The 57,671-nt window shown below is 36.7% G+C and carries 50 protein-coding genes (1 of these 50 only partly in view); 36 read left to right on the forward strand and 14 right to left on the reverse strand.

Features of this window, described 5'->3' with window-relative positions; translation table 11 throughout:
* Positions 1–379 precede the first annotated feature (379 nt).
* From RT261_RS05080 to RT261_RS05105, 6 genes are all read left to right on the forward strand, one after another.
* Positions 380–1,840: a nicotinate phosphoribosyltransferase gene (locus tag RT261_RS05080; protein ID WP_313130188.1), complete on the forward strand. Its 1,461-nt coding sequence runs from the start codon at positions 380–382 to the stop codon at positions 1,838–1,840.
* 116 nt (positions 1,841–1,956) lie between these two features.
* Entirely contained in the window at positions 1,957–3,282 is a 1,326-nt protein-coding gene (locus RT261_RS05085) for a M15 family metallopeptidase (protein ID WP_313130191.1), read from the forward strand.
* 481 nt (positions 3,283–3,763) lie between these two features.
* A complete protein-coding gene (ileS, locus tag RT261_RS05090) occupies positions 3,764–6,976 on the forward strand; it encodes an isoleucine--tRNA ligase (protein ID WP_313130193.1) in 3,213 nt (1,070 codons plus the stop codon).
* Positions 6,977–7,242: 266 nt separating this feature from the next.
* Positions 7,243–7,920 carry a GntR family transcriptional regulator gene (locus RT261_RS05095; protein ID WP_313130194.1) on the forward strand — a complete coding sequence of 226 codons (678 nt, stop codon included), beginning with the start codon at positions 7,243–7,245 and terminating at the stop codon, positions 7,918–7,920.
* Positions 7,921–8,146: 226 nt separating this feature from the next.
* Complete coding sequence (locus RT261_RS05100; RefSeq protein WP_313130489.1) at positions 8,147–9,337, forward strand: YgeY family selenium metabolism-linked hydrolase; 1,191 nt, start codon at positions 8,147–8,149, stop codon at positions 9,335–9,337.
* 70 nt (positions 9,338–9,407) lie between these two features.
* A complete protein-coding gene (locus RT261_RS05105) occupies positions 9,408–10,811 on the forward strand; it encodes an alanine/glycine:cation symporter family protein (RefSeq protein WP_313130196.1) in 1,404 nt (467 codons plus the stop codon).
* Positions 10,812–11,021: 210 nt separating this feature from the next.
* Here RT261_RS05105 and RT261_RS05110 read toward each other — a convergent pair whose 3' ends face one another.
* On the reverse strand, positions 11,022–11,492 hold the full coding sequence (locus tag RT261_RS05110) for a GNAT family N-acetyltransferase (RefSeq protein ID WP_313130197.1): 471 nt from the start codon (positions 11,490–11,492) through the stop codon (positions 11,022–11,024).
* A gap of 404 nt (positions 11,493–11,896) precedes the next feature.
* Between RT261_RS05110 and RT261_RS05115 the strand changes: the two genes are divergently transcribed.
* Both RT261_RS05115 and RT261_RS05120 read left to right on the forward strand, forming a co-directional pair.
* A complete protein-coding gene (locus tag RT261_RS05115; protein ID WP_313130199.1) occupies positions 11,897–14,374 on the forward strand; it encodes a glycogen/starch/alpha-glucan phosphorylase in 2,478 nt (825 codons plus the stop codon).
* A 213-nt stretch (positions 14,375–14,587) separates the two neighbouring features.
* Complete coding sequence (locus RT261_RS05120) at positions 14,588–15,475, forward strand: M23 family metallopeptidase (protein WP_313130201.1); 888 nt, start codon at positions 14,588–14,590, stop codon at positions 15,473–15,475.
* Positions 15,476–15,850: 375 nt separating this feature from the next.
* Here RT261_RS05120 and RT261_RS05125 read toward each other — a convergent pair whose 3' ends face one another.
* The 5 genes from RT261_RS05125 to RT261_RS05145 all read right to left on the reverse strand — a co-directional run bounded on the left by RT261_RS05125 (position 15,851) and on the right by RT261_RS05145 (position 21,140).
* A complete protein-coding gene (locus RT261_RS05125) occupies positions 15,851–17,593 on the reverse strand; it encodes an NADH-dependent [FeFe] hydrogenase, group A6 (RefSeq protein ID WP_313130203.1) in 1,743 nt (580 codons plus the stop codon).
* 156 nt (positions 17,594–17,749) lie between these two features.
* On the reverse strand, positions 17,750–19,537 hold the full coding sequence (locus RT261_RS05130; RefSeq protein WP_313130206.1) for an NADH-quinone oxidoreductase subunit NuoF: 1,788 nt from the start codon (positions 19,535–19,537) through the stop codon (positions 17,750–17,752).
* A gap of 3 nt (positions 19,538–19,540) precedes the next feature.
* Positions 19,541–19,915, reverse strand: a complete 375-nt coding sequence (locus RT261_RS05135; RefSeq protein WP_313130209.1) for a (2Fe-2S) ferredoxin domain-containing protein — start codon at positions 19,913–19,915, stop codon at positions 19,541–19,543.
* A gap of 155 nt (positions 19,916–20,070) precedes the next feature.
* A complete protein-coding gene (locus RT261_RS05140) occupies positions 20,071–20,628 on the reverse strand; it encodes an ATP-binding protein (protein ID WP_313130212.1) in 558 nt (185 codons plus the stop codon).
* Positions 20,629–20,645: 17 nt separating this feature from the next.
* Positions 20,646–21,140, reverse strand: a complete 495-nt coding sequence (locus RT261_RS05145) for an NADH-quinone oxidoreductase subunit NuoE family protein (protein WP_313130215.1) — start codon at positions 21,138–21,140, stop codon at positions 20,646–20,648.
* A gap of 251 nt (positions 21,141–21,391) precedes the next feature.
* Here RT261_RS05145 and RT261_RS05150 point away from each other — a divergent pair, with 251 nt between their 5' ends.
* From RT261_RS05150 to RT261_RS05170, 5 genes are all read left to right on the forward strand, one after another.
* Positions 21,392–21,745, forward strand: coding sequence for a hypothetical protein (locus RT261_RS05150; RefSeq protein ID WP_313130217.1), 354 nt, complete (start codon positions 21,392–21,394; stop codon positions 21,743–21,745).
* Positions 21,742–22,164, forward strand: coding sequence for an ATP-binding protein (locus tag RT261_RS05155; RefSeq protein WP_313130219.1), 423 nt, complete (start codon positions 21,742–21,744; stop codon positions 22,162–22,164). The genes RT261_RS05150 and RT261_RS05155 overlap by 4 nt, the downstream gene beginning before the upstream one ends.
* An 85-nt stretch (positions 22,165–22,249) precedes the next feature.
* Positions 22,250–23,704, forward strand: coding sequence for a [Fe-Fe] hydrogenase large subunit C-terminal domain-containing protein (locus RT261_RS05160; protein ID WP_313130223.1), 1,455 nt, complete (start codon positions 22,250–22,252; stop codon positions 23,702–23,704).
* 50 nt (positions 23,705–23,754) lie between these two features.
* Positions 23,755–24,090 carry a hypothetical protein gene (locus tag RT261_RS05165; protein ID WP_313130225.1) on the forward strand — a complete coding sequence of 112 codons (336 nt, stop codon included), beginning with the start codon at positions 23,755–23,757 and terminating at the stop codon, positions 24,088–24,090.
* Positions 24,083–24,796: a PHP domain-containing protein gene (locus RT261_RS05170; protein ID WP_313130228.1), complete on the forward strand. Its 714-nt coding sequence runs from the start codon at positions 24,083–24,085 to the stop codon at positions 24,794–24,796. Before RT261_RS05165 ends, RT261_RS05170 begins: the two co-directional genes overlap by 8 nt.
* Positions 24,797–24,941: 145 nt before the next feature.
* Here the strand turns inward: RT261_RS05170 and RT261_RS05175 are convergent, their stop codons facing one another.
* The 4 genes from RT261_RS05175 to RT261_RS05190 form a co-directional block, all read right to left on the reverse strand.
* Positions 24,942–26,399: a 4Fe-4S dicluster domain-containing protein gene (locus tag RT261_RS05175; RefSeq protein WP_313130231.1), complete on the reverse strand. Its 1,458-nt coding sequence runs from the start codon at positions 26,397–26,399 to the stop codon at positions 24,942–24,944.
* 92 nt (positions 26,400–26,491) lie between these two features.
* The gene (locus tag RT261_RS05180; protein WP_313130233.1) at positions 26,492–27,664 is read right to left on the reverse strand and encodes a SpoIIE family protein phosphatase; all 1,173 of its coding nucleotides are present in this window, start codon (positions 27,662–27,664) and stop codon (positions 26,492–26,494) included.
* 295 nt (positions 27,665–27,959) lie between these two features.
* Positions 27,960–29,699, reverse strand: coding sequence for a [Fe-Fe] hydrogenase large subunit C-terminal domain-containing protein (locus RT261_RS05185; RefSeq protein ID WP_313130236.1), 1,740 nt, complete (start codon positions 29,697–29,699; stop codon positions 27,960–27,962).
* Positions 29,680–29,940 carry a (2Fe-2S) ferredoxin domain-containing protein gene (locus tag RT261_RS05190; RefSeq protein WP_313130239.1) on the reverse strand — a complete coding sequence of 87 codons (261 nt, stop codon included), beginning with the start codon at positions 29,938–29,940 and terminating at the stop codon, positions 29,680–29,682. The genes RT261_RS05185 and RT261_RS05190 overlap by 20 nt, the downstream gene beginning before the upstream one ends.
* A 511-nt stretch (positions 29,941–30,451) precedes the next feature.
* On the opposite strand from RT261_RS05190, the gene asnS reads away from it, so the two are divergent.
* Positions 30,452–31,843, forward strand: a complete 1,392-nt coding sequence (asnS, locus tag RT261_RS05195) for an asparagine--tRNA ligase (RefSeq protein ID WP_313130241.1) — start codon at positions 30,452–30,454, stop codon at positions 31,841–31,843.
* A gap of 142 nt (positions 31,844–31,985) precedes the next feature.
* On the opposite strand, the gene RT261_RS05200 is transcribed toward asnS, so the two are convergent.
* Entirely contained in the window at positions 31,986–32,435 is a 450-nt protein-coding gene (locus tag RT261_RS05200) for a zinc ribbon domain-containing protein (RefSeq protein ID WP_313130244.1), read from the reverse strand.
* 400 nt (positions 32,436–32,835) lie between these two features.
* The gene (locus RT261_RS05205) at positions 32,836–33,327 is read right to left on the reverse strand and encodes a QueT transporter family protein (RefSeq protein ID WP_313130248.1); all 492 of its coding nucleotides are present in this window, start codon (positions 33,325–33,327) and stop codon (positions 32,836–32,838) included.
* Between the two features lie 437 nt (positions 33,328–33,764).
* Here RT261_RS05205 and RT261_RS05210 point away from each other — a divergent pair, with 437 nt between their 5' ends.
* From RT261_RS05210 to RT261_RS05270, 13 genes are all read left to right on the forward strand, one after another.
* Positions 33,765–33,929, forward strand: coding sequence for a hypothetical protein (locus RT261_RS05210; RefSeq protein ID WP_313130250.1), 165 nt, complete (start codon positions 33,765–33,767; stop codon positions 33,927–33,929).
* Between the two features lie 349 nt (positions 33,930–34,278).
* Positions 34,279–35,448 carry a helix-turn-helix domain-containing protein gene (locus RT261_RS05215; RefSeq protein WP_313130252.1) on the forward strand — a complete coding sequence of 390 codons (1,170 nt, stop codon included), beginning with the start codon at positions 34,279–34,281 and terminating at the stop codon, positions 35,446–35,448.
* Between the two features lie 219 nt (positions 35,449–35,667).
* Positions 35,668–36,600 (forward strand): ABC transporter ATP-binding protein, encoded by a 933-nt coding sequence (locus RT261_RS05220; protein ID WP_313130254.1) that lies wholly within the window; start codon positions 35,668–35,670, stop codon positions 36,598–36,600.
* 2 nt (positions 36,601–36,602) lie between these two features.
* Entirely contained in the window at positions 36,603–37,226 is a 624-nt protein-coding gene (locus RT261_RS05225) for a hypothetical protein (RefSeq protein ID WP_313130257.1), read from the forward strand.
* A 14-nt stretch (positions 37,227–37,240) separates the two neighbouring features.
* On the forward strand, positions 37,241–37,612 hold the full coding sequence (locus tag RT261_RS05230) for a GntR family transcriptional regulator (RefSeq protein ID WP_313130260.1): 372 nt from the start codon (positions 37,241–37,243) through the stop codon (positions 37,610–37,612).
* Between the two features lie 18 nt (positions 37,613–37,630).
* Entirely contained in the window at positions 37,631–38,521 is an 891-nt protein-coding gene (locus RT261_RS05235; protein ID WP_313130264.1) for an ABC transporter ATP-binding protein, read from the forward strand.
* Positions 38,518–38,979: a hypothetical protein gene (locus RT261_RS05240; protein ID WP_313130266.1), complete on the forward strand. Its 462-nt coding sequence runs from the start codon at positions 38,518–38,520 to the stop codon at positions 38,977–38,979. Before RT261_RS05235 ends, RT261_RS05240 begins: the two co-directional genes overlap by 4 nt.
* A gap of 167 nt (positions 38,980–39,146) precedes the next feature.
* Positions 39,147–39,398 carry a hypothetical protein gene (locus RT261_RS05245; protein ID WP_313130269.1) on the forward strand — a complete coding sequence of 84 codons (252 nt, stop codon included), beginning with the start codon at positions 39,147–39,149 and terminating at the stop codon, positions 39,396–39,398.
* 360 nt (positions 39,399–39,758) lie between these two features.
* On the forward strand, positions 39,759–40,571 hold the full coding sequence (locus tag RT261_RS05250; RefSeq protein WP_313130272.1) for a helix-turn-helix transcriptional regulator: 813 nt from the start codon (positions 39,759–39,761) through the stop codon (positions 40,569–40,571).
* A 191-nt stretch (positions 40,572–40,762) separates the two neighbouring features.
* The gene (locus tag RT261_RS05255) at positions 40,763–41,791 is read left to right on the forward strand and encodes an ABC transporter substrate-binding protein (RefSeq protein WP_313130274.1); all 1,029 of its coding nucleotides are present in this window, start codon (positions 40,763–40,765) and stop codon (positions 41,789–41,791) included.
* Between the two features lie 99 nt (positions 41,792–41,890).
* Entirely contained in the window at positions 41,891–42,913 is a 1,023-nt protein-coding gene (locus RT261_RS05260; protein ID WP_313130276.1) for a FecCD family ABC transporter permease, read from the forward strand.
* A gap of 44 nt (positions 42,914–42,957) precedes the next feature.
* Positions 42,958–43,950, forward strand: coding sequence for a FecCD family ABC transporter permease (locus RT261_RS05265; RefSeq protein ID WP_331665417.1), 993 nt, complete (start codon positions 42,958–42,960; stop codon positions 43,948–43,950).
* A gap of 17 nt (positions 43,951–43,967) precedes the next feature.
* Positions 43,968–44,759, forward strand: a complete 792-nt coding sequence (locus tag RT261_RS05270; protein WP_313130282.1) for an ABC transporter ATP-binding protein — start codon at positions 43,968–43,970, stop codon at positions 44,757–44,759.
* Between the two features lie 305 nt (positions 44,760–45,064).
* Here RT261_RS05270 and RT261_RS05275 read toward each other — a convergent pair whose 3' ends face one another.
* Positions 45,065–45,904, reverse strand: coding sequence for a MerR family transcriptional regulator (locus RT261_RS05275; protein ID WP_313130285.1), 840 nt, complete (start codon positions 45,902–45,904; stop codon positions 45,065–45,067).
* Between the two features lie 260 nt (positions 45,905–46,164).
* Here RT261_RS05275 and RT261_RS05280 point away from each other — a divergent pair, with 260 nt between their 5' ends.
* From RT261_RS05280 to RT261_RS05310, 7 genes are all read left to right on the forward strand, one after another.
* Positions 46,165–47,904 carry an ABC transporter ATP-binding protein gene (locus RT261_RS05280; RefSeq protein ID WP_313130287.1) on the forward strand — a complete coding sequence of 580 codons (1,740 nt, stop codon included), beginning with the start codon at positions 46,165–46,167 and terminating at the stop codon, positions 47,902–47,904.
* Entirely contained in the window at positions 47,901–49,655 is a 1,755-nt protein-coding gene (locus RT261_RS05285) for an ABC transporter ATP-binding protein (RefSeq protein WP_313130290.1), read from the forward strand. Before RT261_RS05280 ends, RT261_RS05285 begins: the two co-directional genes overlap by 4 nt.
* A gap of 360 nt (positions 49,656–50,015) precedes the next feature.
* Positions 50,016–52,007, forward strand: a complete 1,992-nt coding sequence (locus RT261_RS05290) for a methyl-accepting chemotaxis protein (RefSeq protein WP_313130292.1) — start codon at positions 50,016–50,018, stop codon at positions 52,005–52,007.
* 203 nt (positions 52,008–52,210) lie between these two features.
* Positions 52,211–52,528 carry a PadR family transcriptional regulator gene (locus RT261_RS05295; protein WP_313130294.1) on the forward strand — a complete coding sequence of 106 codons (318 nt, stop codon included), beginning with the start codon at positions 52,211–52,213 and terminating at the stop codon, positions 52,526–52,528.
* Positions 52,521–53,108 (forward strand): DUF1700 domain-containing protein, encoded by a 588-nt coding sequence (locus RT261_RS05300; protein WP_313130297.1) that lies wholly within the window; start codon positions 52,521–52,523, stop codon positions 53,106–53,108. Before RT261_RS05295 ends, RT261_RS05300 begins: the two co-directional genes overlap by 8 nt.
* 88 nt (positions 53,109–53,196) lie before the next feature.
* On the forward strand, positions 53,197–53,433 hold the full coding sequence (locus tag RT261_RS05305) for a hypothetical protein (protein ID WP_313130299.1): 237 nt from the start codon (positions 53,197–53,199) through the stop codon (positions 53,431–53,433).
* A 232-nt stretch (positions 53,434–53,665) separates the two neighbouring features.
* On the forward strand, positions 53,666–54,145 hold the full coding sequence (locus RT261_RS05310; RefSeq protein WP_313130302.1) for a hypothetical protein: 480 nt from the start codon (positions 53,666–53,668) through the stop codon (positions 54,143–54,145).
* 168 nt (positions 54,146–54,313) lie between these two features.
* Here RT261_RS05310 and RT261_RS05315 read toward each other — a convergent pair whose 3' ends face one another.
* A complete protein-coding gene (locus tag RT261_RS05315) occupies positions 54,314–55,594 on the reverse strand; it encodes a LysM peptidoglycan-binding domain-containing protein (RefSeq protein WP_313130305.1) in 1,281 nt (426 codons plus the stop codon).
* A gap of 203 nt (positions 55,595–55,797) precedes the next feature.
* On the opposite strand from RT261_RS05315, the gene RT261_RS05320 reads away from it, so the two are divergent.
* Entirely contained in the window at positions 55,798–56,871 is a 1,074-nt protein-coding gene (locus tag RT261_RS05320) for a metallophosphoesterase family protein (RefSeq protein ID WP_313130308.1), read from the forward strand.
* 15 nt (positions 56,872–56,886) lie between these two features.
* Positions 56,887–57,671 carry the 5' end (the start) of an ATP-binding protein gene (locus tag RT261_RS05325; protein ID WP_313130310.1) on the forward strand. The gene runs 1,342 nt beyond the window's last position, so only the first 785 of its 2,127 coding nucleotides appear in the window; it begins with the start codon at positions 56,887–56,889; its stop codon lies beyond the right edge, outside the window.

A 57,671-nucleotide genomic window follows, 5' to 3' on the forward strand; every position in this document is an offset into this window, starting at 1 on the left:
GTGCCAAGATCATGAACACGCTTTAAGTTCATGATATAATAAAAACGGAATGAGGTATTTACATGCTTGCATGTAAATACCGATTGGAGTGCCAAGATCATGAACACGCTTTAAGTTCATGATATAATAAAAACGGAATGAGGCATTTGCATGCTTCTCCGCATATTTCAAGTGAAGTGTCAAGATTATGACATGTTTTTTGTTCATAGTATAATAGAATGGAATGAAAAGTATGCAAGTTTACTTGCATATTTCAAGTGGAAAGACAGGATTATGAACATGTTTATTGTTCATAATATAACAGAGTGAGAAAAGTGCAATACAACAAGCAAATGAGAAAGTCACAATGATTGAGAGTCCGAATCGAAGGAGTAGTAACATGGGAAAAGAAAACTTAACTTTATTAACTGATTTCTATGAATTAACAATGATGCAGGGTTATTTTAAAAACAATACCAATGATAGAGTAATTTTTGATGTTTTCTACCGAACCAATCCGTCAGACAGCGGTTATGCCATCTGCGCCGGTTTGGAGCAGGTTATTGAATATATAAAGAATCTTCATTTTGATGAGGAAGATATAACTTATTTAAGAAGTCTGAAGATATTTGATGAAGATTTTCTGAATTATTTGACTAAATTTCATTTTACGGGAGATATTTATGCAATTCCTGAAGGCACAGTTATTTTCCCTATGGAGCCTTTAGTTAAGGTTATTGCTCCTATTATGGAGGCGCAGTTAATTGAGACGGCGGTACTAAATATTATTAACCATCAGAGTCTGATTGCTACAAAAGCTTCCCGTGTATGTTATGCTGCACAAGGTGACGGGGTTATGGAATTTGGCCTTAGACGTGCCCAGGGACCGGATGCAGGTACATTAGGAGCAAGAGCAGCGGTGATTGGAGGCTGTATTGGTACCAGTAATGTATTATGTGCCAAATATTTTAATGTTCCGGCTCTTGGAACTCATGCTCACAGCTGGATTATGAGTTTTGAAGACGAATTAACAGCTTTCCGAATATATGCAGAGCTTTATCCAAGTAATGCAACACTTTTGGTAGATACTTATGATACTCTTCGTTCCGGCGTACCCAATGCAATTAAAGTATTCAAGGAATTAAAAGAGGCAGGTAGGATGCCAAAATTATATGGTATCCGTCTGGATAGCGGTGACTTGGCTTACCTTTCCAAACGGGCAAGAAAAATGCTGGATGAAGCGGGATTTACCGATGCTGCTATTGTAGCCTCCAGTGATTTGGATGAATATTTAATTGACTCATTAAAAACCCAAGGTGCGGCAATAAACTCCTGGGGTGTTGGTACAAATCTGATTACTTCAAAGGACTGTCCGGCTTTCGGCGGTGTCTATAAATTAGCTGCCATAGAAAAGGATGGTAGGTTTATTCCCAAGATTAAGCTATCTGAAAATCCATGGAAGATTACCAATCCGGGAGATAAAACCATATATCGTGTCTATGAAAAAGAAAGCGGAAAAGTAAAAGCGGATCTTATTGCATTAACATGTGAAAGTTACTCAGAAAATGAAACCTTGAGACTTTTTGATCCTGTAGCCACATGGAAGAAAACCAATCTTAAGGGTGGTTCTTATACATTAAGAGAACTTTTGGTTCCAATATTTATAAATGGAGAATGTGTATATACCTCTCCGTCAGTTATGGATATTAGAGCTTACTGCCAAAAAGAATTGGATACTTTATGGGATGAAACAAGGCGTTTGGTGAATCCTCACAATGTTTATGTGGATTTATCTATCGACCTTTATCAAATGAAGCATCAGTTGTTAAACAGCATTAATAATGAAAATGGACATAATTAAGAAGTGAAAATTATGTACTATTTTTTACATTTATGTAGATTTTTAGACTATGTGTGGTATAATATATTTAAAAATGGCCACATGTTGTTAGATGAATGATTGTTTGAGGTGCAACTATGAAGAGAAGAAAAAAAAGACTAATGAGAAGAGTAGTAATCGTGGGTGCTCCTGTTGCTATTATAATTACCTTATCTTATGCATCAATTGCGTTTCTGTCACAGGCCAGTGAAGCGACCTTTGCATATGAGCATTATTTTGATGATAAAGATTCTGATTCTAAATCAGAATATGATTATATAAACTCCCAAAATAAATCGGAGGATGACAACTTGGAGAAATCCAGAGAAGATGTGGTTTTTACCGTACCAGCTAAATTAGATACTACACCAGACAGTATTACAGCCCTTGTAAACAAGGAACTGTGTCTTCCGGCAGAGTATATTCCGGAAGATCTTGTAATACCTAATGTATATTTTAACTTTCAGTATTTTGATGAAAAAAAGCAAATGAGATCTGAGGCAGCAAAAGCATTGGAAGAGTTATTTGATGCTGCATCTAAAGAAAACATTATGCTTTGCGGTGTGTCCGGATATCGTTCTTACCAAAGACAATATGAGATATTTACCAATAATGTACGTACAAAAGGTATGGACCATACTTCCAAATATTCTGCTGTTCCAGGATATAGTGAACATCAGACCGGCTTATCCATAGATGTTTCATCAAAATCGGTAAACTACCGATTAGACAGTTCCTTTGGAGAAACTACGGAAGGAAAATGGTTGGCGGAAAATGCCCACCATTATGGTTACATAATACGTTTTCCGGAAGGAAAATCAAAAATTACGGGATATTCATATGAACCTTGGCACATACGATATGTAGGTAAAGATCTGGCAACATTTATTTATAAAAATGATTTAACTTTAGAAGAATATTATGGCTTCGAACCTTCTTTTGATTATTCTGATTCCATCAGCTATGATAATTTGGTGGACTATGGAATTGATTTAGATGATGTGAAGAAGAAACCTGTAGTAACTCCTGCAGTTCCTAAAAAAGAAGAGGAAAAAGAAGATACGGAAGCTGAAGACAAAGATAAAGAAAAGGACGATAAAGAAGAAGATTCCAAAACGGATAAGGATAAAAACAAGACCGATAAAGATAAGACGGATAAAGATAAAAACAATGGAAATAATACCGGCAAAGATGATATAAAAGACGGTTCCAAAGAAGATTCCAATAAGGATAAAGATAATACTGGCAAGGAAGAGGAAAGTGAAGATCCGAATTCCGGTCAGGAACCGGAAGAGGGAGAAAGCACAACTCCGTCTCCAACTCCTTCACCCGATCCCAATGGCGATCCAGAAGGAGGAACTGAGATTCCGGCAGATCCCAATGGAAATGAAATACTGGAACCAACGGTAACACCATTACCATAAGAATATGTTTTAATTGTTTAAAAATGTCATTGACAATTAGAAATTTCTATACTATCATAAACACAATACAAATTAAAAATCACAAAAACAGTGATGGAGACAGTAAGAATTTTTTAGCGAAAGGCAAAGCGAGTTAGAGAAGGTGAAAGTCTAACACAAGTAGCAGATTCTGAAAATCACTCCTAAGTTGTAAGCTGAAAATCCTGGGATAAGTAAGCTGCGCCGGTGTCCACCGTTATATGGAAGCATATTAAAACTTGATGTGGTCAAAACTGACAGCAGGCTCTTATATAAGGTATATTGGAGTCAGGTTAAACCACAAAGTACGTATGTAAATAGGTGGTACAATGAAGCAAACATGCTCTCATCCTGTTTATGGATGGGAGCTTTTTTAGTAGCAGTAACAGTGTTGCAGCTGCTGTGTTAAGCGATATTAGCTGCTAAAGTATTAGCGGATTGTATTATAAAAGGAGGTAATTCAATGTACAATAAAGTATCAACCAATTTAAACTTTGTTGAACGTGAGAAAGATGTTTTAAAGTTTTGGAAAGATAATGATATTTTCAAAAAAACAGTAGAAGAAAGAAAAAAAGGTAAGACTTATACCTTTTATGACGGACCGCCAACTGCCAATGGTAAGCCCCATATCGGTCATGTTTTAACAAGAGTCGTTAAGGACATTATCCCCAGATATAGAACTATGAAAGGCTATAATGTACTACGTAAAGCAGGCTGGGATACACATGGACTTCCGGTTGAACTGGAAGTGGAGAAGAAATTGGGTCTGGACGGAAAAGAGCAGATTGAAGCATATGGCCTGGCTCCATTTATTCATGAGTGTAAGGAAAGTGTATGGAAATACAAAGGTATGTGGGAAGACTTCTCCGGTACAGTAGGTTACTGGGCGGATATGGAGGATCCATATGTAACTTATGAAAATGACTTTATTGAATCCGAGTGGTGGGCTTTAAAGCAAATTTGGGAAAAGGGATTATTATATAAAGGCTTTAAGATTGTACCTTACTGCCCAAGATGTGGAACACCTTTATCCAGTCACGAAGTAGCACAAGGCTATAAAGATGTAAAAGAAAAATCAGCAATTGCTAAATTTAAAGTAAAAGGAGCAGACGACGAGTATATTCTAGCTTGGACAACTACTCCCTGGACACTTCCTTCTAACGTAGCACTTTGCGTAAACCCCAATGAAACTTACGTAAAAGCAGAGGTAAACTTAAACAGCAAGGGCAATATTATTAAAGCAGATAGTAAAGATGAAGATAAAGTATCTGTAAAGACTGAAAAGTATATCCTGGCAGAAGCCCTTCTATCCGTAATTGAAGGCGAGTATACCATAATTGAAACTTATGTAGGAACAGACTTGGAATACAAAGAATATGAGCCATTATTTGATTATGTTACACCGGATAAAAAAGCTTACTATGTAACTTGCGATACTTATGTAACTTTAACAGATGGTACTGGTGTAGTTCATATTGCACCTGCTTTCGGTCAAGACGATGCCAATGTTGGTAACAGATATGATCTGCCATTTGTACAACTGGTGGATGCAAAAGGCGAATTCAAACCGGAAGTAACTGATTTTGCAGGAATGTTCTGCAAAAAAGCCGATGAAGGCATCATGAAAAAGTTAAAAGAAAAAGGTTTGTTATTTAAGGTTTTAAAATTTGAGCATAGTTATCCACACTGCTGGAGATGCGATACTCCGTTAATCTATTATGCAAGAGATTCCTGGTTCATTAAGATGACAGCAGTCAAAGATGACCTAATTGCTAATAATAATACGATTAACTGGATGCCGGATACTATCGGAAAAGGACGTTTCGGTGACTGGATTAAGAATGTACAGGACTGGGGTATCAGCCGTGACCGTTACTGGGGTACGCCTTTAAATATTTGGGAATGTGAAGACGGACACAGACATGCAATCGGAAGCATAGCTGAATTAAAAGCCATGTCCGATAACTGTCCTGAGGATATTGAACTACACAGACCGTTTATTGATGAAGTTACCATCAAATGCCCGGAGTGCGGTAAGGAAATGCAAAGAGTAAAACCGGTTATTGACTGTTGGTTTGACTCCGGTTCCATGCCGTTTGCACAGTGGCATTATCCGTTTGAAAATAAAGAATTATTTGATGCTAATTTCCCAGCAGACTTTATTAGTGAAGCAGTTGACCAGACAAGAGGATGGTTCTACTCCTTATTGGCAATTTCCACACTGATTTTTAATAAGTCTTCCTTTAAGAATGTAATCGTTCTTGGTCACGTTCAGGATGAGAATGGACAGAAGATGTCTAAGTCCAAAGGGAATGCGGTAGATCCATTTGATGCATTGTCAGAGTACGGTGCTGACGCCATTCGCTGGTATTTCTCTATTAACAGTGCCTTGTGGCTTCCTAACCGTTTCTTCGGGGGTGCTGTAACAGAAGGCCAGAGGAAATTCATGGGAACCTTCTGGAACACTTATGCATTCTATGTGCTATATGCTAACATAGATGAATTTGATCCTACTAAATATACCTTAGATTACGATAAACTGCCCGTTATGGATAAATGGCTGCTATCTAAGTTAAATACCGTAGTTAAGACAGTGGATGAATATCTTGAAAATTATAAAATTACAGAGGGTGCCAGAGTACTTGACGATTTCGCTGATGAATTAAGTAACTGGTACGTAAGACGAAGCAGGGAGCGCTTCTGGGCAAAGGGAATGGAACAAGATAAGATCAATGCCTATATGACACTTTATACTGCTCTTGTTACATTGGCAAAAGTGTCTGCACCTTATATTCCGTTTATGACAGAGGATATTTATCGTAATTTAGTTTTAAACGTGGATAAAACTGCACCGGAAAGTATTCATTTATGTTTATATCCAACCTACAACGAAGCGCATATTGATAAAGAACTTGAAAAGAATATGGAAGAACTTCTTGAAATCGTTGTACTTGGACGTTCCTGCAGAAATACAGCCAATATTAAGAACAGACAGCCAATTGGAAATATGTATGTAAAATCTGATTTTATTTACACTGATGAAGCAGGAAACAGCGTAAAAGGATTACCTGCATTTTTTACTGAAATCATTGAAGATGAATTAAATGTAAAGAAGGTAACCTTTACTGATGATGTTAGAAACTTCACTTCCTACAGTTTTAAACCTCAGTTAAAAACTTTAGGGCCTAAGTTTGGTAAACATATCGGACAAATAAAACAAATCCTTGCTGAAGTAGATGGCAACAAAGCTATGGACGAAATTAATGCTACCGGAGGACTAAAAGTAGTATTAGAAGGAAATGAAGCGTTCCTGGAAAAAGATGATTTACTAATTGAAACTGCTCAGATGGAAGGCTTTATATCCGATTCTTATAATGGCGTTACTGTAGTTTTAGATACCCAGCTAAGTCCGGAACTTATTGAAGAAGGTTTTGTAAGAGAAATCATCAGTAAGATCCAGACTATGAGAAAAGATGCCGGTTTTGAAGTTATGGACCACATCGTAGTATCTCAGGCAGGAAATGATAAAATCAAGACCATTATGGAGAAAAATGCAGAAGAGATTAAATCGGAAGTAATGGCGGATGATATTGTTTTAGATAATGCAAAGGGATATACAAAAGAATGGAACTTAAACGGTGAGGATGTAACCCTTGGAGTAGAAAAAGTACAATAACTTTACATTATAGATCTTTAGATTTATCTTTATTCATTCTGAGTTTAAACATAAATTCAACAGAGTAGATAAATTCAGCTTTGTTGAATTTGTGCTCAGATGATAAAGGGTGAAACAATATCATAGATAAAGGATGACGCAATATCACAGCTTGACAAAGTATTACGCAATGATATAATAATATACAATAAATGGATATGACGTGGCTGCTTTTAATTTGCCATGTTTTATTTGGAAATTTGTTTTATTAAAAGGGGGAAGAGAAATTGCCAATTCCAAATAATAATGACTTCATACCTAGAGATTCAGCAAAGAGTAAGATATATCAGGTTATTTGCGATTGGATTGTTCATGGGGAGTTAAAACCGGGTGAAAAATTAAATGTCAGTGAATTGGCGGACCATTTTTCCGTAAGCCGGACGCCGGTTAGAGAGGCGTTGCTTATGCTGGAAACCCAGAAGTTAATAGAAGTTACTCCTGGAAAAGCCACTATTGTAACGGAGATTGATAAAAGCGATCTTGAAAAATGCTATTTACCGTTAGCAGAGATACAGGGTCTGGCAACAGAACTGGCATGCATAAAGATGACGGATGATAATTTCCGGAATCTGGAAGATATTTATACAGATTTTCTTAAAGCAAATGAGAATATGGATGTGGAAGCTGCCATATCATGTGATTCTGCATTTCATAAATTGATTTTGCATATTGCCGATAACGAATATATAACGGAATTCTCTCAAATGCTAATTATACATACGGAACGTATAAAATATCATTATTTTCAATTTGATACCATGAGAAAAACATCTGTAAAACAGCACCGTGAAATATTGGATGCAATTCGAGAAAGGGATTCTTTAAAAGCCTCTTCACTGATGAAATACCATTGGCGTTACGTTATGGAAAGAAGCTTGGAGAAAGTGGATGAAAGTAAAATATAAATTGCATTGTGAATAATAAACAAAAAAATATTGTTATAGAAGACTTTGTCGTTAATATTGACACAAGTCTTTTTTTTTGCTATAATCGCAATATGCAATACGCGATATATCGCATATCGCAAACGGAAAATAATTGACTAGAAAGGAGAAAATTAACACTAAGAGTATTTATCGGTATTCATTACCAGTAAACGTGAACAGAATATAAATATTACATCAGGAGGATATTTTTGTGTTGACAGAAAAAAGGAAAGAAGAAGTTGTTGAATTATGCCGCACACTTGTTAGGGAGAGAAGTTATTCAGGGGAAGAAGAAAATGTTTCTAAAAGATTACAGGAAGGATTTAAAAAATTTAAGTTTGACGAAATTATAGTAGATGATTACGGAAATACCATTGGGCATATTAAAGGGAAACGTCCGGGAAAAGCACTTTTATTTGACGGTCATATGGATACGGTACCGGTTAATAACAGGGAAGACTGGAAACATGATCCTTTTGCAGGAGAAATTGAGGATGGTAAAATATATGGAAGAGGTACTTCCGATATGAAAGGTGCATTGGCTGCCATGGCTTGTGCAGCCAGTTTTTTCGCAGAAGATACAGAGAAAGATTTTGCAGGTGATATCTATGTTGCAGGTGTAGTTCATGAAGAATGTTTTGAGGGTGTAGCAGCCAGGAAGATAAGTGAACTTACAAAGCCGGATTACGTAGTAATCGGCGAGGCCAGTGAATTAAATTTAAAAGTTGGACAACGGGGCCGGGCTGAAATAGTCATTGAAACTTTTGGAAAACCCGCACATTCAGCAAATCCTGAGAAAGGAATAAATGCAGTATATAAGATGGCAAACATAATATCCGCTGTTCAAGAACTTAAACCAAATTATCAAGAGAAGTTAGGATATGGTATTTTAGAATTGACAGATATTAAATCCAGTCCATACCCGGGAGCATCTGTAGTTCCGGAATATTGCAGAGCAACTTTTGACAGAAGGCTATTGGTAGGAGAAACGAAAGAAAGTGTACTTGTGCCAATACAGATGTTGCTGGAGGAATTAATGGCAGGAGATTCACAGCTGGATGCAAAAGTTTCTTATGCTGTAGGAAGCGAACGATGCTATACCGGGAATGATATAAAAGGTGAACGTTTCTTCCCGGGATGGTTATTTGATGAAAATGAAGAATATATACAGGATTGTTATTCGGAGCTGATTAAGAATGGTTATAATCCTAAGATAACTCAATATAATTTCTGCACTAATGCAAGTCATTACGCGGGAGAAGCGGGAATTCTGACCATAGGTATGGGGCCGTCACCGGAGAACCTTGCACATACCCTGGATGAGTATATTGAAATAAATCAATTAGTGGGGGCTGCTGATTGCTATTATGTTATTCTAAAGGCGTTAATGAAATAATGTTTTGTACCATTAATATACAGTTAGATTTTTACCAAGTATCTTAACTTATAAAAAGGAGATGGAATTTATGGGAACGTTTAGTGAGTTTTTGGGCTGGCTTAGTAGTATGCTTTGGGGTGCTCCTGTTTTAATACTTGTATTTTCAGTAGGATTATTGTATGCAATTAAAACTAAATTTCTTCAGATAAGATATTTTAAACATATAATGAAAAATACCCTTGGAGAGATATTTACAAAAAAGGGTGTGGGTGAGCACGGTACATTAACGCCTTTTCAAGCAGTTAGTACTGCACTTTCCGGATGTGTAGGAACTGCTAATATATCAGGTGTTGCAACTGCAATCTTTGTAGGAGGACCGGGAGCAGTATTTTGGATGTGGGTTATTTCCATTTTTGGAATGCTTACAAAATGCGTAGAAGTTACCCTTGCCCAATACTATCGTGTACAAGGGGAAGATGGTGTATATTATGGCGGACCTATGTATTACATAGAAAAAGGACTGGGGAAAAAGTGGAAGCCTTTAGCTGTATTATTTTCTCTTACCATAGTATTTGGTGGCCTTGGAACCGCAGCTTTTGTTCAGCCTTATGCAATGTCTAGTGCCATTAACAGTGCGTTTCATGTTCCAACATGGGTGACAGTAACTTTAGCTGCTGTCATATGCGGAATTGTACTAATTGGCGGCGTACAGGGTATTGGTAAGTTTTGCGAGAAATTAACACCGCTCATGTGTGTCCTGTATGTTGTTGCAGGAATCGGTGTGCTGTTATTCAATTTTAGAAATATTCCCGCAGCCTTTGGCATGATATTTACTTACGCCTTTAAGCCCTTTGCAGCTGTTGGCGGACTTGCCGGCAGTACAATGGCCTTAGCTGTAAGACAAGGGGCTGCACGTGGAACCTTCTCTAATGAGGCAGGTCTTGGATCTTCAGCGATAACCCATGCAACGGCTAAAACACCTCATCCTTTTAAAGAAGGTATGTATGGTTCATTGGAAGTATTTATTGACACCCTGGTTGTCTGTACCATTACAGCTTTGATCATATTATCAAGTAACGTGGAAATATGGCAAAGTGGCTTAAAAGATGTTCAATTAACGCAGGCAGCCTTTTCTAATGTTTATGGTTCCTTTGGAAGTGCGATAGTTACAATATGCCTTATGCTTTTTGCTTTTTCAACAATGGTAGGATGGGAGATGAATTACGAATCAGCCTTCTTTTATATATTTCCAAAGAAAACAAAAGCTGTTAAATTCCTATTAAGAATCATTTGGATCATTCCGGGATTCTTTACACTTGGAAAAACACCGGAGTTAATTTGGACCATTGTAGATGTTGTATCGGGTTTATGGTGTATTCCCAATGCAATAGCCTTATTGCTTTTAAGTGGTGTGTTTATGACTATATTTAAAGACTATAAGGCGAAATATATTGATAAGACAAAAGGAATAGATGAATCCATAGAAATATAATTAGATATGCTTAAGGCGTAGAAGATATTTCTTATGATTGAAGATTTTCAAATAAAACAATAAACCAAACTAGAATGTTTAATCAATTATGTCTTTTCAAGAAGTAGGAATTTAAAATTTAATTTATAATGAGGGGGGATTACAAACTCCCTCATTATAAACTTGATTTTAACATTTGTATCTTAAGAGATCCTATGGTTAGAAAATACCTTACACTTTAATCGTATATTCCATGGGTGTGTATCTAATACCATTTTTTATTTGTTCCACATCTAAACCCTGAAATCCCATTTTATAATAAAAAGGGATTCCGTAACGAGATGAATTTACTGTAATTTTATTAACGTCTTTATTCTTAAGCTCTTTTACTAAATTCTCAAATAGGGAGGTTGCAACACCTTTTCTATGATAATACTTATGTACAAATAGAAGTGATATATGATTCCGTATGCTTACGGACAGGACCCCCATTAGTCTTTTCTCATGAAATGCACCAAACATAATCTGATCCCCTGAATGGATACGATACTTAAACTCTTCACTATGAATGATTGAACTTTCAAAAGTTTTAATTCCTTCATCCGGATATTCAGGTGCTTCAAATTCTAAAAATACTTCCCACACCAGTGATAAAGCCTTATCAACTTCAGTCATCTCCAGTCTTCTAATAGGATAGTTCATTTCAATCCCCCTTCCCTAAATAAGATAACCCAATAACTTTCAATGGAAAGTGCACAGGAAGCTTCCCAAGGCTTGTATTCAATTTTAATCTAAGATATCACGATTAATATTTTATAGGGTTATATCAATTATATTTTAATGTTACTAATTAGAATACCATATAATTACAGAATAGAAAAGTAGAAATAAAATGAATTTCATATAATAATGAATATTAAAAATTTTAGAATCATAGGGTTGTAACTACTAAGGAGTCCTAAAAGAATAGATTTTTATAATATGCAAATAAGTTCTAAACTTGGATTGATAAATTAGTTGCTCTTGTAATATATAGAATAAATGGTATATAATGTTATTACTTGTGTAAGAAATTGTTTTTATGTATCGAACTTTGGAGGAATAAAATGATAGAGTCAAATAAAAAACAATTTAAGGAAGAGTTTAAAGGAAATATAATTGAATATGTTAAACTTTTTTATCGTAAAAATATAGACGAAGCAACGAATCAGCAATTATTTTATGCAGTAGCATTTTCTCTTAAGAATACCATTGTAGAGCAATGGATGGTTACTCATAAGGCATATGAAGAAAAAGATGTTAAAATGGTGTATTATCTCTCTATGGAGTTTTTGATGGGGAGAGCGCTGGGCAATAATATTATTAATTTAAAGGCGGAAAAAGCAGTAAGAGAAGCCCTTGAGGAATTAGGAATTAATTTGGAGGCTATAGAAGAGGAAGAAACAGATCCAGCCTTAGGTAATGGCGGGCTTGGAAGACTGGCGGCCTGCTTTTTAGATTCCCTGTCTACCTTGGGTTATCCTGCCTATGGATGCGGAATCCGCTATAAATATGGTATGTTTAAGCAAAAAATTGAGGATGGATACCAGGTAGAGGTTCCAGATTATTGGCTAAAGGAAGGTTATCCTTTTGAAATAAAGCGTCCTGAGTATGCAGAAGAAGTAAAGTTTGGCGGATATGTAAGGATGATTCGGGATGAACAGGGTAGAGATCGATTTATTCAGGAAAATTATCAATCCGTAAGAGCCGTTCCCTACGACATTCCAATTGTAGGTTATGGTAATAGTATAGTGAATACCTTGAGGATATGGGATGCGGAAGCCATTAATACCTTTAATCTAGACTCCTTTGATAAAGGAGATTATCAAAAGGCGGTGGAACAAGAAAACCTGGCCAGAACCATTTGTGAAGTTTTATATCCCAATGATAATCACTATGCAGGGAAAGAATTAAGATTAAAGCAGCAGTATTTCTTTGTTTCGGCAAGTATCCAGCGGGCAGTATCCAAATATATGGAAAGGCATGATGATATTAAAAAGCTTCCCGAGAAAGTATGTTTTCAGTTAAATGACACTCATCCCACCGTAACTGTGGCTGAGCTTATGCGTATTCTTCTAGATGAATACTGCTTGTCCTGGGAAGAAGCCTGGGAGGTTACGGGTAAGACTTGTGCTTATACCAATCATACCATAATGTCTGAGGCTTTGGAAAAATGGCCAATTGATTTATTCTCAAGGCTGCTTCCAAGAATTTATCAAATTATTGATGAAATTAACCGGCGCTTTGTTATGGATATAAAGAAAAGGTATCCGGGAGATGAGAGCAAAATTGAAAAAATGGCTATATTATATCAGGGCCAGATAAGGATGGCCAATCTTGCAATTGTAGCAAGTTTTTCAGTGAACGGAGTGGCAAGGCTTCATACGGAGATTCTAAAAAAACAGGAATTAAAGGATTTTTATGAAATGTTCCCAGAGCGTTTTAATAATAAAACTAATGGGATTACTCAAAGAAGGTTTCTCCTTCATGGGAATCCTCTATTGGCAGAATGGATTACGAGAAAAATCGGAGACCAGTGGATTTTGAATCTTTCCCATATAGAAAAGTTAACTGCTTTTACAGAGGATGAAACAAGTTTAAAAGAGTTTATGGACATTAAGCATTGCAATAAAGAAAGATTGGCAAGGTATATAAAAGAACATAATGGAATAGATATCGATATCAATTCAATTTTTGATATTCAGGTGAAAAGGCTTCATGAATATAAGCGGCAGCTGCTTAATATATTGCATGTGATGTATCTCTATAACCAACTTAAGAAGAATCCTGGGATGGAGTTTTATCCAAGAACTTTTATATTTGGAGCAAAGGCATCGGCGGGATATGAACGAGCTAAATCAATTATTAAACTGATTAACAGTGTGGGAGCTGTTATTAATGAGGATGCTTCTATTGGAAACAAGATAAAGGTGGTATTCATAGAAAACTATCGTGTATCCAATGCAGAGCTGTTATTTGCGGCAGCAGATGTATCTGAACAGATTTCTACCGCCAGCAAAGAGGCCTCTGGAACCGGCAATATGAAGTTTATGTTAAATGGTGCAATCACCATAGGAACTATGGACGGAGCAAATGTAGAAATTGTAGAAGAAGCAGGAGGGGAAAATGCATTTATATTTGGTCTAAGTTCGGATGAAGTAATTAATTATGAAAATAATGGAGGATATAATCCTCAGGATATTTATTATAGTGATTTGGATATAAAAGAAGTGTTAGACCAATTGATAAATGGTTTTTATGCTCCTGAAAAACCAAATTTATTTAAGAATATATATGATTCTCTATTATATTCTAATGGATATGAAAAAGCAGATCCGTATTTTATATTAAAAGATTTTAGAGCATATGAAGTGGCCCAGAAGAAAGTATCGGAAGCTTATCAGGATAAACAAAGATGGGCGAAATCAGCTCTTTTAAATACTGCCAAGTGTGGAAAGTTCTCTTCGGACCGTACCATAGAAGAGTATGTAAGAGATATATGGCACCTGAAAAAGGTAGGTATAAATGAGCAAAGAGGGGTCTGAAAATGCTATTTCAAATTCTAATAAGATACTGTTAAAAATAAAATTATTTTCAAAAAAATAAATATTTATGAATTAGCATTTGGACCAGTATTTCAGCCTATTTGAGAGGGTTGAAAAAAAATTAGTAAAATAATTAGAAAGTTGTCAAAGGAAGATTGACAACAATGAATAAAAGTATCATTTCTGGTGAAAATATACCTAGAGGTGATAACAATGAAAAAACACAACTTAGCTGAATTTTTTAAAAGCAAAAGTTTTTATGCGTTATTATGTGTTGGTGCATTAGCAATCGTAACAATTGCAATGGTGGGACTGAATCGAACATCTGAGAAAAACAAAAATCAAAACTTGGTGGATTTAAATGAACCAATTATTTCAGATGTGGCTGATGGAGAAAATAATAGTAACCAAGATGCAAATCAACCAAACAATAATAACACAAATCCATCCGAAGTTGCTAATAATACAGGTAATGGACAGATGGAAGTAGCAGAAGGAGATTCTGAAACACCCCTTACAGATGGCAGCCTTCTGGAATTTGATGTATATGAAGAACCCCAAAAAACTGCTTCAGATGAAACAGCAGCAACAAAAGAGAATACAGAAAGTTCTGCTACACAATCAAATACTGCTGAAACCGAAAAACCAGAAGAAGTAAAAGCGGTTATGCAGCCGGCTACATTAAACTTTAAAGCTGATAATGGTTTATTATGGCCTGTTACAGGTAATGTTATTATGAATTATAGCATGGATAGGGTAATTTATTTTGAAACTTTGGCACAGTTTAAAACGAACCCTGCCATAATTATTGATGCTGAAGTTGGTACAGAGGTACTTAGTGCTGCCAAAGGTAAAATAACCTCTATTACTAACGAAGATGAAACTGGTTTAACAGTGACTGCATCTATCGGAAATGGTTACAGTTTAGTATATGGGCAGTTAGAAGATGTTACAGTGAATGTAGGAGATATTATTGAAGAAGGTAAAGTATTAGGAAAAGTTGCAGAACCTTCCATATATTACTCTGTAGAAGGCAGTAATTTATATTTCCAAGTATTAAAAGACGATGAGACTATGAATCCAATGGCATTACTTAGATAATTCGAAAGATTCACTAAAAAAGTCTGTTATTATTATTCTAGTGCTTTAAATGCATTATCTAGATAGTTTTCACGGACTTTTTTTGTTGCCAAAAAAGTTCTCTGTAACCATTTGGGATATTTGGAATATGATGATAGTAATTAATATATGGAATAAGAGTAGTACATATCTAAAAAATTCGCAGCCGAATCTCTTATACCATATATATTTTCTTTGGCAATATACAAGTTTTATTCGGGTGCTTGACATAGATATGATCAAAAAATGGGCAAATAAGATGTAAGTCTTATTCGCCCGTTTTTTGCTTAAGGATTACAAATATATTGGTAAAGTTGAAAAGATTTCAACTTTTAAAAAGCATGGATATATAGATGCCTAGTTTACACTTCTCTTTACATAACTTGTGTGTAATATCTCATGGGCCTTATGGCTGCCCGGTTCACCAAAGTAGGTATCGTATAATTCTTTGATAGCCGGATTATCATGGGATTTTCTAAGTGGCATGTTAGAATCCAAATCATATAACACTTTGGCACGAAGGGATCTAACATCTGTAAAGTTTCTGACATTTGCAGGAACCTGAGGCATACCGCCGCCGTTTACACAACCGCCCGGACAGCCCATGATTTCAATAAAGTGATAATCTGCTTCTCCATTTTTCACTTTGGTCAATAATTCTTTGGCATTCTTGAGTCCAGAGGCTACAGCAACTTTCACATCCATTCCTGCCACGTGGTAAGTAGCTTCTTTTATACCTTTTGTTCCTCTGACTTCAGTAAAATCTACTTGTGCCAACTCCTCACCGGTTAAGGTTTCTACCGCAGTTCTTAGCGCTGCCTCCATAACACCGCCGGTTGCACCGAATATAACTGCAGCACCGGTTGAAATGCCAAGAGGAGAATCAAATTCTTCATCTGGCAGTGAATTAAAGTCAAGACCCACACGTTCAATCATTCTGCCTAATTCCCGAACAGTTAAAGATACATCTACATCAGGAACACCTGCTGCATCCTGATCAAGGCGTCCGATTTCAAACTTTTTAGCAGTACATGGCATAATTGCCACCATGAAGATATCTTTTGGATTAATACCCATTTTCTCTGCATAATAGGTTTTAGTAGTAGCACCAAACATTTGCATAGGTGATTTACAAGTGGATAAATTATCTGTCATATCAGGGAAATAATGCTCACAATACTTAATCCACCCAGGAGAACAGGAGGTAACCATTGGAAGGGTTCCGCCATTTTGAACTCTCTCAATAAATTCATGAGCTTCTTCCATAATAGTAAGGTCAGCTGCAAGGTCCGTATCGAATACTTTATCAAATCCCAGACGGCGTAGGGCAGCTACCATTTTTCCTTCTACGTTGGTTCCAATAGGAAGGCCGAATGCTTCTCCAAGTCCGGCTCTTACAGAAGGAGCGGTTTGAACGATTACATATTTCTTTGGATCAGCAATAGCCTGAAATACTTCTTCTGTATTATCTTTTTCAGAGATTGCACCGGTAGGACAGACTGCAATACATTGTCCGCAGGAAACACAACTGGTTTCTCCAAGACCCATATCAAAGGCAGAAGAAATAACTGTTTTGAATCCACGCTCATTAGGGCCGATTACACCAACAGCCTGAGTTTTCTCACATACTGCGGAGCAACGTCTGCACAGAATACATTTGTTGTTATCGCGATACATATGTGCAGCAGATTCATCTAATTCATAGAGGGTTCTTTCGCCGTCATATAATCCTTCATCCTCAACCTTAAGATCTTTACATAGTTTTTGTAATTCACAATTTCCGCTTCTAACGCAGGAAAGACATTTTCTATCATGATTGGATAAGATTAATTCCAAAGTTCTTTTTCTGGAGCTTAATACTTTTGGAGTATTCGTCCATACTTCCATACCCTCATTAACTGGGTATACACAAGATGCTACAAGACTTCTTGCGCCTTTTACTTCTACAACACAGATACGGCATGCACCGATTTCGTTAATCTCCTTTAAGAAACAAAGGGTAGGAATATCTATATGAGCATATCTGGCTGCTTCCAATATGGTGGAACCTTTTGGTGCAGCTATGTCCATGCCGTTTATTTTAATATTTACCGTCTCCATATATACCTCTTTTCTATTTGATAATCTTAATAATGCAACGAAATATTATTATTGAGAAATCAAAAATCATGTCACTAACTTATAAGGATATTTTTAATAGTTGGTGGCTTAAGAGAATTCTCTCAATACAAACACCGCGTAAATCCTAAATTCAAGTTACTTCTTGGAAATAGCACCAAAACGGCATTTTTCCACACATGCACCGCATTTCACGCATTTATCCTGATGAATCATATGTGCTTCTTTTACTGTTCCTTCAATTGCACCATTCGGACAGACTCTGGCACATAAAGTACAGCCTTTACATTTATCTGCATCAATGACATAAGATAATAATGCTTTACAGACTCCGGCAGGACATTTTTTATCTACCACGTGAGCTACGTACTCATCTCTGAAGTAACGAAGAGTGGATAATACAGGGTTTGGAGCTGTTTGGCCTAAACCGCAAAGAGAGTTCTCTTTTATATGATAACAAAGTTCTTCCAGTTTATCCAAATCTTCTAAAGTTCCCTGACCTTTTGTTATTTTATCAAGAATTTCATATAAACGTTTGGTTCCGATTCGGCATGGAGTACATTTACCACAGGATTCATCTACGGTAAACTCTAAGAAAAACTTAGCAATATCAACCATACAGTTGTCTTCATCCATTACAATAAGTCCGCCGGATCCCATCATGGAACCAATGCTGATTAAGTTATCGTAATCAATAGGAATGTCAAAGTGTTCTGTAGGGATACATCCGCCGGAGGGTCCGCCGGTCTGAGCTGCTTTGAATTTCTTGCCGTTTGGTATTCCGCCGCCGATATCTTCAATTACTTCACGAAGAGTGGTACCCATAGGGATTTCAACAAGACCTGTATTTTTAATTTTTCCGCCAAGTGCAAATACTTTGGTTCCTTTGGATTTCTCAGTACCCATAGAAGAGAACCATTCGGGTCCATGTAAAATAATTGGTGGAATATTTGCATAAGTTTCTACGTTATTTAAGATAGTTGGTTTTCCAAAGAGACCTTTTTGAGCAGGGAATGGAGGACGAGGACGAGGCTCACCCCGATTACCTTCAATAGAAGTCATAAGGGCCGTTTCTTCACCGCAAACGAAAGCACCGGCACCAAGTCTTAATCCAATATCAAAATTAAAACCGCTTCCAAAGATGTCGTTTCCTAAAAGCCCATATTCTCTTGCTTGATTAATAGCTATTTTCAGACGCTCTACTGCAATTGGATATTCAGCACGTACGTAAATATATCCTTGAGAAGCACCGATAGCATAACCAGCAATAGCCATTGCTTCCAGTACTACATGAGGATCGCCTTCTAGTACGGAACGGTCCATGAATGCACCGGGATCCCCTTCATCGGCATTACAGCATACATATTTTTGATCTGCATCGTTTCCTTTTGCAAGTTTCCACTTTAAGCCGGTAGGAAAACCGCCGCCTCCACGACCGCGAAGTCCGCTATCTAGAAGACTCTGAATTACCTGATCAGGAGTATATTCGGTTAATACCTTACCTAAGGCTTCATAACCACCGGTTCCAATGTACTCTTCGATACATTCCGGGTTAATAATACCGCAATTTCGAAGTGCAATTCTATGTTGTTTTTTATAAAAATCAGTTTCATTTAAAGATTTAATGCCATCATCTGTGATTGTTTCATCATATACCAGGCGGGATACTACTCTACCCTTTAGCAGGTGTTCAGAAACAATCTCAGGAATATCTTCTTCCTTTACCATGGAGTAAAAAGTTGCTTCCGGATATACTAACATGATGGGACCTAATGCACATAGACCATGGCAGCCGGTTTGAACAACACAAACTTCTTTTTCCAGTCCTTGTTTTTCAATTTCTGTTTGCAGAGCTTCCATAATCTTTACACTTCCGGAGGAAGTACAGCCGGTACCACCACAAACTAAAACGTGTGAACGATACATAAATTACAGCCTCCCTTCGGAACTTATGGTGTATTTGCTTACTACCTGACCACGGATTAAGTGTTGCTCAACAACCTCCAGTGCTTTTTCAGGAGTCATTTTTACATAAGTTACTTTATCTTTTCCAGGTTCCATTACTTCCACAATTGGTTCATATTGACATAAACCGATACAACCGGTTTGGGTGACAGCAATATTTGATAAATGCTTTGATTGAACAGCATCAGATAGTGCAGTTAATACCGGTCTGGCACCGCTTGCTATACCGCAGGTAGCCATGCCCACAACCACTCTGGTTTTCTCAGTATCTTCTGATCTTAAACCAATTTGGCCTTGCATCTTCTCTCTGATGGCTTTTAACTCTTCCAGAGTTTTCATATATCTTCTTCCTCCTTTTAAATTAAGATTTAAAATTCGACCGAACTGTTAAATCTTTGACAATCCCGAGTAAAATAATAGGAATTATATAATATTCAATTTTGATTAATGATCAATCCTTATATCTTAACAATTCATATACATACCATGTCTTTCTAAATGTATTGTCCCTGGTCAACCTCATCTTTATGATCCTGAAGATACTCTTTGATAAAATTAGATACCTCCGGTTCCTGAAAAGAAATATCCCCTAGTACTTCCCGAAAATCTTCTGTATCCAGAGTAAAACAACGCTCATCAACGCTGTAAGAGTAACTAAAATGAATGTTATCATTACAGGTAATCAGTGAAAGCATTGTACTGGTTATATCGCCAAGGGGCATCCTGTCAATATGTGATAACACAAAGATAGCGGTAACTTCCGTACCTTTTCCCGTTTCAGACACAATAGTAAAGGTTCCGCCGGTCATTTCTGCTCCATTTTTAAAAAATGGCACACCAAGACCGATTGATCTTGTGGTCCTTGTAGTGTAAAAAGGATCATCCACTTTTGCCAATTGACTGTCCGTCATCCCATAACCGTTATCCGATATCACAATCTTTAAAGAATCCTCTTTATGATTTGCCTTGATATCTATTCTTATATGAGATGCACCTGCCCGAATGGAATTTTGGGCAACGTCTAATACATTAAGAGAAATTTCCGTCATCATAATATGGTATGTAGCTCCTATTCATATTTTGCTAAAATACCTTTTATATCATCAACAGTTAATCTTCCGTACACATCATCATTTACAGTAAGTACAGGAGCCAAACCGCAAGCACCGATACAACGGCATGCTTCTAAAGAGAATTTACCGTCAGGTGTACATTCGCCGCCTTCGATATGCAATAATTCCATCAATTTAGAATAGATATCTCCTGAACCCTTTACATAACAAGCAGTTCCCAGACAGACAGATATTTTATATTTGCCCTTTGGATTTAATGAAAATTGAGAGTAAAACGTAACAATACCATAAATTTTTTCTAATGGTATATCAAGTTCATTGGAAATCATGGTTTGAACTTCAATTGGAAGATAACCATATATATTTTGTGCTGCCTGTAATATTGGCATTAATGCACCTTCGTCATTCTCATGTTTTTTAATGACTTTGAGAAGTTCCGCTTCTTGCTCTTTCGTTCCTGCAAAAGGGACAGTTTTTTTCTTGGAACCCATCTTTTAACCTCCTTCAATTCACTACTAAGTTTGTAATGTAAATTCTAGCCGAACTAAGTATAGCATGATATTGATAAAAAATCCACAATATTTTAGAAAATCCACAAAAATTAATACATATATAAGAGATAATATCGAAATTTGAAAACAAGGAATACCAGTTGAAAATTAAAAATAGCAATGTTATACTAAATTTAAATAGAAAGGGTATTAAATTTGTAACCATTGTATATAAGGAGGAAACCTATCCCATGACCGTAAATGATGTAAAATCTATATTAGGGGCACGTATTATTTCCGGTGAAGAACATTTAGAGAAAGAAGTTCACACCGCCTGCGGGTCTGATATGATGAGTGATGTTCTGGCATTTAATAAAGACCAGTCGGTACTATTAACGGGTCTGTGCAATATGCAGGCCATCCGTACTGCAGAGATGATGGATATCGTATGTATTGTATTTGTTCGGGGAAAAGTGCCCGATGAAGGTATGATTGCATTAGCCCGTGAAAGGGGAATTGCCTTATTATCTACCGGTCATAGGATGTTTTCTGCTTGTGGCCTTCTGTATGAAAAAGGCTTACGTGGAGGTGCAACATACCGTTGAGTGATAAAATAGTCTTAACCTATCAAGTTTCTGCTGATGATTTTACAAGAGCAGGAGAAGCTTCCAGTGATGTAAAAAGTAAATTAAAGAAAATGGGCGTTAAGCCCGAAATTGTACGCAAGGTTGCAATTGCCATGTACGAAGGAGAAATTAATATGGTGATTCATGCAAATGGCGGAAGTATTGATGTTATCATATCTCCAACAGAAATCTGCATGGTTTTGGAAGATAAAGGACCTGGAATTGAAGATATAGATAAAGCGATGCAGGCAGGCTATTCTACAGCTCCGGATAATATTCGTTCCCTTGGATTTGGAGCCGGTATGGGATTGCCAAATATGAAGAAATATTCTGATGACATGCAGATAGACTCCGAAATGGGGGTAGGTACCAAAGTCACTATGAAGGTATTTCTGTAGAAAGAGTATTCTACGTTGCAGAGAAAGTAATGGAACAAAGGTGAAATAAAAAATTAAGTAGTGTATAAGTAAGAGGGGAAAAGCCATGGATAAGTTTTTTAATGCGGTTCGATTGGACGAGGAATTATGTAAAGGTTGTATAAACTGTATAAAAAGGTGTCCAACCGGCGCTATTAGAGTAAGAAACGGAAAAGCCGTAATTACTAAGAAGTTCTGCATTGATTGCGGTGAATGCATAAGAATTTGCCCTCACCATGCAAAACTGCCTTTTTATGATCCCATCAGTATCTTGGATCAATTTGAATATACGGTGGCATTACCGGCACCTTCCTTGTATGGCCAATTTAATAACCTGGATGATATTAATATAGTACTTACCGCGCTTAAGCGTATGGGCTTTGATGATGTGTATGAGGTCAGCGGTGCTGCCGAATTGGTGTCTGAAATGTCCAGGAAATATGTGGAGGAGAATGAAGACAAATGGCCCATTATCAGCACGGCCTGTCCTTCCGTGGTAAGACTTATTAGAGTACGTTTTCCAAATCTTATAGATCATTTATTGCCTATACTTGCTCCGGTGGATCTGGCGGCTTCTCTGGCAAGGGAAAAGGCTATGAAAGAAACGGGACTTTCTTCTGAAAAAATAGGTATTATATTTATTTCTCCTTGTCCGGCAAAGGTTAGTGCAGTAAGAACTCCTCTCGGAATTGACAAAAGTGAAGTAGACGGAGTGCTGGCTATAAAAGATGTTTATCCAAGGCTGCTTTCCTTAATGAAAGAGGTAGAAGTCACAGGAGAGATAGAAGAACTCTCTATATCTGGTAAGATTGGAATCAGTTGGGGAGGAACCGGAGGAGAAGCAGGTGGTCTATTGACAGATAACTATCTTGCAGCAGATGGAATCGAGAATGTAATAAGAGTATTGGAGGACTTAGAAGACCAAAAGATTGGCACGCTGGAATTCATAGAACTAAATGCCTGTAACGGTGGTTGTGTGGGCGGTGTTTTAACTGTGGAAAACCCATTTGTAGCAAGGGTAAAATTGAAACGGTTAAGAAAATATCTTCCTGTTGCCCGGAATCATATGAATGATACCAATATCGGAGCTGTGGGCTCTAAGAAAGCCATATCTTCAGAGAACCCAGGTGCAGGTAAAACCATTAAAGAGGAAACCAATAAAGGCATGGCAGATTCAAATGGTATCAACAGAACAGGATTGGACAAAACCAATGTTTACTGGACTCACAAAGTGAAATATGAACCGGTATTTAAATTGGGAATGGATATGAAAGAAAGTATAGCCATGATTTCTAAAGTAGAGGAATTATGTAAAGTGTTCCCGGGACTTGATTGTGGTTCTTGTGGAGCACCCACTTGTAAAGCACTGGCAGAAGATGTTGTAAGAGGCGTTGCCAGTGAAAAAGACTGCATACACATTCTGCGTCAGTATATTCATAAGATATCGGATGAAATCTCAATGTTGGATAAACAAAACAAAGCGATTACGTATTCCAATAAAGAGGATGCAGAAAAGGAATAGGCTGAAGGAATTTCATTCTTTCAGCTTGTGAAAGGAGCATGGTTATTAAGATGACAGTACAAGAATTAATAGATAAGGAAGTATTTAAAGTAATTCAAGTTGGTGGTAATTTAGAACAATGTATATCCGAACCATTTTGCTGTGATCTGCTGAGTATTGCGATGAGTAAAGCACCTGCTGACAGTGCATGGGTAACAGTTATGGGAAATATTAATACATTAGCAGTGGCAAAATTAGCAGATGTAGCTTGCATTATATTAGCTGAGGGGGCAGAACTGGACCAGAACGGGCGGGAAAAGGCAAAGACACAAAAGATTACGGTACTTAGCACAGATAAACCCATCTTTGAAGCTGCTTTAACCGTGTATCAATTACTCCATGATTAAGCTGGCTTATGACTTCCATCTGCATTCCTGCTTATCTCCTTGTGGCGATAATGACATGACCCCCGCTAACATTATTGCCATGGCTGCACTAAAGAACTTAGATGTGGTGGCTTTGACAGACCATAATTCCAGCAAGAACTGTCCGGCTTTTCTTGCCATGGCAAAGCAGTATGGTATAATAGCAATTCCGGGAATGGAATTATGTACTCAGGAAGAAGTGCATGTGCTCTGCTTATTCTCCAGACTGGAGGATGCCATGAACTTTGACGGTTATGTTTATGAACATCTGATTCCCGTTCCCAATAATCAGTCCATATTCGGGAGTCAGCAAATCTATGATGAAGAAGATCAGGTAGTTGGTGAAGAGCCTTATCTTTTAATTAATGCTACTGATATATCTTTTGAAAAGGTATATGATTTAGTAAAAGATTATAATGGAATTATGATTCCCGCACATATTGACCGGATGGCCAACAGTTTATTGTATAATCTGGGATTTATCCCTCCGGAATCTAAATTCTCCTGTGTGGAATTATATGATAAGGATAAGATAGAATTTCTAAGAAAAGAAAATCCATACCTTGATAATTGCAACGTCATTACCAATTCAGACGCTCACTATTTAGGACATATTAACGAAGGAGTAAACTTCATCCATAGTGAAAGCAGGGATATAAAAGATATATTAAGGGCACTGGAAGGATAATAATTACGCTTTATTAATGGGGATAATATTTAATGCTAGGAAAATAATTTAAAAACGATAACCTGTGCCTTAAGACAAAGGTTATCGTTTAACTTACTGCTTAATTAACAGACCATAATAGATTAATGTATTGCTTTAATTAATTTTAGTGTTTGTGCATAGAGAATTCATATTCCTCATACTCTCTCAGGTTTTCATGAATATCGCGGTTATCTGCCTGTGCAAATAATTTTTCGCGGTTTACATTAGCGGCTCTGCCGGTTAAAATACTTCCCGGTCCGTTGGAACATCCTCCTTCACATGCCATCCCTTCCATGAAATCTTCCGGAAGTTTTCCGGCTCTCAATAGCATTAAAGCTTTCTTGCATTCTGTGGCACCATTACATACTTTAACAGTAATGCCGGTATTTCCATTGGATTCCTTCAGAGATTGTACAACAGAGGCAGTAACTCCGCCAGATATACAGAATTTCTTTCCGTATATACTTCCTTGCTGTATATTTCCGTTAAAGGATTTTGGCTCAATTTCTTTTGCTCTGAACATAGCTACCAGTTCATCTAAGGTTAAGGCATAGTCCGCCGCATTTAAGGATATGGAATCAAGCACTTCTTCCTTTTTGGCAATACATGGCCCGATAAATACACAGATTGCTTCCGGATCCATGGCCTTAATTAACTTTGCTGTTGCAGCCATTGGAGATAGAGTGGTTGATATACTATCTGTTAAGGTGGGAAAATGTCTGCGAATCATTTTAACAAAGGCCGGACAGCAGGAAGTTGTTTTCTTCTTGCCTTCATTATAGGCATCGGACCATTCTTCTGCTTCTGTAGAAGCGGTGTAGTCGGCTCCTAAGGCAACTTCATACATTTCAGTAAAACCTAATTCTCTAATGGCAGCTGCCATACTTCCTACAGATACATGGCTTCCGAACTGACCTTCCCAGGCGGGAGCTAACATGGCATAAACATGTTTATCCTTTTGCCCCAGCAGGTTAATGACATCAACTATAAAGGAACGGTCAGAAATAGCACCAAATGGACAATTTACAATACAAGCTCCGCAGTTAATACATTTTTCTTCATCAATTACTACAATGTTATTCTCATCCATAGTAATGGCATCTACAGGACAGCTTCTCTTGCAAGGACGCATAAGGTCCGCAATTGCATTATATGGACAGGCTTGAGAACATTTGCCGCATTCTTTACAAAGACTCGGGTCTATGTAGGCTCTATCTTTTGACATGGATACTGCCCCGAAGTTACATGCGCCCTGACATTTTTTACTCATGCATTTCTGACAGTTATCTGTTACTACAAATCTTGCAATTGGACAGCCTTCACAGGCAGAAGGAATTACTTGCACAATATTTTTCTTGTTGGATCCGGCAGATGGAGATTTTCCTTCCGCTAAACGTACTCTCTGTCTGATTATTTCTCTTTCTTTATAAATACAACAACGAAAATTCGCTTGTGGGCCTGGTATCATATCATATGGAAGTGATTCTTTTTTTTCTGCTAATTCATCATGAAAAGCAAGCTTTGCAACTTCATATAATACTTCGTGTTTTATGGTACCAATGTTTGAATTTTCTCCTAACATAAAATATCTCCTTATCTTGTACAGTGGGGCAGGAAGTCAGATTACTTATTAACCTATAATAAAAGGATACATATTAATAAATATATTTTAAATTAATAGAACTTTATATGTACTTCTTTACCCATTTTTAATGCTGCTTCTTTAATTTGTTCTACTAAGTTCATCCGTATACTTAGATTGAAAGGAAGTCCCGGATTCTGATGTGCTTCATTCACGGCTTTTCCTACAAACAAGTTTAAAATAGAACAATCCTCTATGATCTGTTTTGCAATCATAGAGCCTCCATTTTCTTTATCTAATTCATCGAAAAATACCTCATTGATTTCACCTTCTACATAATACTTCATTAATGCCAAAGCTCTGGATAAGGTAAGAACGCCTTCTGTAACTAATTCTATACCCTCCATTTTTGCAACGGGGGGAAGGGAGGGGTCAGTATATGTTAATGAGGTTTTGATTTTTCTATTTAGAATTCTGGCTGCTATATTAGCGCTGGTACCTCCGCAAATAATTCTCTTTGCAGGAGCTTCCATAAAATCGTGGACTAATCGGGCGTCATCTTTTTTATTAGCCGGAGGACCGGTAAATAAATTGATTACCTTTGTTTCTATGACTCTTGCCACAGCCACAGTTGTGTCATCTCCGGGTATATCATTGTACAAATCTTGACAGGCTTTTATCAGCGTGGTTGCAAGTCTGGAGGCAGACAAGGTTGATTTCACGGTTTTCAGGGCATATTCAGCCATATTATCCCATGTCCATCCGAAGTTTAATACCTGCCCCACACCGGCATGGATAACACCATCGCTTAATAGGATAAAGCAGTCATTCAATTGCACTTTAAAACGATATTCCCGGACTGTTTTATGGGCAATGGTTCTTTCAGTGTATGGTATCTTTAATAGTTTCCCATCTCTGATAAATACACAGCTGGGGTTGTCGAACTCTACCAGGTATCCTTCTCCACCGTGGAAGATTTGTAATATACTAAAAGTGGAATAAGCAATTTGTCTCTCTTGACAGACGGGTAATGTTTTTACTATGGTTTCTACACATTCATCAATGGAAGCGCCATTTAGAAACATGGTACCTAATATTTTGGATGTCAATGTAGCCAGTATATTTGCTTTTACGCCGCTGCCCATTCCATCAGAAAGAATCAATATATGGGAATCAGCCGTTTCTAATAATTCAACTTTATCACCGCATAATTCTTCATGATGCTTATTTAGACTTTTATAAGAAGTGTCAATACTTACATTCATGATTTATACCTTTTTGCATATGGCAAGCTGCTTATATACACCTTTCGACTTTATTTCAGTTTTCAACGGTTGCATTATATCATATTTTATGCAGTAAGACAAAACTAATTTAGAATTTATATATAATATAAATGAATCTTTTTTCATGACGAAATTTACTCCTTTAAATATGGAAATAATCTTTCATAAGTGGGTCAATTAAAAAAGTAAACTCCACATCACTTGCCACAGGGTAGTGGAATTTACTTTTTTAATTGACCAGTAGAAATAAATTATCCGCATATAATAAATCTGATTAACGTTTCTTTGAAAGTTCTTCCATACCGTCATTTAAGATGGTATCTCTAAGTTTGGTTAGGGTAACTTTGGTTTCTGCCGTAGTTTCTCCTAATAAGCCAGCAATTTGCTGAGCAACCAGCATTTGTTTATTAATAACCTTCTGAGCCATTTCGATGGTATCCATTTTTACCTTAAAAGTCTGCTGTTTTTGTTCTTCTTCCTTAGTAATATCCTGTAAGATACCAAGAACAGCATTTTGTTCACTAACATAAACAATGGTTTGAAGAGTGGTAATACCAAGTTCCGGATATTCCAGCTTCTTACCAATAATAGGCTCGTGGGTAGTAAGTACCTTTTCAAAATCCGTATGATCAATTAATTCATAAAGATATTTTTCAACGGCTTTTGCTCTGGACATATGAAAATAACTTTCTGCTGTGCCGCTAAATTCAATAATTTTCATATCGGAATCTACTAATATAATAATATTTGGCGTGGTTTCCAAAACAATATTGGCCATAGACTGGGCTTTCTCATGCATATAGGGAATACACATAGTCAGTTCTGCTTTTCCCTGATGTACGGCTATGGCTTTTTCACGACAGCTGGAATAACCGCAGGCACCGCAATTTAATTCATCTTCTGGTTTTATCTTGCCTATTTTTTGCAAGATTTGAGTGATCTCTTCCTCAGTAGGCATAGGGTCGTTATGAGAATGGTCGGAAAAGGGTTTAAAGAAAGAGATGTCGCGTCCCCTTTCAAAGAACTTTTTGTTATCTATGGGAAGCTTTGGAATAGTTTCTTCCATATCCAGCTTTACTTTAAACCGTGACAGGCTTTCTTTATTCAGGGCAGAACCCTTAATGCAGCCTCCGGTACATATATTTGCTTCAATAAAACTACCGCTTATTTCCCCTTTTTCCATGCTGTCTAGCAATTCCATACAGTTTTTAATTCCGTGAACATAAAATTTACGGTATTTGCTTGGGACTGCGGAAGCAACAACAGAAGAAATAATACCACTGCTAACAGGATATAATCGATTTACCATAGGATCCGGATTCTCGGGAGGAGTATCTTCCAAATCTGAAATATCAATCTGCTCTTCCTTTAACCATTGTTCCAATTCAATAAAATTAAGAACTGCATCAATATATCCTAAGGTTCTTGGGTCACCTTCGGCTTCTCGTTTCTTTGCAATACAGGGGCCTAAGAATACGATTTTTACATCTTTCCCATATTTCTTACGAAGAATTTTACCATGAGCAATCATAGGTGATACAACAGGTGCCATATATTTAGTAAGGGTAGGATAATAAAATTCAATTAAATCATTTACACTAGGACAACAGGTAGTTATTATATTATCCATAGTACCGGCTGCCAACAATTTCTCATACTCTTTTGTTACAAATGCAGCACCATCTGCGGTTTCAAATATCTTCCAGAAGCCCAGCTTTAATAGTGCAGTAATTACCTGCCCGGGAGTTTTGTATTTTAACACACCAAGGTAAGAGGGAGCGATGGAGATAATCGTTGGTATATTATCTCTTAGGTACCCTTTTACTTTATTTAAGTCACTGTTAAAGGTTTTGGCATTTTGGGGACAGGCTTCCAGACATAGACCGCATAGAATACATTTATCATCCATAATTTGTGCTTGAGAATCGGTAACGGTAATAGCTTTTACTTCACAGGTTCTGACGCATTTATAGCAGTTCTTGCACTTTGCTTCTTTAAAGCTGATTACATTCATCGCTTAGCCTCCTAAGGACTTCCTCCTTAAAAAATTGTTCCGCATTCTTTGGTTCTAAAGAAAATACATCTTCGTTAATTTTAACACAAACACCTTTCAGGCAATTTTCCATACAAAAAGAACCGTTTAACTCTATCTTATCCTTTAAATTATGTAGTGAAATAAGGTTCTCAAGTGTTTTTACAATCTCTCTTGATCCCTTTAAATGACAGGAGCTGCCAATACATACTGTAATTATCATATAGAAATCCTCCCAGAACATTGTTATTTGATTAACAAATTATGATTTTATTTTATCATGTTCTGATAGTAGTGTCAAAGATATTAGGGATAAAAATATGGTAAATAATAAGGCTGCAAAAAATGCTTTCAATCTATTCTTATTTTATTCTCTGTAAGATTGATAAGGCTGAATTAAGAAAATCAGGTAATTCAAATTCCCTGGCGTTTTTATTTTAAGCTTAGAGTAAAAAAATGATTTTTAAAGTTGTTAATATTGTAAAATCTTGAATAGAAAACATAGTTGGTATTATAATGAATAGTAATAAAAGGAGCCAGATTAACGAAAGAATATTCAGAACTTTTAGTTGTAATCAGAAAATCATATGATATAATAATAAAAAAGGAATGAGGAATTTTGTAACTACGCTTGCAAATTCCAAGTGGAGCGCGAAGTTCAAGAAAAAGCTTTACGTTCATGATATAATAAGAAAAGAAATTACAGGAAATATCAAGACAAAGGAGTCAAACACATGGATCTAATCACAATTCGAGAACTGTATAGAAATAAAGAGCAGTATATTGGAAAAAAGATAACTGTTGGAGGATGGGTTAGAAGTAATAGAGATTCTAAGACTTTCGGCTTTATCGTATTAAATGATGGAACATTTTTTGAAACATTACAGATTGTATATGGTGACAAGTTATCCAACTTCGCTGAGATTGCAAAAATAAATGTTGGTTCTGCTCTTATTATTGAAGGAGAGTTAGTTGCAACACCGGAAGCAAAACAACCCTTTGAAATTCAGGCAACAGATATTCAGGTTGAGGGAAATTCCCCATCAGAATATCCATTACAGAAGAAAAGACATAGCTTAGAGTATTTAAGAAGTATTTCTCATCTAAGACCTAGAACAAACACGTTCCAGGCGGTATTTCGTGTCCGTTCTTTGATTGCTTATGCCATTCATAAGTTTTTCCAGGAAAGAGACTTCGTATATGTACACACTCCAATTATTACAGGAAGTGATGCGGAGGGAGCGGGAGAGATGTTCCAGGTTACTACTATGGACCTTAACAATGTTCCTCTGACGGAAGACGGGAAAGTGGATTATAAAGAAGATTTCTTTGAAAAACCAACCAACTTAACAGTAAGCGGCCAGCTAAATGGTGAAACATATGCCATGGCTTTCCGTAGCATCTACACTTTTGGACCTACTTTCCGTGCGGAAAATTCTAATACCACCCGTCATGCAGCTGAATTCTGGATGATTGAGCCGGAGATTGCATTTGCTGATTTAAAGGATGACATGGTTCTAGCGGAAAACATGATTAAATATATTATTCGTTATGTTATAGAGAATGCACCGGAAGAAATGAATTTCTTTAATTCTTTTATTGATAAAGGCTTATTAGAAAGACTGGAGCATGTAGCAAGTTCTGATTTTGGACATGTTACTTATACAGAGGCCATTGATATATTAGTGAAGAATAATGATAAATTCGATTATAAAGTAAGCTGGGGCTGTGATTTACAAACAGAACATGAAAGATATTTAACAGAGGAAGTATTTAAGAAACCAGTGTTTGTAACGGATTATCCAAAGGAAATCAAAGCTTTCTATATGAAATTAAATGAAGATAATAAGACGGTAGCTGCTATGGACTTATTAGTTCCGGGAATCGGTGAAATTATCGGCGGAAGCCAAAGAGAAGATGATTATGATAAACTGGTTCAGAGAATGGAAGAGCTTAAATTAGATAAAGAAGATTATGACTTCTATCTTGATTTAAGAAAGTACGGCAGTACCAGACATGCAGGCTTTGGACTTGGTTTCGAGCGCTGCGTTATGTATTTAACCGGTATGGGTAATATCAGAGATGTAATACCATTCCCACGTACGGTTAATAACTGTGAGCTGTAGTAGATGAATAGAATTTTGTAAAATAGATAAGTAGTAAATAAAAAAGTAGGCAAGTTACTTAGTTCACTTGCCTGCTTTTTGTATATTGTTATATTACATTCTTAAGTCGATAACTTTGGTGAAGTTAGAATAATTAAATAAGTTATAAGGATTCTCCGCAGCTCTTACAAAACTTAGCATCCTCATCATTAAGAGCACCGCAGCTTCTGCATTTTACTTTAATGATTTCTTTTCCTTCTGTCGGTTTAGTTATATTGTTCACAGCATCAATGTTGCCAATTACATCATTTAACATTTGACCTTTTGCCTCATTAAAGGGTTTTAAATCCTCTCTGGCTTTATCTGGATCCAGAATCACACCGGAACCGGCAGCGCCTCTCGCTCCAATAGATGAGACGATACCTCCAATAATCATAAGGACAAAACCGAATATAGCGCTGGAAAAAGAAGGTTCTGTACTTGTCGGAGAAAAGGGATCATTAGTAAAGCTTGCAACTTGAAAAAACACAGAGATAAATAGTATAAAGCCTAATACAATTAACCCCATTCCAATATAATAAGTTACTTTACGTTCATTAGATAACTTTGCCATAATAAACCTCGATTCTGGCGCCTTTGCGCCTTTTAATCACAGGCTGAAAATTCCTTGCTTTCCACCTGAAAGATATAAAGCCATTTGCGGCTTTTAAGTATTAAATGAATAGTTGGAAAAATTTATATTTATAAAAAGAGTTTAACATTTCTTTCAAATGATATCAAGTAAGATAAAAGCAGTAAATATTAAGATTATATTAAGATAAAAAAGGCCGCCATAGTTATGGAAGCCCTAATATAAATCGACCTTATTTCATTTATTATAAAATATATTATAGTTTTTACTGTCACAAAGAATGAATTCCCATTCTAATAGCACATCTTAGAAATGTCTTTAGAAATGAGATTAATTCAAAAGAGATTCACGAAATTATTTTGGGACAGATTTTATTATGGTTCTATCTTCTATTATAATGAAAGATAATATGTTTATATTTATCTAAAGCAAACAATAAAATCATGCCTAATATACCGCAGGCAATAATTTCGCCGATTCCTACAGTGAGCATTAAAAATGGGGTTGCTTCAGGTGCGCCATAAGCGTAACGCAAAACCCATGGTATAATTAACGCATTGGCAATAATGGGAGGAAGGGGAACTAAGAACTTATGCCTTCTTAACAAATAGGAACCAATTGTGCCAAGTAAGGTCGCAAGAGTACCAAAAATAACATCTAAAATATCTGCACTAACCAAAAGGTTAGATAACAGACAGCCAATGGTAACTCCCGGAATGGCAGCAGGTGTAAAGAAAGGAAGTATGGTTAATGCTTCTGCAATTCTTGCCTGAATGGCAGAAAAGCTAATTGGTGCAAATGCAAAAACCAATACAACATAAATAGCTGCAATAATAGCCGCTTCTGTCATAAACAAAATTTTCTTGTTTCTCATATGAAATTCTCCTTTAGTTTTGTTTTACGTGTGGAAGGTCTCGAACACACGAAGTGATAAGTTAGAAACCCTGTATTTGTGAGGGTTTCAGCAATGTATACTATACAACATTGGGAAGGAAAATGCAACCTATACAACAATTTTATTTTCAAAACCGCCTATATAGTGAAAAAATTATATATAAATTTTTTATTCCACTTTGATACATAAATGGTTACTCATGCAGATATAGAATTTTAGTATGAGTTAATATTAGTTATTACGAAAAGAGAACTTAGCAGTGTATACGTTAATAGATATGTCATAGACTGTTAAGTTTATTTATAAATTTATTATTTTAAAGAATATATAAAAATTTTTACTCTATCAGAAAAAGTTTGTTAAGAAAAATATGTGTGATATACTATAATATAGAAATGGATTGGAGGTGTACTGTTATGATATCGGCTCAAAAGGATATTAATAAATCAAATCCAAATGAAATAAAATTGGAATTGTATGCCTTGCTTGGAGAAGGATACAAAGCCATGAAAGAAGGACGAGAAATTAGTATCGAGTTTTTAAAAGGTAGAATCAACCAAAGGAGAAAAGAGCATGAGTAAAGTTATGTTTACTCAGCCGGCAGAATAGGGGGAGGACTAGGAAAAGTCCTTTTTCTGACTTAACTCGATATTTTATTGATAAAACCAGATAAAAAGAGAGAAAAGTCAAATTCTTAAAAAAGACTTCATCCATGGGAAGGATAAAGGCTGATAAAACTAGATAAAAGAACACTTCTAAATGTTTTATTTTATGTGTGGAAAGTCTCGAACACACGGTTTATAATAATAATGAGAACACCGGATTATATAAAAAAATCATTGCATTAGAATACACCTTATGCAATGATTTTTTCCCGAATTCCTGATATATTTGTAACGAGGAGGTGAGGTTATAGACTGGCAGAAATGTATGAACCAAGCACTTGATTATATTGAAGATAATCTATCGAGTGATATTGATTATTATGTAGTAGCAAAGATAGTACATTGCTCGGAGTGTGAATTCCGCCGAATTTTTTCTATCTTAGCTCAAATTCCATTGTCTGAGTATATTCGTCGCAGGCGATTAACTTTGGCGGCAGGAGATATTAAAAATGGTGAAAAAATAATTGATGTAGCAATACGTTATGGGTATGATTCTCAAGCTGCATTTTCAAGAGCATTCAGTCGATTTCACGGTGTAGCGCCATCTTTGGTACGAGATAAGGGGGAAGAGCTAAAAACATTTCCACGCCTGACCTTCAAATTAATATTAATGGAGGAAAACATTATGAAAAAGAATCCTAATCACAGAACCAATATTATAGGTGCTGGCGAAGTTGGATATGCCATTTCGGTTGATATGGACAAGGACAACATTCATAAAACGAACAGTTCTTTTTGGAATACAAAAGGAAATGAGGTTATAGGTACAACTGCACTGCCTATGTATGGGGCATTTGTTTCAGAGGAAAAATGTCATCTTTTTGGTGATGTATCAGGTAAAAAGCTGTTGGAAATAGGATGCGGAACAGGGCATTCTCTAAAATATCATGGGGACCGAAAAGCTTCTGAACTATGGGGGATAGATATTTCCGAAAAACAAATAGAAAAGGCAAAGGAATATTTATCATTGTATGGTTTTTCAGCAAAATTGATCTGCTCACCGATGGAAGAAGACTGTGGAATACCTGTAGATTATTTTGACTATGTTTATTCGGTTTACGGTGTAGGCTGGGCTACCAATCTTGAAAGTACCTTTTGCAGGATTTCTTCTTACCTGAAAAAAGACGGTGTATTTATTTTCAGTTGGTCTCATCCAATACATAAATGCGTTGCTATCGAAAATGATGCACTTTTCTTTAAAAAAAGTTATTTTGATGAATCCTGGTATTCCGTAGCTCTTGATGGAGGCGCAATATCTTTATCGGATCGCAAGCTATCAACTTATATCAATGCATTAACAAAAGCAGGATTTGCCATTGAGGAAATGATTGAAGAATCTGACGATGAGATTATTCAATTACATAAGGAAAGTGACTTTGCTAAAAAAGCCAAAATGCTACCTGTGACATTTGTAATCAAAGCAAGGAAATTATAGTGTTACGTTAATTAAAATTTGTTTTTCATTTAGTTATATACTTTGCATAAGAAATGGTTATCCTAAACTTTCTCAGGGTTTGCAGGATAATCATTTTTTGTTGTTCTGACCCAATTGAGAAATAATAGATGAAATGAAAGCAAAGACTTGTGACACCCAAATAAAATATTTCTCTTGACAACACTGTACATATACTGTATATATTAATATGTACAGTATATGTACAGTGTTATATTATATGATTTTGAATGGGGAATAGGTATGGAACATGGCATCAGTATTGAGCATATGACAAAAACGCTCGGAGAGTTTAAATTGGAGGACATTCATTTTTCTATGAAGCAGGGCTATGTATTGGGACTGATTGGAAGAAATGGAGCTGGCAAATCAACACTTTTGAATACTATCATGGGAATTTGGACACCGGAGCAGGGAAGAATACATATTGGGGACTATGACAGAATAAGTGATGTAGTCAAGGCTAAGGATGAAATTGCATTTGTAACGGACGAATGTATCCTTCCGGTCAGTATGTCTCCCTATAGTATAGGGAAACTATTTCGAAGAGCTTATGCAGGATTTCATTATAATCATTATAAAAAGCTTTGCAGACGCTTCGGGCTTCCGATGCATAAATCCATTTTCAGGATGTCTAAGGGTATGGTAATAAAACTACAGATTGCCTTAGCCTTTAGCCGGGAGGCGAAACTATATATATTTGATGAGCCTTCTGCAGGTCTGGATCCGGTCTTTCGGAAAGAGTTTATTGATATTATCTTTGATTTGATCCAGGACGGAACGAAAACTGTCATATTTTCCACTCATTTGACTGATGAACTGGATCGGATCGCAGATTATATCCTGTTTTTGGAGAAGGGAAAGCAGCTGTTTTTTGAGGAGAAGGAGGAACTCATAAACCATTATCGGGTGCTACGTGGTTCGAAGGAAAGACTGGAGGAATATGAAGAACAGATTATTGGCAAACGGATTACTGAAACATGTTGTGAAGCACTAATAAAAATTGATATGGCAAAAGATCCTGTGGGAGCTAAAGCAAATGAAAGTCCTGAGAATACCGACGGACAGCTACAGGTAGTAACACCAACCATTGAAGATATTATGTATTATTTTTTAAAAGGGACGGTGATATAAGAATGTTTCGATTTGCATTAAGAATGATGATAGTTGATTTACACGAGGCTTTTAAAGGGTTTTGGATATATGTCTATCTTGGCATTCTAAGCTTAGTTATAGGTCTTCCCTTTTATGACAGCAATCCCTTTACTCAATTATATGTATCCTTTGCCACATTATCCGTTCTGACACCGCAGTTGCCCAAAATCCTATATGTACTACCCTTGGAAAACAAGGTGATACGGAGATACATCCATTTGCGCAGTATCATAACGGCATTTCTTCTATCGTCAATTGGAGGTATCTTTACGTTGATTTCATTCAAATATCCTGTGCCACATTTGGAGCAAGGTTGGCTGTGGCTAACCTTTTATGTCCAAGTCTGTCTGCTGCTTGGTATGATAATTACAAAAGCAGGAAAGAAAATTTCTATCCTGCTGTATTCTTTGATGGGCATATTATTATTAGGAAATTTTATTAATATTTGTTTTTTGTCGAACTTTAAGATACAGTTACTAATTAGTATCGGATTTATATTTGCATCCGAAATGCTTCTCTTCTTTGCGCTTAAAACTTATAAACTTGGTAATTATACCGAACCGCGTTATGGATATCTTAATTTATTTAAGCGAAATACAAGATAAGGAGGTTGGATCGTATGAATATTATGATTTCCAATACAAGTAATCTGGCCATATACGAACAGATTGTGGAACAGATCAAGGATGCAATCATCAAGCAGGAGATAAAGCCTGACGAACCTCTTCCGTCGATTAGAAGTCTTGCCAGAGACCTGCAGATCAGCGTCATTACCACCAGCCGGTCTTATGAAGAGCTGGAAGCAGAAGGCCTCATCTATGCCCTGCCTGGGAAAGGCTTCTATGTAAAACCGTATAAGAGGGAGCTTATTAAAGAAAAAAAACTGCAGTTACTGGAGGGGCAGATGTCGGAATTAATTCGTCAATGTAAAAGTGCTAATCTTTCAAAGGAAGATATGATTACCATGATCCATCTTCTTTATGATAATTAATAGAAGGGGGAGCTTATTATGAAGTTACAAAAACATCCGGTTTTGGAGGTCTGCGGCCTCACCAAGAAGTGGAATAACTTTACTCTGGAGGACATTAACCTTTCCCTTCCGGAGGGCTATATCATGGGTCTAATCGGGAAAAACGGTGCGGGTAAGACAACTCTGATTAACTGTATTATGAACGGCATCCGTAAGAGCAGCGGAAGGATATGGATTAACGAAAGGGATTACCGCAGCTTAGCAGCGAAGGAGGAGATAGGATTCATTCTGGATCCGGGACCTTTTTTTGATCATAAATCCCTTCTGGATAATGGCCGGCTTTTCGGAAGGTTTTACCCCGCATGGAGGGAAGATATTTTTATAAGATATCTTAGAACCTTTGAACTAATTAGTGATGCCTGCTATAAGGATCTTAGTAAGGGAATGAAGACAAAATTCCAGCTGGCCTTTGCTTTAAGTCATAAACCAAAACTGCTGATCATGGATGAGCCGACGGGTGGTATGGATCCAATATTTCGACGAGATTTTTACGCCCTGCTTCAAGATCTTATCAACGAAACCAATGCAGCTGTCCTTATCTCTACCCATATCACAGGGGATCTGGACAGAATTGCTGATTTTATTACAATGTTGGATGATGGGAAACTTGTCTTTACCATGACAAAGGAGGAATTGATTGATCGATACCCCATCATAAGAGGCAGTAAGGAAGACCTGCCTCTAATCCGCGAAGGTAGACCGCTGCGGACCCGTAAAACTGACACTGGGTTTGAAACAATGTTAGAGGATATTTCCTTCTTAGATAAGCATTATGAACTTAAGGAAAGAGTGTTACTTTCCCGTGCAAACCTGGAGGAAATTATGTATTTTTTTTCAGAACCATTGCTTTATGAAGGAGGAGTTCTATGAATCGGAATACATCCATGCAGTATGAATTTGATAAAGAAATCTTCCACGATAAAGATGATATCGTACTCATCGGCATTTTCCTGCCGAATATCATATATTTTATCGCCATGTTTTTTGGCTGCATCATGCCCATTGGGGCTACTATTGGCTTAGCAGCCGGTATATCGGTTTGGATTACTATTCTGGATCTTTCCAGATGTGTATTTATAAAGCAGTCCTACGGCTGGAAAAGTGTTGCTGCACTCCTTAAGTTCTATCCGACAGAAAGGAGTGCAATACGGATAAGCATATATTTTATTATCCTTCGCAGTATGTTACTGGAGTTGATCATAACTGCGATTCCCATGATTATGTGTTTCTATTTTTTTGATATCTTTAAATTTATGGCGGCCTTAATCACCATTGTTGTCACTATGACCGTAATAAGCATATTAGGAATAGAAATATCCATTAGGTAGGAAGGGAACCGAATCCTTACAATAAAGCTGTAGAGTCCATTTACAAAGACGCCTGATTGATATTAGCAAAGGTCTTGATAAAGCGCAGGCAGAGAAGTTATTCCATAAATTTCAAAGAACTCTATGCAAGTTATGCATGAAAAGTAGAAATTATTACCACACAACCTGTGGACGCTTCTGAACTTTTAGAGGGCTGGAGTTTCATACGAAAGTGGCAGCTTGGTTTTGGGTTCGAAGGCCTGCCACTTAACGCTCAGGTTTGGATGCCCGAGGGATCCTGTGTTGCAGGCGGTTTGTATACCGACAGGGCGATACGAGGGGCTGCACGGGGATATTGTGAGCATGGAATGGATCATGGACATATACATAAGCAAGAACGGGCAGGTTTTGTATGCGGACGATCTAAGTGTGGAAAATGAATAAGTCGCAGATTATAACAATAGTATGTTCTTGCTGATGTTGTAGATAAATTCGGCATGTATTGGTGGATAGCGTTTAAGTAATCAATACTACATAAAATAAGTAGGGAAAGATCCGAAGAAACACTCTTACTTTTCTGCTTTTTTATATACAATGGATACAGTATCTGTGATTGCTTTTTAATAATCAAGTGTACTTAACAGACAAACGGATTATGATAATTAATAATGCCTTTGCCGGTTCTTCTACTTACAATACTTAAATTCTTGTATATTGTGCAGCTACGTGATAAGATACAGTGGTTAGCTTAAGCTAACCACTGTATCTTAAATTTTGTAAAACAAGGGAGAGTTAATCTTATGGAAATCGAATTGAATCGTCTGATTGCACATTATGCATCCCTTTTCTTCAAAGTACAGGGCGTATATCGCTATACCATCGTGCCGGGTACTTCTGGTAAGGGAAGAACATCGCCTTATCCAGGTATTATATTTCCCATGAATGGTCAAGCGCAGTATCATTTTAACGGAGTTTCTTATTATGCTAAGCCGAGCAACGTTATTTTAGGGGGAGCGAATATGGCTCTCGATACACGAGTGGTGGGAAATACAAAATGGGAATATATTTTGGTTTTATATCAGGTTTTTTATCCAGAAGAGGGAGATGTTTGTCTGTCAAAATTACATACAGAATTAACCGTTGGCCATAGCACTCGCTTAACAGAGTTGCTGTATCGCCTCTGGAATATATCAGATCTTCCGGGTGGTCTTCCTGCTTTTCAGAAAGAAATGCTGTTTCGTTGTATTTTAGACGAGGTTTTTGTATGTGCCCGTAATCACTCGGAAAAAGGAGATGGGATGTTGTTTGAAAAGGTATCATCTTATATCCAAGAGCATTACATGGAATCCCTTTCCATCCATGACTTGGCACTGCAGAATGGTATTAATGACAACCAGCTTTACTACATATTTCTAAAAAATGCAGGCATGGGTGCAGGGCAATATCTAGCCACTTATCGATTGAATCGAGCCAGGGAAATGCTGATAACAGGGAATTCTTCGGTGAAGGAGATAGCGATTAATGTTGGGTATCCCGATCCATTATATTTTAGTCGGTCATTTCGCAAACGATTCGGATGTTCTCCTAGTGATTTTAGAAAAAATCAGGAATAATCCATATAGAATTCGGGGTTTTTCTATTCCATTAAGAATAAAGTTTTGTTAGACTAGCCTTTGATATAGGGTTAGTCTAAGCTAACCAATCTTATTAAAGGAAGCGGTTGAAGGGACAACGCCTTCAATCTTATAAGTTTTGTGCTCATAGGGTTTGTGCAAAGCTTTATACGCGCTAAATGTGCGCGAGAATGGAGGAAAACATGAAAAAATGGATTGGTATATTCATTTCATTAGTACTTATGGCAGGAACGTTAATCTCCTGTAGCAAATCACCTACGGACAACAGTCAAATCACCCCTGTGGATAATAAGGAAGTCACATCGCAGGATAACACTACGAATACACCGACACCAATTGAGGAACAGCAAGAGGATAGCGAAGAGGCTTGGCCACGTACCATAATCGATGCTACTGGCAATGAAATTGTGCTGGAAACAAAACCAGAACGTATCGCTCTGCTACATGTAGTTTATCTGGAGCATTTTCTAGCGCTAGGCGCACCACCAGCAGCGGCAGCCCTTGGTAATGCACAGGGGAATGTAGAAGCGCTGGAGTCCTCCGAATTATTGTGGCCTTATCTAAAGGATGAGGATATTATCATGCTTGGTAATTCTCATAATCTTAGCTTAGAGGCAGTTTTGGCCGCACAGCCAGATGTGATTGTAACATTCTATAATCCGGCAGGATTGGAACAGTATGAACAATTACTTGAAATCGCTCCTGTGATTCAGATAAACTACAGTAACACTTGGCAAAGTCAACTGATGCTCTGCGCTCAGGTGATGGGACTGGAAGACAAGGCAGAGGAAGTGATTAAAAATATTGAGCAATTAATTACTGAAACGAAAGAAACGCTGGAGCCTTATACCGATCGAACATTAGCATTGTTCCGAACCGATGGAAAAAGCTTTATTTCCCAGGGGATGGCAAAATATTACGAAGTCTTTGGTTTAACAAAGCCCAACGGATTTACGGATGCAGCTGATACGCTTTCCCTTGAGACTGTGGCTGAAATGAATCCGTACTATATCGTTTTCCAGCACAATTTTGAAGTTGCGACAGCATTTGTGAAAAGTATGGAGAATAACTCTTTATGGAAATCACTTGATGCTGTGAAAAATAACAGGGTATATTACTTTGACGAGAATATGAATAGTTATGGACCTCTTTCCTTGGTGCTTGGAGCAGAGAAAATAACAGATATTTATACCAAGTAGGTAATTTATATATGGCGGGTGGTGGCAGAGTCATTTGATGCCTACGCCTGCCTTTTTCCTAATTAAGTAGTAACAAGCTGTAGGAGGATCATCTTTTATATGAAACATAAAGAAGAGAATAAAAATTGCCGTACTTGGGCTGCATGGCTTATATTAACAGTGGGATTGGGCCTGCTTGCGCTACTTATGGCTTTTTCCATTACGAAGGGGTCTGTACCAATTCCGATTCAAACCGTATGGGAGGCTTTCTGCCATTTCGATGCAGAAAATACCCGTCATCTGATTGTCATTGATGCACGTTTACCCCGAGTGGTTGCAAGCGCACTAGTAGGGGCGGCATTTGCTGTTGCCGGTTCCATCATGCAGGGAATGACTCGTAATCCCATGGCTGATTCAGGCTTACTAGGACTTAATGCTGGGGCTGGATTTGCGCTTTCTGTTTGCTTTGCTTTTTTTCCAACGATGAATTATCATCAGTTAATACTGTTTTCTTTTCTTGGAGCAGCTTTTGGAGCTGGTATTGTTAATGGGGTTGCTTCTTTGCCTCGGGGCGGGGCGTCTCCAATGAGGCTTGTTCTAGCAGGAGCAGCTGTTAGTGCGCTTCTCACTGCAATCAGTCAGGGAATCGCTTTGTATTTTGGTGTAGCGCAAAATATTATGTTTTGGACGGTAGGTGGTGTTGCCGGATCTAACTGGGAGCAAATTAGAATTATAACACCCTGGATATTGGGTGCCCTGATGGGGGCAGTGGTACTTTCTCGTTCCGTTTCCCTGCTTAGCCTCGGTGAAGAGGTAGCCAAGGGTTTGGGGTTAAATACCTTAGTAATCAATGTATTATGTTCTCTGGTTGTTTTAATTTTAGCAGGTGCATCTGTGTCAGTTGTAGGTGCAGTTGGATTTATCGGCTTGATGGTGCCCCATTTGGCACGTTTTCTGGTGGGTGTGGATTATCGGTTAATCATTCCTTCTTCCGCAGTATTGGGAGCGATACTTGTAGTGCTTGCGGATTTAGGAACACGCACTTTGAATCCACCTTTTGAAGTGCCCATCGGAGCATTAATTGCGTTAGTAGGTGTACCCTTCTTTCTAGTATTGGCACGTCGGCAAAGGAGGGCTTTTTAATGACATTACAAGAAAAGATTGAAAGACAAAAATATAAGAAAACGATGAGAAATTTCCTTATTCTCGTTGTCTTTGGGGTGATTCTTGTCCTATCCTTTATTATCAGTATGAATACAGGCTATACAAAACTTTCTCCAGCGGATACTCTACGTACGTTGTTTGGGGGAGGGACGGACAATGAAAATCTAATTCTATTCAAATTTCGATTGCCCCGCATTGTTGTTTCGGCTTTGGTAGGCGGGGGGCTGGCCTTATCCGGTTGTATTATTCAGGGAATTTCCAAGAATCCATTAGCTGATCCAGGGCTTTTGGGTATAAATGCGGGCGCAGGTCTTATGGTGATTCTCTATGTTCTTTTTTTGGGTAGCAAAACGATGTCCGCAGTATTTATACTTCCATTTTTAGCCTTGGTTGGTGCAGGTATCACTGCGGTGTTAATCTATGTACTTTCTTATAAAAAAGGAGAGGGGATTGTACCCATGCGTTTGATTTTAACAGGTATTGCAGTGCAGTCGGGGATTTCAGCACTAACTACAGTACTTGTCATACGACTGGATGAAACTCAGTTTGATTTTGTGGCAAACTGGCAGGCGGGAAGTATTTGGGGAAGTAGTTGGCGTTTTGTTATGGCATTGCTACCGTGGCTTTTATTATTGGTACCCTATGTTATATATAAAGCCCGGGTACTTGATGTCCTGAGTATGGGTGAAGATGTGGCCTTAAGTCTTGGTGTGCCGGTGGAACGGGAAAGACGTAGGTTTTTGGCGGTATCGGTTGCTCTAGCTGCATCCTGTGTTTCGGTCAGTGGTGGCATTGGATTTGTAGGATTGATCGCACCCCATATGGCAAGACGGCTGGTTGGTTCCCGGCATACTATTTTACTTCCAACCTGTGCCCTGGCTGGTGCAGTATTAGTATTAGCAGCGGATACAGTAGCGAGAGTTATCCTTCAGCCAGTCGAGCTTCCCACCGGAATCATGGTTGCAATTATTGGCGCACCGTATTTTCTATATCTGCTGTCGAAGAGTAGGCAGTAATGAAAGGAGCAAGCAAGATGAATAGCATTACAACAGAGCATCTATCTATTTCTTATGATGATAACCTCGTGGTAGGAGACTTGGATATGAAGATACCCAAAGGAAAGATTACAACAATTATAGGCCCTAACGGCTGTGGAAAATCTACTGTCTTAAAGGCCGTCGGAAGGCTGCTAAAACCTCGGGGCGGTCTGGTGTATATAGATGGAGAGGATATAAGGAGTCTGTCTACGAAGGAAGTTGCGCAGAAAATGGCAGTATTACCGCAATCGCCACAAGCTCCGTCCGGGTTGACGGTTGGTGAGCTGGTAGCTTATGGACGGTATCCTCATCAGCAAGGGTTTGGAAAATTAAATCCTAAGGATAAAGAAATAATTCAATGGGCACTTAAAGTGACATGTCTAGGGGAATATGAGATGGCGACGGTGGACTGCCTATCAGGTGGTCAGCGTCAACGGGTATGGATTGCTATGGCATTGGCTCAACAAACTGAATTGATTTTGCTAGACGAACCCACCACCTATCTGGATTTAACCTATCAGCTTGAAGTACTCGAATTACTTTACCGCTTAAACCGCGAACAGAGTTGTACCATTGTAATGGTTTTACATGATTTAAATTTAGCAGCTCGCTTTGCTGATTATATGATTGCTATGCGAAGTGGTAACATAATCTGCCACGGTACGCCAAAGGAGGTCATGACTCCTGCTGTGTTACGAGATACCTTTCAAATTGACGCGGCTATTGTAAAGGATGAACGAACTGGTTGTCCGACCTGCATTTCCTACGATCTGATTCGTTTCGCATAAAAGGAAGTCCATTAAATCATGTAATCTCAAAGCGGATTCCACCCGTCATTTAACGGGAGGAGTAATATTCCCGTCGTGCTTGATATTCTGCGTAGAATTTTAATGAATTTATAAAAAAATGTAGCAATTATTCTGTATGATGAATTATGAACTAACATAAAGTAATGGGTTTTGTTTTACGTGCGGAAGGTCTCGAACACACATAGTATTTTCCTGAAAGCCTTATATAATAAGCATATTCAGAAAAATACTATAAATACAAAGGCAGAAAATAGAATGCTGTCATACTTTATGCCTCTGTTTGTTTAATGTTTCTGTGGTTCGCTCTCAATTTCAACCAATATTAATGTAACATAATCTTCTCTGTTCTTTGTCCCAATTTCAAATATAAGGTATTCTTCATAAGCATTTTTCCCAAGTTTTATCTGGTGCTCCTTTGCGTACTGTATAATCTTTGTGTACATCTCACTGATATTACGATAACTTCCCTTATAATAAACTTGAAGATACCAACCCTCTTTTCGCACCAGAGTGTTGTTTTTTTTACTAGAATTGTTTGTTTTCGTATACAGATAGGAAAAGCTGTCAAATCTTTTTTCGAGGATATTGTCAATAGTAAGTGATGCACCCAGAAAATCAATCATACTTGCATTACTACTATTTCGGAATGCAATTAGTTCTGTTAAAAAATTTGAGTAAGAGTTGTCACTGCCATTATCCATAAAAGTACTGCATAAAGCTTTCATACTTTTATGATAGACCGGCTCAATAATATTGTATTTTACGGATAAGGCATTCACTGTTAAGTCTTTAAGAGAATCAATCTCACTTTTAGTCTTTTTTAATTTAACAATTTCCTGAGTTACTTCGCTAGATTTTTGCTCCAGTAAATTTATCAATTTTTCAGGATTTCTTTCATCCATGTACTTTTTAATTTCTTTTAAAGGCATTCCCAGCCTTTTAAGAGCAGAGATAATAGAAAAAGTATCAAATTGCCGGAAAGAATAATAGCGGTAGCCATTCTCTTTTGTGATTTCAGGTTGAAAAAGCTTTATCTGGTCATAATGAAATAAAATATGTTTAGGGATTCCACAGATTTTTGCAAATTCTCCTGTTGTTAGGTATTCATTTTTATTTTCAGACATATAATTACCTCGGTTCAACGCAGTATTTTAGGGATTTCATGTTAGCAGCCGCAGCTCTTTAGTAAAAGAATTTATCGAAATTTTTTATCAAAAACTTATCAAAACTTATCAAAAATTTTATCGAAAACTTTATCAAAAATTTTTCTTCTTGACTATAAGACAACCTTATAGTTTATAATAGTCAAACAGCCTTTTCCTGTCAAGGAATATGGCTGAAATTATTTGTGTAATTTATTCAGCAAAGATAAAGGAGTTATGTTATGAAATTAATGTTAAAATACCTGAAAAGATATCCGAAACTAATTTTGTTAAACACCATAGGAATCTTTAGTTTCGTAGCGGTACAGCTGGGAATTCCTACGGTCATGGCATGGATGATCGATAACGGAATAGGTAATGGTGATATAGCTTATGTTAAGAAGATGGGAGTAATCATGCTGATTGTCTGTGTCCTTGGAGGTGCAGGTACCATTTTATTAACTTATGCTTCATCCAGAATTTCTACCTATATGATTCGTGATATCAGAAACGATGTTTTTGCTCAGTCGCAGAAATTCTCTCATACAGAGTATAATAAATTTGGTGTATCTTCTATGATTACACGTACAACTAATGATGCATTTCAGTTAATGTTGTTTTCCAATATGTTATTTCGAACTGCACTTTTGACACCGGTAATGATTTTTATTAGTGTTTTTATGACTATCAAAACTAGTACGAATCTCTCTCTGGTTATCGGAGGAAGCTTACCATTTATAGTAGCAGGGGTTATTATCATTGCCAAATTAACCAATCCCCTTTCAGAGAAGCAGCAAAAAGGCATGGATCGGTTGAATCGAATTTCAAGAGAAAATTTAACAGGGGTCCGTGTAATCAGAGCCTTTCGAAAAAGCGAATATGAAGCAGAACGTTTTGCAGAAATCAATGATGACTATGCTTCCAATTCGAAGAAATTATTTAAAATCATGTCATTCACACAGCCGGCCTTTTTCTTTTTATTGCACATTGCAATGATGGCAGTGTTTTGGATATCAAGTGTAATGATTGACAAAGGTACCTTACAAGTTGGACAGTTAGTTGCATTCTTAGAGTATCAGTTTCATGCAATGTTCTCTATTATGCTATTTTCCATGGTATTTGTAATGTATCCCAGAGCTCAGGTGTCTGCAAACCGTATTCAGGAATTACTGGATGAGGAACCTTTAGTGAAAAGCCCTACAGAGGGTAACCCTATAGCGATTACAACTGAAAATAAAGGTATGGTAGAATTTGACCATGTTACGTTTCAGTATCCAGATGGCGAGCTCCCAGTGTTAAAGGAGGTATCCTTTACTGCGAAAAAAGGGGAAACCGTAGCATTTATCGGTAGTACAGGCAGCGGAAAGAGTACATTAATTAATTTAATTCCAAGATTTTATGATGTATCAGTGGGTTCTATCAAAGTTGATGGTGTAGATATACGTAGCTATGACTTAAAAGCACTTCGTCAAAAGATTGGTTTTATTCCTCAAAAAGCATTTTTATTTAAAGGAACCATAGAAGAAAATCTTAAATTTGGTAATCCCGATGCCACACCGGAAGAAATAGATCATGCAATTGAAATAGCCCAGGCAAAGGAATTTATTGAGAATAAACCGGATAAATTACAGGAGTATATAAGTGAAGGTGCAAAAAATGTATCAGGCGGTCAAAAACAGCGAATTTCCATTGCCAGAGCATTGATTAGAAAACCTGAAATCTATATTTTTGATGATAGCTTTTCTGCCCTTGACTATAAAACGGATGCTGCTTTACGTGCCGCACTGAAAGAAGAAACAAAAGAGTCCGTTGTATTTATTGTTGCCCAAAGAATTAGTACAATCATGAATGCAGACAAAATAATAGTACTAAATGAGGGTGAAGTGGTTGGCACGGGAACTCATAAAGAACTATTAAAGTCATGCAAAGTATATTATGAAATTGCAGATTCACAATTAACAAAGGAGGAACTAGAGCGATGAGAAAACTATACCCATATATAAAACCATACCTAAAATTTTTCATAGTGGCTGTTCTTCTTACGATAGGATACTCCGGCTTTTTATCAGCGGCACCAATGGTGGAAGGTTTAATAACAACGAGACTAAAAGATGATGTTGTAGATATCGTCAACAAAGTTCCTGGGGCCTCTATCAACTTTTCCTATGTCATTAAAATCTTGAAACTGCTGCTTGCTATTTATATCGGAAACGTACTTTGCAGCTTCGGTTCACAATATTTTTTAACAAATGGCATACAAAATACAATGCGTGATTTAAGAAATGATGTGCAAAAAAAGATTGCAAAGCTGCCAATCAGCTATTTTGATAAACGTACAGTAGGAGATATTCTCAGTATTATCTCAAATGATATCGATACTATGTCAAATGCACTGCAGCAGAGTTTATCAAGGATACTCAGTGCGTTCTTATCCATTATTTTAGCAGTTATACTAATGTTTTATATTAATCCGATTATGGGTGGGATTGCAGTTTTACTGATTCCGGGAAGCGTTTTGACTATGAAATTTATTATGAAGCGTTCTTCCTCTATGTTTAAGAGACAGCAGCTGGCTCTGGGTGACTTAAATGGTTACATTCAAGAAAGATACACAGGATTAACGGAAATTAAACTATACGGAAAGCAAGAGGATTCCATAGAACAGTTTAAGGAGATAAATAATAACCTCTGTGAAAACGGATTTAAAGCCCAGTTTGTATCAGGGCTGATGTCACCCTTAATTTCCTTCCTTACTTATATAGCCATTGTAGCTGTTTGTATATTAGGTGCCACATTTACAATTACAGGTGCCATAACAGTTGGACAGCTTCAAGCCTTTATCCGTTATATGTGGCAGTTAAATGAGCCACTGGAGCAGGTGACACAATTGTCCTCCGCTATTCAATCTGCCATGGCAGCAGCGGGAAGAGTATTTGAATTTCTTTCAGAAACAGAAGAAGTACCGGAAGCTTACAAACCGGTAAAAATAGACCATTTAAAAGGAAATGTTACTTTTGAAGATGTATCTTTTGGTTACAACGAAGATAAAATGCTTATTGATCATCTGAATATCGACGTGAAAAGTGGTCAAATGGTAGCAATTGTAGGCCCCACCGGTGCTGGAAAAACCACTCTTATCAATCTTTTAATGCGTTTTTATGACGTAAATAAAGGTGCAATCAAGGTGGACAGTGTCAATATTAAGGATATGAAGCGGGATGATCTTCGCTCTATCTTTGGTATGGTGTTACAGGACACCTGGTTATTTAACGGAACCATTGCTGATAATATAAAATACGGGAAAGAGGATGCAAACCAGCAAGAGATTGTAAATGCTGCAAAAACAGCAAATGTAAACCATTTTATCAAAACGCAGCCAGATGGCTACAATATGATATTGAACGAAGAATCTTCAAACGTATCTGTGGGTGAGAAGCAGCTTTTAACAATAGCGAGAGCGTTCTTGGCAGATCCAGCTATTTTAATCCTGGATGAAGCTACAAGTTCCGTAGATACCAGACTCGAATTAATGCTTCAGACAGCTATGAAAAATATCATGAAGGGCAGAACCAGTTTTGTAATTGCCCACCGTCTTTCCACTATTAGAAATGCGGATTTAATCCTTGTTATGAATAACGGAACCATTATCGAACAGGGAACCCATGATGAATTAATAGCAAAGAAAGGGTTCTATGAAAAATTATATATGAGCCAGTTCCAAAATCAAGCTTAACGATATATTATAGTCTATAGAAGGAACATCCATTCTTCTGCAAAGGCAAAAGCAAAGTTGGGAGCATCTGCAGACAAGTTGAAAAAAATTTCTTGGATGTAACCAATCTATACTTTGAACTGGATCAGAGCTGCAAAAAAGAAAGTAATAATTGCCTTAAGTAGATAAGAATCCTGCTTCTATTGAATGTGTAGTATTTAAATTTTCATGTTAAATATTTATATAAATTTGAAAATTTATAATAAATGCTTATCTAAAATATAAATTGAAAATTCAAATTGAAAATGCTATGATAAAAAATGGATATTTTACTAAGAGTTACCATGGGAAAATTAAAATAGCAAGGAAGTAGGATAAACTATGAAAAGTATAAAAACAAAGCTAGTGGTATATTTCGGGACATTGCTGGCCGTTACGTGTATAGGACTGGGATTTATTTCTTACATAAATTCATTAAATGCCCTGAAAACGAATTTAAAAATATTATTGCCGGAAATTGCAGAAGAGACGGCAGGAAATATCCGCTCAAGGCTGGACGGCGAATTAAAAACATTGGAAGCCATTGCTGCAAGGGAGGAGATAAAAGATCCTAATATCCCTATAGAGACTAAATTAAAGATTCTTGCCAAAGAGGGAGAAAGAATCGGAGCCCTTCGAATGGGAATAGTAAGCTTAGAGGGGAACTTGACTAATACAGATGGAACAACGGATTCACTTAAGAATAGAGAATATTTCCCCAAAGCAATAGGGGGAGATAGTATAGCGGCAGACCCGGTTGTTATTGGTGAAAACATATTGGTAGTACCTTTTGTGGTGCCAATTATTGAGAATGGAGAAACTATTGGACTTCTATTGGAAACAAGGGATGGAAATTTTTTAAGTGAAATTACAAATGCAGTTCAAGCCGGAAAAAACGGTACTGCTTTTATGATTAATAAAGAGGGAGTTTCAATCGCAAATCCGGACCCAAATAAGGTACTTCAACAAATAAGTGATATTGCAGCTGCAAAAACAGATAAAAGTCTTGAAAAATTGGCTGAAATTGAGATGAGAATGGTTGCCGGCGAAACCGGTACCGGTGAAATTTATTATCAAGATATTAATAAATTTATGGGTTATGCGCCTATATCAGGAACCGGCTGGTCAGTGGCTATTACAATGACTCAGGATGATGCTTTATCAGTATTGGATAGCTTAAAATCAACGGATGTAGTTGTTTCAGCTATATTTATTATCATTAGTTTAGCTGTGGTATATTTCATTGCAAATTCCATGACAAAGGGAATTAAATCCACCTCAAAGCATTTAAAACTGTTAGCAGAGGGAAATCTAAGGGTGGAAGTATCTCCAAAATATTTAAAATTAAAAGATGAAATCGGGGAAATGACCCGTTTTATGTATGACATGCAAGAATCAATTAAAGGAATGATAAATAAGATAAAAGAAAATTCCTTGGATATTAGTAATCAATCCGAAAATCTAACTTCTGTTACGGATGAAATTGCCCATGTTTCTCAAAATGTTACAGAAACAATATCTGAGGTGGCAAGAGGAACCAATAGTCAGTCTGAAGATTTGATTCAGATTACCGGGATTTTAGAGCAATTTAATAATAAAATAACCGGTATGGGAGATGAGATAGAGGCAGTAGGTACGAATTCAAGGGAAATCAGTATTATGGCTGCAGATAGCAGTAATGAGATGAATTTGTTAAACCAATCTGTTATGGACATCAGTAACTCCTTTAAAGAATTTTATAATAAAATTGTTACTCTTGGTGATGAGATTGGTCGGATTGGAGAAATTACGGATTTAATTAACAGCATAGCGGAACAAACTAATTTATTAGCATTAAATGCAGCAATAGAAGCCGCAAGAGCAGGGGAAGCTGGAAAAGGATTTTCTGTAGTTGCGGAGGAAATAAGAAAGCTTGCGGAACAATCAAAGATATCCTCAGAAAACATAAGCAAAGTAGTTGCAGGGATATCGGATGGCGCAGGCAGTATGATGCAAAATTCTGTTACCATGGATAATGAACTGTTAAATCAGGTGACAGTAATTGAGAAATCATTAGTATCCTTTAAGAAAATTATTGGTGCAATTGATGAAATTATTCCAAAAATTGAGATAATTCAGTCTCAAGCTCAAGATATTGAAGAAGATAAGAATAAAGTGATGAGTAGAATAGAAGGCATTTCTTCTGTTTCTATGGAAGTATCTGCATCTGCGGAGGAAATATCAGCATCTTCGGAAGAAATGAGTGCATCAGCAGAAGAAGTTGCTTCAGCTGCTTCCATGCTGAATAATGCCACGGATCAGATGTTAGAGGAAGTAGAACGTTTTAAGGTATAATAGAAAGTTTGCCTGAATGGGTATGGTGAATAAATAAATACAAATCCCATATTTATGCATAGGAAAAATAGACATTTGTATTGTGCAATTAAAAGCACAAAATACAAATGTCTATTTTATTTGAAAATCTATAAAAAAGTCTATAATACCCCTTGACACATAATACTATGCAATGTATAGTATATGACATAAGGAGGTATTATATGGACAGTCAGTTAAAAAAAGGTTTACTGGAATTTTGTGTTCTTGCTGTTCTGAATAAATCAGATTCCTATGGTTATCAAATAATTAAGGATATATCGACCTGTGTGGAAATTTCAGAATCAACCTTATATCCAATATTAAAAAGGCTGGAAGCAAGCTCTTATCTGGAAACATATTCAGTTGAACATAATAGTCGATTAAGAAAATATTATAAGATTACCAATAAAGGAAAAGATTATATGAATGAATTTCTTGAGGATTGGCAGCAAGTAATGGAAATATATTATTTTATTAAAGGAGAACGCCCTTATGAATAAAGCAGAATTTTTAAATGAGCTATCATTTTGTTTGCAACACATGAATGATTCTGAAAAAAATAAATTTATTATTTACTATGATGAAATGATATCGGATTATGTTGAAAATGGTATGACAGAAGAGGAAGCGGTGGATAAAATCGGGTCTCCGAAGAAAATTGCAGAGGAGCTTTTAGACGATTCTGGAAGTGTTAAAATAAGCCTGCCATCTACCGGTATTAAGGGTTTGAATGTCTTATTAACAGTGCTGGGATTTCCATTGTGGGGCAGTTTATTACTTGCTTTTATTTTAATGGTATTCTCTCTCTATATAATTATTTGGTGTGCTCCTTTTGCCACCGGAGCCCTTAGTATAGGATTTTTTACAACATCGATTATTGGAATTGCAGGCTCCCCTTTTGTTATGATAAAAAGTGTTTCTATCGGTATTATGCAGTTAGGAATAGGTATCGCTTCTGTTGGCATTTCATTATTATTAGGCTTTGCCACAATAGACTTATCAAAGAAACTAATTATCTTAACTAAGAACTTAAATGCAAAACTGGCAGCGTTATTTAAAAAGAAAGTGGTGATAGGTTGAAAAAACAAATTTTCAACCGGCAATTTGTGCCGGCGCACAAAATTGCTTCGTTATTAAATGGTGCTAAAGCACCGGAATCGAGGTTAGGATGAAAATAAAAAAGTTTAAAAAGAAATGTATTATTTTAAGTCTTATACTAATTTTGGCAGGTGGCCTTATTACAATTGCAGGTTTTGGAACAGCAGGATTTAATTATAACCATTTAAAGAAAAATGCTACTGATGATGCATGGTATCATGTTATTCATATAAATGATGATGAACTATGGTATGGAGTTGGACTTGGAGAAAATGTACGTTTAATGGGCATAGGAAATGTGGATTAATATTAAATCAAATTTTCCAATGATTTATTTGTAATGCTATGGAACTAGTATTTTAAATTCACAGTGAAATTTATGGCACTTTTGGTATATCTCATATTAACCTTCCGGCATATAATAGAATGGGACCATATATAAAAGGCTATTTAAAGAAAAATTTTAAGCAGTTTCTGTATTAATTGTGTTTTAGAACTATTAATTTGTCCCATATAATGTGTTGGAAGGATGAGTTCATATGCTATTAAGTAGTTCAGTGACAAATGATGGATTAATTATTAACCAAAGCGAGCTAAAGACAATCCCATATGGGAAATATACCTCGGATTACAACGGATGTGGATGGATTGCCACCTATAATGCCATGAAGTTATTAGGTGAAAAAGTGGAGGTGGAAGAAGTCCTTTATTATTTGAATAAATATACAATTTTGGAAGGCCGCTTTGGCACGAATCCTTTTGGGATTAAGAAGTATTTTGAAGAGCAAAATTATGATTTTAGACATGCTTTCCTATCCAGAAAGTTGAAGGCAAAGAAAAATGCAGTGGGAATTCTTCTTTATACAGATTGTAAGATTGTACATTATGTAGCTTTCCGCAGAGAAGATCGTAAATTCCATTTTTATAATGACATATATGGTAAGGAAAATGATCTTCGGACATTAGACGAATTCTTACAAGGAAAGAAGATTCCTTTGTGGTATTTAATCGTAGAATAAATCAGGGAAAATCAATGTAGAACCGATTAAATATGAGGTTGTTGTAAAACTGTTATCTGAACTTAAATTTCATTTCTAAAGCTTAAGAATAGATCTCATTAGAAAAGTGAGACTTTTTAAGCAAAAGAATTATTCAAAAAACAGTTTTGTCACAACCTCATTTTCTATTTATAATACCTTTTTGATTTCGAATTGTACATGGATTAACAACCAGATATTCGTAATAAAACTCATGATATTCCATATAGAGATTCCCCGCATACCTAATTCCTGTGAATATGCAATTAATGAGTATATAGCTCTGCTGTCTTTAAACCATGCCATATATTCCTTAGCATTTTCTATATAATGAAAATAGGCTGATCGAGAAGGCGCGTTTAATTCAATAACAGAGTTTGTATCATAGGCAAGTTCTATTGCTGAATGATAATTTATGAAATTTGCTTCTGTAATTGCTGAAAAATATGGAAACTCCCAAACGAAGCCAATATTTGTGATGCCTAAAATACAGCTTGAAGGTGAGAACTGGGCTACAGTTTCACTAAGTGTATGTAAAACAGCATCAAAGGGTAATATGCTTATGGGAAGGTAATAGGGATATTTCCATTCATAAGTTAGTTGATATAATATAGTATTGGCCGCCTGGCTTAATCCTACAAAATCAACCCCTGTATAGGTAATTCCGGTTGCCGCTTCAAAAAGACTTGGTGCTACGGTAACGGTTACAAAAAATCCTTCATTGTTTAAGCGTCTTGTTAATGTTTCTATAAAAGTCACATAAAGCTCTCTATCCAGTGGCTGTATATAGGGGGTATCCATATTTATACCATAATAGCCTTTCGTTTGCAGAGTGACTATAATATTCTCTATAAATTTATTTTGTAACTCTGTATCACTGACTAAAATGTGTGCAATTTCGGTATCAATATTGTTTTCGTCCTTTACTGTAGTAATATACATAATGGGTGCTACACCATAGCTTCTTGCAATCCGGATTATTTCCATATCGTCTGTTTCAATCAGATTGCCATCTCGGGTAAACTGATAAGAGTAAATTGTTAAGTAAGTAAGATAGGGTAAGGTTTTCTTAAGAATATTTCTATCAACAAAAGGGTAGGTAAACCCGTTTACCTCGATGGCCGCTGTTTTTGTTTCAGCATAACTTATTACCAACTCTTCATCCATGTAAAGGCCTCTGTCTGAAATAGAAGGATTATTCCGGAGTAATTCCATTATATCGATTTGCTGTGATAAGGCAATGCTTTCTAAAGTATCCCCTTCCTGGACAATATAAGTTCGGGAGGGCTGTATAATTACAAGTGCTTCTCCTGGTACTAAATTACTTGAGTATTGGATATCATTTTCTAATGCTAATCTTTCAGGAGAAACACCATGGGCATTTGCAATGGTGTATAACGTGTCTCCGGGTTGAACTATATAAATATACATATATACTCCCAAAAAATATTTTATTATATTATATGGTATTCTATGCAGAAGTTGTTATGATTCTGTTTTTATAATAATGCTTATACAAAGCTCTTTTGCCTGAAAAAGGTTAACAATCAGGAAAAGGGCTTTTTGGTTGTCATAAAATTGAAATGATGGTACAATAATGAAAACAAATATTCGATTAAATAAGGAGTGAGCATATGAAATTTATCCATATATCAGATGTGCATATAGGTGCAAAGCCGGATTCTAATTACCCCTGGGGAACAATGCGGGAAAAAGAAATTTTGTCCTCGTTTAATGGAATCATAGATATATGCAATGAAAAAGATATAGATTTGTTATTGATTTCAGGTGATTTATTTCATAAGCAGCCTCTAATAAGAGAATTAAAAGAAATAAATTATAGTTTTGAAAAGCTACTTAAAACCCAGGTTGTTTTAATTGCCGGCAATCACGATTATATTGGTGCCAGATCCAACTATATTGATTTTGACTGGTGTAACCAGATTCATATGCTTATGGAAGAAGATATGGACAGCATATACCTGGAGAATATTAATACAGAAGTATATGGTTTCAGCTATCATAGGAGAGATATTACAGAACCATTATATAATAAGGCAAGGCCGGGATGTGAGGAACGAATTAACATATTACTTGCTCATGGCGGTGATGAGAAGAATATACCTATAGATAAAAAGGCTGTAGGCAGCAATGGATTTGATTATGTGGCATTAGGTCATATCCATAAACCGGAGTTGTTCGGCGGCAGAATGGCATATGCAGGTTCTTTGGAGCCTTTAGATAAAAATGAAACCGGTTCAAGAGGGTATATTATAGGAGAAATAACAAAAGAAAATGAAACTTCCCATATTCAGATTCAATTTACACCACATTCCGTAAGGGAATATGTAAAAGTGGAATTGCAGGTTGACCCTGGTTTCACCAATGGTGGGTTAATGGATATGGTAAAAGATAAAATAAAGGAATATGGAGACCGAAACATATTTATATTCCGGATTACAGGATTTCGTGATGAAGATATCTCCTTTAATAAAGAGGATATTTCAAGTCTTGGAAATGTAATTGAAGTAATAGATGAAACGGTGCCCGACTATGATTTTGAAGCCCTTTACCGAGAAAATCAGGACAACATAATAGGCATGTACATAAAAGGAATCCAAGAGCAGAGCCAAAAGGATAATGAAGTAATCACTAAAAAGGCATTATACTATGGGCTGGAGGCATTATTAGGAGCTAAAGTAAGGTAACAAGGAGATGAAATCTTGGAGATCAAAGAATTAAGACTGATTCATTTTGGAAAATTTCATAATAAAACAATAGCTTTAAAAAGCGGCATAAATCTTATCTATGGTGAAAATGAAGCAGGTAAATCCACCATGCATACCTTCATTAGAGGTATGCTGTTTGGAATAGAGAAACAAAGAGGAAGAGCCTCCAAAGATGATATTTATTTAAAGTATCAACCCTGGGATATGCCTGGTGCTTACAGCGGAAGTATGGACATTGAAAAAGCAGATAAGGCCTACCGTATTATTCGTAATTTTGAAAAGAATACGAAAAGTTGTACCATTATGGACATAGCTACTGGAAGAGAGATAAACTTAAAACAAGAGGAACTGCCGGAGTTTTATGGTGGACTCACCGAATCAGGATACCGAAATACAATCAGCATTGAGCAGTTAAAAGCAAAAACGGATCAGGAGCTGGAGGAAGAAGTAAGAAATTATCTTGCTAACTTATCCATGTCAAAAAGCAATGAGGTAGACGTAACCAGAGCACAAAGTCTTTTACAGGAGAAACGAAAAGAGCTGGAGAACCTTCAATTAGATAAAAAGATTCGCGGCATAAGGGAAGAGCTGGAGGAATGCCTGGAAAAGGAAAATAAGATAGAAGAATTGACCTTACAATTAAAAGAATTGGAGAGGCAGGAAAAGCTGTTAGACCATGATCGAATAAGTTCTTCCATCAGTAAGGAAGCAACCGTTGCATATGAGGAACATCTGAATCATTTTCCAGTTATAAGAGAAAAATACCATAATTACTGTCA

It is taken from the genome of Anaerocolumna sp. (assembly GCF_032079385.1).
GTDB lineage: Bacteria > Bacillota > Clostridia > Lachnospirales > Lachnospiraceae > Anaerocolumna.

Coding starts and splice junctions, on each gene's coding strand:
- RT261_RS05265 (WP_331665417.1), top strand. CDS start 42,958: ATGAGAAATTTCCTTATTCTCGTTGTCTTTGGGGTGATTCTTGTCCTA.
- RT261_RS05115 (WP_313130199.1), top strand. CDS start 11,897: ATGATAGAGTCAAATAAAAAACAATTTAAGGAAGAGTTTAAAGGAAAT.
- RT261_RS05240 (WP_313130266.1), top strand. CDS start 38,518: ATGAATCGGAATACATCCATGCAGTATGAATTTGATAAAGAAATCTTC.
- RT261_RS05085 (WP_313130191.1), top strand. CDS start 1,957: ATGAAGAGAAGAAAAAAAAGACTAATGAGAAGAGTAGTAATCGTGGGT.
- RT261_RS05310 (WP_313130302.1), top strand. CDS start 53,666: ATGCTATTAAGTAGTTCAGTGACAAATGATGGATTAATTATTAACCAA.
- RT261_RS05150 (WP_313130217.1), top strand. CDS start 21,392: ATGACCGTAAATGATGTAAAATCTATATTAGGGGCACGTATTATTTCC.
- RT261_RS05130 (WP_313130206.1), bottom strand. CDS start 19,537: ATGTATCGTTCACACGTTTTAGTTTGTGGTGGTACCGGCTGTACTTCC.
- RT261_RS05285 (WP_313130290.1), top strand. CDS start 47,901: ATGAGAAAACTATACCCATATATAAAACCATACCTAAAATTTTTCATA.
- RT261_RS05275 (WP_313130285.1), bottom strand. CDS start 45,904: ATGTCTGAAAATAAAAATGAATACCTAACAACAGGAGAATTTGCAAAA.
- ileS (WP_313130193.1), top strand. CDS start 3,764: ATGTACAATAAAGTATCAACCAATTTAAACTTTGTTGAACGTGAGAAA.
- RT261_RS05305 (WP_313130299.1), top strand. CDS start 53,197: ATGAAAATAAAAAAGTTTAAAAAGAAATGTATTATTTTAAGTCTTATA.
- RT261_RS05125 (WP_313130203.1), bottom strand. CDS start 17,593: ATGGAGACGGTAAATATTAAAATAAACGGCATGGACATAGCTGCACCA.
- RT261_RS05270 (WP_313130282.1), top strand. CDS start 43,968: ATGAATAGCATTACAACAGAGCATCTATCTATTTCTTATGATGATAAC.
- RT261_RS05295 (WP_313130294.1), top strand. CDS start 52,211: ATGGACAGTCAGTTAAAAAAAGGTTTACTGGAATTTTGTGTTCTTGCT.
- RT261_RS05315 (WP_313130305.1), bottom strand. CDS start 55,594: ATGTATATTTATATAGTTCAACCCGGAGACACGTTATACACCATTGCA.
- RT261_RS05080 (WP_313130188.1), top strand. CDS start 380: ATGGGAAAAGAAAACTTAACTTTATTAACTGATTTCTATGAATTAACA.
- RT261_RS05120 (WP_313130201.1), top strand. CDS start 14,588: ATGAAAAAACACAACTTAGCTGAATTTTTTAAAAGCAAAAGTTTTTAT.
- RT261_RS05190 (WP_313130239.1), bottom strand. CDS start 29,940: ATGATAATTACAGTATGTATTGGCAGCTCCTGTCATTTAAAGGGATCA.
- asnS (WP_313130241.1), top strand. CDS start 30,452: ATGGATCTAATCACAATTCGAGAACTGTATAGAAATAAAGAGCAGTAT.
- RT261_RS05220 (WP_313130254.1), top strand. CDS start 35,668: ATGTACAGTGTTATATTATATGATTTTGAATGGGGAATAGGTATGGAA.
- RT261_RS05210 (WP_313130250.1), top strand. CDS start 33,765: ATGATATCGGCTCAAAAGGATATTAATAAATCAAATCCAAATGAAATA.
- RT261_RS05110 (WP_313130197.1), bottom strand. CDS start 11,492: ATGAACTATCCTATTAGAAGACTGGAGATGACTGAAGTTGATAAGGCT.
- RT261_RS05170 (WP_313130228.1), top strand. CDS start 24,083: ATGATTAAGCTGGCTTATGACTTCCATCTGCATTCCTGCTTATCTCCT.
- RT261_RS05185 (WP_313130236.1), bottom strand. CDS start 29,699: ATGAATGTAATCAGCTTTAAAGAAGCAAAGTGCAAGAACTGCTATAAA.
- RT261_RS05225 (WP_313130257.1), top strand. CDS start 36,603: ATGTTTCGATTTGCATTAAGAATGATGATAGTTGATTTACACGAGGCT.
- RT261_RS05290 (WP_313130292.1), top strand. CDS start 50,016: ATGAAAAGTATAAAAACAAAGCTAGTGGTATATTTCGGGACATTGCTG.
- RT261_RS05135 (WP_313130209.1), bottom strand. CDS start 19,915: ATGAAAACTCTGGAAGAGTTAAAAGCCATCAGAGAGAAGATGCAAGGC.
- RT261_RS05215 (WP_313130252.1), top strand. CDS start 34,279: ATGAACCAAGCACTTGATTATATTGAAGATAATCTATCGAGTGATATT.
- RT261_RS05145 (WP_313130215.1), bottom strand. CDS start 21,140: ATGGGTTCCAAGAAAAAAACTGTCCCTTTTGCAGGAACGAAAGAGCAA.
- RT261_RS05250 (WP_313130272.1), top strand. CDS start 39,759: ATGGAAATCGAATTGAATCGTCTGATTGCACATTATGCATCCCTTTTC.
- RT261_RS05300 (WP_313130297.1), top strand. CDS start 52,521: ATGAATAAAGCAGAATTTTTAAATGAGCTATCATTTTGTTTGCAACAC.
- RT261_RS05235 (WP_313130264.1), top strand. CDS start 37,631: ATGAAGTTACAAAAACATCCGGTTTTGGAGGTCTGCGGCCTCACCAAG.
- RT261_RS05280 (WP_313130287.1), top strand. CDS start 46,165: ATGAAATTAATGTTAAAATACCTGAAAAGATATCCGAAACTAATTTTG.
- RT261_RS05230 (WP_313130260.1), top strand. CDS start 37,241: ATGAATATTATGATTTCCAATACAAGTAATCTGGCCATATACGAACAG.
- RT261_RS05175 (WP_313130231.1), bottom strand. CDS start 26,399: ATGTTAGGAGAAAATTCAAACATTGGTACCATAAAACACGAAGTATTA.
- RT261_RS05160 (WP_313130223.1), top strand. CDS start 22,250: ATGGATAAGTTTTTTAATGCGGTTCGATTGGACGAGGAATTATGTAAA.
- RT261_RS05260 (WP_313130276.1), top strand. CDS start 41,891: ATGAAACATAAAGAAGAGAATAAAAATTGCCGTACTTGGGCTGCATGG.
- RT261_RS05105 (WP_313130196.1), top strand. CDS start 9,408: ATGGGAACGTTTAGTGAGTTTTTGGGCTGGCTTAGTAGTATGCTTTGG.
- RT261_RS05165 (WP_313130225.1), top strand. CDS start 23,755: ATGACAGTACAAGAATTAATAGATAAGGAAGTATTTAAAGTAATTCAA.
- RT261_RS05200 (WP_313130244.1), bottom strand. CDS start 32,435: ATGGCAAAGTTATCTAATGAACGTAAAGTAACTTATTATATTGGAATG.
- RT261_RS05255 (WP_313130274.1), top strand. CDS start 40,763: ATGGAGGAAAACATGAAAAAATGGATTGGTATATTCATTTCATTAGTA.
- RT261_RS05140 (WP_313130212.1), bottom strand. CDS start 20,628: ATGATGACGGAAATTTCTCTTAATGTATTAGACGTTGCCCAAAATTCC.
- RT261_RS05180 (WP_313130233.1), bottom strand. CDS start 27,664: ATGAATGTAAGTATTGACACTTCTTATAAAAGTCTAAATAAGCATCAT.
- RT261_RS05320 (WP_313130308.1), top strand. CDS start 55,798: ATGAAATTTATCCATATATCAGATGTGCATATAGGTGCAAAGCCGGAT.
- RT261_RS05205 (WP_313130248.1), bottom strand. CDS start 33,327: ATGAGAAACAAGAAAATTTTGTTTATGACAGAAGCGGCTATTATTGCA.